This is a genomic window from Mesorhizobium sp. M1066 (assembly GCF_040318635.1).
In the GTDB taxonomy this organism is placed as follows: domain Bacteria; phylum Pseudomonadota; class Alphaproteobacteria; order Rhizobiales; family Rhizobiaceae; genus Mesorhizobium.
The window spans coordinates 1-57,016 of sequence record NZ_JAMYMR010000001.1; the positions used below are offsets into that span (position 1 = coordinate 1).

Annotated in this window: 52 protein-coding genes (1 of these 52 cut by a window edge); 28 read left to right on the top strand and 24 right to left on the bottom strand. The window is 63.0% G+C overall.

Annotated features, from left to right (window positions below; translation table 11 throughout):
- Positions 1-7: 7 nt before the first annotated feature.
- From NKH52_RS00005 to puuE, 7 genes are all read right to left on the bottom strand, one after another.
- Positions 8-967 (bottom strand): ABC transporter permease, encoded by a 960-nt coding sequence (locus tag NKH52_RS00005; RefSeq protein ID WP_023813639.1) that lies wholly within the window; start codon positions 965-967, stop codon positions 8-10.
- 16 nt (positions 968-983) lie between these two features.
- The gene (locus NKH52_RS00010; RefSeq protein WP_127289706.1) at positions 984-2,570 is read right to left on the bottom strand and encodes an ABC transporter substrate-binding protein; all 1,587 of its coding nucleotides are present in this window, start codon (positions 2,568-2,570) and stop codon (positions 984-986) included.
- Positions 2,571-2,724: 154 nt separating this feature from the next.
- Positions 2,725-4,710: a CocE/NonD family hydrolase gene (locus tag NKH52_RS00015; protein ID WP_352732652.1), complete on the bottom strand. Its 1,986-nt coding sequence runs from the start codon at positions 4,708-4,710 to the stop codon at positions 2,725-2,727.
- 82 nt (positions 4,711-4,792) lie between these two features.
- Positions 4,793-5,386 (bottom strand): nucleoside deaminase, encoded by a 594-nt coding sequence (locus NKH52_RS00020; protein ID WP_352732649.1) that lies wholly within the window; start codon positions 5,384-5,386, stop codon positions 4,793-4,795.
- 68 nt (positions 5,387-5,454) lie between these two features.
- Positions 5,455-5,946 carry an ureidoglycolate lyase gene (locus NKH52_RS00025; protein WP_127289712.1) on the bottom strand — a complete coding sequence of 164 codons (492 nt, stop codon included), beginning with the start codon at positions 5,944-5,946 and terminating at the stop codon, positions 5,455-5,457.
- Positions 5,943-6,806: a bifunctional allantoicase/(S)-ureidoglycine aminohydrolase gene (locus NKH52_RS00030; protein ID WP_352732646.1), complete on the bottom strand. Its 864-nt coding sequence runs from the start codon at positions 6,804-6,806 to the stop codon at positions 5,943-5,945. The genes NKH52_RS00025 and NKH52_RS00030 overlap by 4 nt, the downstream gene beginning before the upstream one ends.
- 10 nt (positions 6,807-6,816) lie before the next feature.
- Positions 6,817-8,235, bottom strand: coding sequence for an allantoinase PuuE (gene puuE / locus NKH52_RS00035; RefSeq protein ID WP_352732643.1), 1,419 nt, complete (start codon positions 8,233-8,235; stop codon positions 6,817-6,819).
- Positions 8,236-8,438: 203 nt separating this feature from the next.
- Here puuE and uraH point away from each other — a divergent pair, with 203 nt between their 5' ends.
- The 4 genes from uraH (at position 8,439) to xdhC (ending at position 13,791) form a co-directional block, all read left to right on the top strand.
- On the top strand, positions 8,439-8,813 hold the full coding sequence (uraH, locus tag NKH52_RS00040; protein ID WP_127289718.1) for a hydroxyisourate hydrolase: 375 nt from the start codon (positions 8,439-8,441) through the stop codon (positions 8,811-8,813).
- Between the two features lie 3 nt (positions 8,814-8,816).
- Entirely contained in the window at positions 8,817-10,298 is a 1,482-nt protein-coding gene (gene xdhA / locus NKH52_RS00045; RefSeq protein WP_352732639.1) for a xanthine dehydrogenase small subunit, read from the top strand.
- A complete protein-coding gene (xdhB, locus tag NKH52_RS00050; protein WP_352732675.1) occupies positions 10,298-12,643 on the top strand; it encodes a xanthine dehydrogenase molybdopterin binding subunit in 2,346 nt (781 codons plus the stop codon). Before xdhA ends, xdhB begins: the two co-directional genes overlap by 1 nt.
- Before the next feature lie 74 nt (positions 12,644-12,717).
- Positions 12,718-13,791 carry a xanthine dehydrogenase accessory protein XdhC gene (gene xdhC, locus NKH52_RS00055; RefSeq protein WP_352732672.1) on the top strand — a complete coding sequence of 358 codons (1,074 nt, stop codon included), beginning with the start codon at positions 12,718-12,720 and terminating at the stop codon, positions 13,789-13,791.
- Here the strand turns inward: xdhC and NKH52_RS00060 are convergent.
- The 3 genes from NKH52_RS00060 to NKH52_RS00070 form a co-directional block, all read right to left on the bottom strand.
- The gene (locus NKH52_RS00060) at positions 13,788-15,059 is read right to left on the bottom strand and encodes an LLM class flavin-dependent oxidoreductase (protein ID WP_352732637.1); all 1,272 of its coding nucleotides are present in this window, start codon (positions 15,057-15,059) and stop codon (positions 13,788-13,790) included. The two genes, xdhC and NKH52_RS00060, sit on opposite strands and share 4 nt — an antisense overlap.
- Complete coding sequence (locus NKH52_RS00065) at positions 15,056-16,069, bottom strand: LLM class flavin-dependent oxidoreductase (RefSeq protein ID WP_352732635.1); 1,014 nt, start codon at positions 16,067-16,069, stop codon at positions 15,056-15,058. Before NKH52_RS00065 ends, NKH52_RS00060 begins: the two co-directional genes overlap by 4 nt.
- Before the next feature lie 376 nt (positions 16,070-16,445).
- A complete protein-coding gene (locus NKH52_RS00070) occupies positions 16,446-17,366 on the bottom strand; it encodes a LysR family transcriptional regulator (protein WP_127289724.1) in 921 nt (306 codons plus the stop codon).
- A 136-nt stretch (positions 17,367-17,502) separates the two neighbouring features.
- On the opposite strand from NKH52_RS00070, the gene NKH52_RS00075 reads away from it, so the two are divergent.
- From NKH52_RS00075 to NKH52_RS00095, 5 genes are all read left to right on the top strand, one after another.
- Positions 17,503-18,720 carry a urate hydroxylase PuuD gene (locus NKH52_RS00075; protein ID WP_352732632.1) on the top strand — a complete coding sequence of 406 codons (1,218 nt, stop codon included), beginning with the start codon at positions 17,503-17,505 and terminating at the stop codon, positions 18,718-18,720.
- Position 18,721: 1 nt separating this feature from the next.
- Positions 18,722-20,032, top strand: coding sequence for a guanine deaminase (gene guaD, locus NKH52_RS00080; protein ID WP_352732629.1), 1,311 nt, complete (start codon positions 18,722-18,724; stop codon positions 20,030-20,032).
- Positions 20,033-20,062: 30 nt separating this feature from the next.
- Positions 20,063-20,782: an aspartate/glutamate racemase family protein gene (locus tag NKH52_RS00085; protein WP_352732626.1), complete on the top strand. Its 720-nt coding sequence runs from the start codon at positions 20,063-20,065 to the stop codon at positions 20,780-20,782.
- Positions 20,783-20,848: 66 nt separating this feature from the next.
- Positions 20,849-21,346 (top strand): heme-degrading domain-containing protein, encoded by a 498-nt coding sequence (locus tag NKH52_RS00090; protein ID WP_352732623.1) that lies wholly within the window; start codon positions 20,849-20,851, stop codon positions 21,344-21,346.
- A complete protein-coding gene (locus NKH52_RS00095) occupies positions 21,343-22,608 on the top strand; it encodes a glycerate kinase type-2 family protein (protein ID WP_352732620.1) in 1,266 nt (421 codons plus the stop codon). Before NKH52_RS00090 ends, NKH52_RS00095 begins: the two co-directional genes overlap by 4 nt.
- 65 nt (positions 22,609-22,673) lie before the next feature.
- On the opposite strand, the gene NKH52_RS00100 is transcribed toward NKH52_RS00095, so the two are convergent.
- From NKH52_RS00100 to NKH52_RS00115, 4 genes are all read right to left on the bottom strand, one after another.
- On the bottom strand, positions 22,674-24,137 hold the full coding sequence (locus NKH52_RS00100; RefSeq protein ID WP_352732617.1) for a UdgX family uracil-DNA binding protein: 1,464 nt from the start codon (positions 24,135-24,137) through the stop codon (positions 22,674-22,676).
- A 2-nt stretch (positions 24,138-24,139) separates the two neighbouring features.
- Positions 24,140-25,375, bottom strand: coding sequence for a putative DNA modification/repair radical SAM protein (locus tag NKH52_RS00105; RefSeq protein WP_352732615.1), 1,236 nt, complete (start codon positions 25,373-25,375; stop codon positions 24,140-24,142).
- An 86-nt stretch (positions 25,376-25,461) separates the two neighbouring features.
- A complete protein-coding gene (locus tag NKH52_RS00110; protein WP_502908001.1) occupies positions 25,462-26,847 on the bottom strand; it encodes a glutamine synthetase family protein in 1,386 nt (461 codons plus the stop codon).
- A gap of 32 nt (positions 26,848-26,879) precedes the next feature.
- Entirely contained in the window at positions 26,880-28,259 is a 1,380-nt protein-coding gene (locus tag NKH52_RS00115) for an aspartate aminotransferase family protein (RefSeq protein WP_352732612.1), read from the bottom strand.
- Between the two features lie 156 nt (positions 28,260-28,415).
- On the opposite strand from NKH52_RS00115, the gene NKH52_RS00120 reads away from it, so the two are divergent.
- Positions 28,416-28,868: a hypothetical protein gene (locus tag NKH52_RS00120; protein ID WP_352732609.1), complete on the top strand. Its 453-nt coding sequence runs from the start codon at positions 28,416-28,418 to the stop codon at positions 28,866-28,868.
- 6 nt (positions 28,869-28,874) lie between these two features.
- Here the strand turns inward: NKH52_RS00120 and NKH52_RS00125 are convergent, their stop codons facing one another.
- The 4 genes from NKH52_RS00125 to NKH52_RS00140 all read right to left on the bottom strand — a co-directional run bounded on the left by NKH52_RS00125 (position 28,875) and on the right by NKH52_RS00140 (position 31,903).
- Positions 28,875-29,849, bottom strand: a complete 975-nt coding sequence (locus NKH52_RS00125) for a WD40 repeat domain-containing protein (protein WP_352732606.1) — start codon at positions 29,847-29,849, stop codon at positions 28,875-28,877.
- A 107-nt stretch (positions 29,850-29,956) separates the two neighbouring features.
- The gene (locus tag NKH52_RS00130) at positions 29,957-30,484 is read right to left on the bottom strand and encodes a GNAT family N-acetyltransferase (protein WP_352732604.1); all 528 of its coding nucleotides are present in this window, start codon (positions 30,482-30,484) and stop codon (positions 29,957-29,959) included.
- Complete coding sequence (locus NKH52_RS00135; RefSeq protein WP_127289746.1) at positions 30,481-30,759, bottom strand: type II toxin-antitoxin system TacA family antitoxin; 279 nt, start codon at positions 30,757-30,759, stop codon at positions 30,481-30,483. Before NKH52_RS00135 ends, NKH52_RS00130 begins: the two co-directional genes overlap by 4 nt.
- Before the next feature lie 91 nt (positions 30,760-30,850).
- A complete protein-coding gene (locus NKH52_RS00140) occupies positions 30,851-31,903 on the bottom strand; it encodes a CobW family GTP-binding protein (protein WP_352732601.1) in 1,053 nt (350 codons plus the stop codon).
- Between the two features lie 201 nt (positions 31,904-32,104).
- Here NKH52_RS00140 and NKH52_RS00145 point away from each other — a divergent pair, with 201 nt between their 5' ends.
- Positions 32,105-32,836: an intradiol ring-cleavage dioxygenase gene (locus NKH52_RS00145; RefSeq protein ID WP_352732598.1), complete on the top strand. Its 732-nt coding sequence runs from the start codon at positions 32,105-32,107 to the stop codon at positions 32,834-32,836.
- 215 nt (positions 32,837-33,051) lie between these two features.
- The gene (locus tag NKH52_RS00150; RefSeq protein ID WP_127289750.1) at positions 33,052-33,522 is read left to right on the top strand and encodes a MarR family winged helix-turn-helix transcriptional regulator; all 471 of its coding nucleotides are present in this window, start codon (positions 33,052-33,054) and stop codon (positions 33,520-33,522) included.
- 24 nt (positions 33,523-33,546) lie between these two features.
- Here the strand turns inward: NKH52_RS00150 and NKH52_RS00155 are convergent, their stop codons facing one another.
- The gene (locus NKH52_RS00155) at positions 33,547-34,416 is read right to left on the bottom strand and encodes an AraC family transcriptional regulator (protein WP_352732597.1); all 870 of its coding nucleotides are present in this window, start codon (positions 34,414-34,416) and stop codon (positions 33,547-33,549) included.
- A gap of 48 nt (positions 34,417-34,464) precedes the next feature.
- On the opposite strand from NKH52_RS00155, the gene NKH52_RS00160 reads away from it, so the two are divergent.
- From NKH52_RS00160 to NKH52_RS00180, 5 genes are all read left to right on the top strand, one after another.
- Positions 34,465-34,872 carry a DUF2000 family protein gene (locus tag NKH52_RS00160; RefSeq protein ID WP_127289754.1) on the top strand — a complete coding sequence of 136 codons (408 nt, stop codon included), beginning with the start codon at positions 34,465-34,467 and terminating at the stop codon, positions 34,870-34,872.
- Positions 34,873-35,072: 200 nt separating this feature from the next.
- Positions 35,073-35,957, top strand: coding sequence for a DMT family transporter (locus NKH52_RS00165; protein ID WP_032909476.1), 885 nt, complete (start codon positions 35,073-35,075; stop codon positions 35,955-35,957).
- A 77-nt stretch (positions 35,958-36,034) separates the two neighbouring features.
- A complete protein-coding gene (locus NKH52_RS00170) occupies positions 36,035-37,057 on the top strand; it encodes a LacI family DNA-binding transcriptional regulator (protein ID WP_352732667.1) in 1,023 nt (340 codons plus the stop codon).
- Positions 37,054-38,037: a 2-hydroxyacid dehydrogenase gene (locus NKH52_RS00175; RefSeq protein WP_352732594.1), complete on the top strand. Its 984-nt coding sequence runs from the start codon at positions 37,054-37,056 to the stop codon at positions 38,035-38,037. Before NKH52_RS00170 ends, NKH52_RS00175 begins: the two co-directional genes overlap by 4 nt.
- A 77-nt stretch (positions 38,038-38,114) precedes the next feature.
- Positions 38,115-38,519, top strand: a complete 405-nt coding sequence (locus NKH52_RS00180; RefSeq protein ID WP_352732664.1) for a hypothetical protein — start codon at positions 38,115-38,117, stop codon at positions 38,517-38,519.
- Here NKH52_RS00180 and NKH52_RS00185 read toward each other — a convergent pair whose 3' ends face one another.
- Positions 38,520-39,293: a gamma-glutamyl-gamma-aminobutyrate hydrolase family protein gene (locus tag NKH52_RS00185; RefSeq protein ID WP_352732591.1), complete on the bottom strand. Its 774-nt coding sequence runs from the start codon at positions 39,291-39,293 to the stop codon at positions 38,520-38,522. It lies immediately after the preceding gene.
- A 263-nt stretch (positions 39,294-39,556) separates the two neighbouring features.
- Here NKH52_RS00185 and NKH52_RS00190 point away from each other — a divergent pair, with 263 nt between their 5' ends.
- Positions 39,557-40,666: a TRAP transporter substrate-binding protein gene (locus NKH52_RS00190; protein ID WP_352732588.1), complete on the top strand. Its 1,110-nt coding sequence runs from the start codon at positions 39,557-39,559 to the stop codon at positions 40,664-40,666.
- A gap of 80 nt (positions 40,667-40,746) precedes the next feature.
- Here NKH52_RS00190 and NKH52_RS00195 read toward each other — a convergent pair whose 3' ends face one another.
- From NKH52_RS00195 to NKH52_RS00210, 4 genes are all read right to left on the bottom strand, one after another.
- Positions 40,747-41,775, bottom strand: coding sequence for a zinc-dependent alcohol dehydrogenase family protein (locus NKH52_RS00195; RefSeq protein WP_352732661.1), 1,029 nt, complete (start codon positions 41,773-41,775; stop codon positions 40,747-40,749).
- Between the two features lie 18 nt (positions 41,776-41,793).
- Positions 41,794-43,575 (bottom strand): TRAP transporter large permease, encoded by a 1,782-nt coding sequence (locus NKH52_RS00200; RefSeq protein WP_027039851.1) that lies wholly within the window; start codon positions 43,573-43,575, stop codon positions 41,794-41,796.
- Complete coding sequence (locus tag NKH52_RS00205; RefSeq protein WP_127259558.1) at positions 43,575-44,159, bottom strand: TRAP transporter small permease subunit; 585 nt, start codon at positions 44,157-44,159, stop codon at positions 43,575-43,577. Before NKH52_RS00205 ends, NKH52_RS00200 begins: the two co-directional genes overlap by 1 nt.
- Before the next feature lie 190 nt (positions 44,160-44,349).
- Complete coding sequence (locus NKH52_RS00210; protein ID WP_352732585.1) at positions 44,350-45,255, bottom strand: branched-chain amino acid ABC transporter permease; 906 nt, start codon at positions 45,253-45,255, stop codon at positions 44,350-44,352.
- 149 nt (positions 45,256-45,404) lie between these two features.
- Here NKH52_RS00210 and NKH52_RS00215 point away from each other — a divergent pair, with 149 nt between their 5' ends.
- From NKH52_RS00215 to NKH52_RS00260, 10 genes are all read left to right on the top strand, one after another.
- A complete protein-coding gene (locus tag NKH52_RS00215; RefSeq protein ID WP_352732582.1) occupies positions 45,405-46,016 on the top strand; it encodes a CGNR zinc finger domain-containing protein in 612 nt (203 codons plus the stop codon).
- The gene (locus tag NKH52_RS00220; RefSeq protein WP_352732579.1) at positions 46,009-46,545 is read left to right on the top strand and encodes a hypothetical protein; all 537 of its coding nucleotides are present in this window, start codon (positions 46,009-46,011) and stop codon (positions 46,543-46,545) included. The genes NKH52_RS00215 and NKH52_RS00220 overlap by 8 nt, the downstream gene beginning before the upstream one ends.
- 218 nt (positions 46,546-46,763) lie before the next feature.
- The gene (locus NKH52_RS00225; protein ID WP_352732577.1) at positions 46,764-50,258 is read left to right on the top strand and encodes an indolepyruvate ferredoxin oxidoreductase family protein; all 3,495 of its coding nucleotides are present in this window, start codon (positions 46,764-46,766) and stop codon (positions 50,256-50,258) included.
- A gap of 144 nt (positions 50,259-50,402) precedes the next feature.
- A complete protein-coding gene (locus NKH52_RS00230) occupies positions 50,403-52,715 on the top strand; it encodes a putative bifunctional diguanylate cyclase/phosphodiesterase (protein WP_352732574.1) in 2,313 nt (770 codons plus the stop codon).
- A gap of 302 nt (positions 52,716-53,017) precedes the next feature.
- A complete protein-coding gene (locus tag NKH52_RS00235) occupies positions 53,018-53,797 on the top strand; it encodes an N-acyl amino acid synthase FeeM domain-containing protein (RefSeq protein WP_013528206.1) in 780 nt (259 codons plus the stop codon).
- 120 nt (positions 53,798-53,917) lie between these two features.
- Positions 53,918-54,067, top strand: a complete 150-nt coding sequence (locus NKH52_RS00240) for a DUF3096 domain-containing protein (protein ID WP_013528205.1) — start codon at positions 53,918-53,920, stop codon at positions 54,065-54,067.
- Positions 54,068-54,276: 209 nt separating this feature from the next.
- Positions 54,277-54,501 carry an aa3-type cytochrome c oxidase subunit IV gene (locus NKH52_RS00245; RefSeq protein WP_013528204.1) on the top strand — a complete coding sequence of 75 codons (225 nt, stop codon included), beginning with the start codon at positions 54,277-54,279 and terminating at the stop codon, positions 54,499-54,501.
- An 85-nt stretch (positions 54,502-54,586) separates the two neighbouring features.
- Positions 54,587-55,855 (top strand): Re/Si-specific NAD(P)(+) transhydrogenase subunit alpha, encoded by a 1,269-nt coding sequence (locus NKH52_RS00250; RefSeq protein WP_352732572.1) that lies wholly within the window; start codon positions 54,587-54,589, stop codon positions 55,853-55,855.
- A complete protein-coding gene (locus NKH52_RS00255) occupies positions 55,855-56,280 on the top strand; it encodes an NAD(P) transhydrogenase subunit alpha part 2 (RefSeq protein ID WP_032809881.1) in 426 nt (141 codons plus the stop codon). The genes NKH52_RS00250 and NKH52_RS00255 overlap by 1 nt, the downstream gene beginning before the upstream one ends.
- 6 nt (positions 56,281-56,286) lie before the next feature.
- On the top strand, positions 56,287-57,016 hold the 5' portion of the coding sequence (locus NKH52_RS00260) for an NAD(P)(+) transhydrogenase (Re/Si-specific) subunit beta (protein ID WP_109665727.1). The gene runs 668 nt beyond the window's last position; the window shows 730 of its 1,398 coding nt (coding positions 1-730); the start codon lies at positions 56,287-56,289; its stop codon lies beyond the right edge, outside the window.

Below are 57,016 nucleotides of genomic sequence, written 5' to 3' on the forward strand. Positions count from 1 at the left end.
CCGCCCCCTATTTCGGGTGTCTGAGACGCGGATTGGCGACGATGGCCGCTATGTCCGCAATGATGTTCAGGCTGATATAGACGGCAGCGAAGATCAGGCCGACCGCCTGCACCACCGGCACGTCCCGCTTGGTGACGTGGTCGACCAGATACTGTCCCATGCCCGGATAGACGAAGATCACCTCGACCACGACGACGCCGACGATGAGGTAAGCGAGGTTGAGCATGACGACGTTGATGATCGGCGCGATCGCATTGGGGAAGGCGTGCTTGCGGATGACGTTGAAGGCCGACAGGCCCTTCAGTTCCGCCGTCTCGACATAGGCCGACTGCATGACATTGAGGATCGCCGCGCGTGTCATGCGCATCATGTGGGCGAGCACGACCAGCGTCAGCGCGGCCGCCGGCAGAGCGATCGCCTGCATGCGCTCGCCAAAAGGCATGCCGTCATAGACGGTCGAAATGCCCGGGAATATTTGCCATTTCACGGCGAAGAAATAGACCAGCACGTAGCCGATGAAGAACTCGGGAAACGAGGTCGAGGCCAGCGCCAGCCCGGAGATCAGCTTGTCGACCCAGCCATTGCGGTAGCGTACCGCGATCAGGCCGAGGATGATCGCCAGCGGCACGGCGACGATCGCCGCCCAGAAGGCGAGGAACAGCGTGTTCCACAGCCGTCCCTTGATCGACGTGGCGATATCCTGCCCGCTCGACATCGCCGTGCCGAGATCGCCGGTCAGCACGCCGCCCAGCCAATGAAAATACCTGAGGTAGGCTGGCTGGTTGAGCCCGAGCTGCTCGCGCAGATTGGCGAGCGACTCCGGTGTCGCCGATTGCCCGAGAATGGCTTGCGCGACGTCGCCGGGCAGGATCTGGGTGCCGGCGAAGATCAGGACCGAAACGGCCAACAAGAGGAGAATGCCCAGCGCAACGCGCTGGGCCACCAGTTTCAAGATGGGTGAGGACATATCCGCAAGGCCAGGCTCAGGCTTCGAGCCAGCACTTCGCCAGCGCGTAACCGTTCATCAGCTCCTGATGCGGATCATCGACCCAGCCGCCGACCTTGGCGCCGGTAGCGTCGATGAACTGGTTGAACATCGGCAGGATCAGGCCGCCCTCGTCTCGTACCAGGACAGCCATGTCATGGTACATCTGCTTGCGCTTGGTCTCGTCGAGCTCGGCGCGCGCGGCCAGCACCATTTTGTCGAAGTCCGGGCGCTTGAAACGCGTGTCGTTCCAGTCGGCGTTCGACAGATAAGCGGTGGAGTACATCTGGTCCTGGGTCGAGCGGCCGCCCCAGTAGGAAGCGCAGAAGGGCTGCTTGTTCCAGACCTCGTTCCAATAGCCGTCGCCGGGCTCCCGCTTCAGCTCGATCTGGATGCCGGCCTTGGCCGCGCTCTGCTGGAACAACTGCGATGCATCGACAGCGCCCGGGAAAGCGACGTCCGAGGTCCGCAGCAGGACGGCGCCATCGTGGCCCGACTTCTTGAAGTGGAACTTGGCCTTGTCGGGATCGTACTTACGCTGCTCGATCTCGGTAAACAGTGGATAGGACGCATTGATCGGGAAGTCGTTGCCGAGCGAGCCGTAGCCGCGCAGGATCTTGTCCAGCATTTCCTCGCGGTCGATAGCCAGCTTCAGTGCCATGCGCAAATCGGCGTTGTCGAACGGCGCCGTGTTGCAATGCATGATGAACACGTAGTGGCCTGGACCCGCGTGGTTGCGGATGGTGACGCCCGGCAGGCGCTTGATCAGGTCGACGATCTTCGGCTCGACGCGGTTGACCATATTGACCTGGCCGCCCTGCAGGGCGGCCGTGCGAGCCGTCGCATCGTTGATGACGATGATCTCGATCTGGTCGGCATGGCCCATCTTGTCGCCCTGCCAGTAATTGGCGAAACGCTCGCCGCCATGGCGCACGCCGGGCTCATTGGTCGTGACCTTGTAAGGACCGGCCGAGATGCCTGCGTCGGCCTTGTCCTTGCCGCCATTCGGTTGGACGATCAGGTGATAGTCGCTGAGCAAATAGGGCAGATCGGCATTGGCTTCCTTCAGGGTCAGCACGACTTCCTTGCCGCTGGCCTTGATGGTCTCGATGCCCTTCATGTAGCCGAGCGCGCCGGATTTCGACTTCTCGTCGGAATGGCGCTCAAGTGTGGCGGCCACGTCCTCGGCGGTCACCGTCTTGCCGTTGTGGAATTCGACGCCGTCGCGGATCTTCAGCGTCCACACCTTGGCGTCGTCCGACGAGCCGATCTCCTCGGCGATGCGGTTCTCGAGCTTGCCTTCCGGCGAAAGCTCGACGATCAATTCGCCCCACATCTTGCCGAAGGCGAACGGCACCTGAGTCATGAACAGTGCCGGATCAAGGCTGTTGGTGGACTCGCCGCCGACAAGTCCGGCCTTCAGTGTGCCGCCCTTGACCGGACCTGCCGCGCGTGCCGCGCTTGAAAGCAGCGAGTTGGCGAAGGGTGCGGAGATACCGAGCGCCGCCGCCCGGCCGAGAAAATCACGACGGCTCAGTTTGCCCGACGCGACACGCCGGCTAAGAAATTCCAGTTCGTTCGACATTTTGAGTTCCTCACTCTGTTGGTTCGACTCTGCGGTCGTTTTTCTTGTTTCTTGTGAGGAGAATAATGACCGCAAGGGAAAGCGGTAAGCAAGACCGAATGCGACATGCCGTGGCGTAAATCGTACGTCGCAATTGGACCAATGAGCTAAGTGCTCAAAGAAGCGCGCGCGGCACCTTCTCCTCGAAATTGCGCTCGAAGACGAGCGTTTCGTCCTCATACGCCTCGATTCTGGCGCTGACGATGAAGTTTTGCGCGTCCGATCGCATTTCGGCTGTCGTTTCGGTGCGTACCGACCATCCCTTTCGCGACAGGGTCTGCGTCCAGTGCGTCTTCCCTGAGGCCGACAGCGGATCGTCGGGATGGATCGTCCAGGTCTCGCGGGCAATGCTGCCGTTGGCGAGGCCATGGGCGAGATCGCGCACCTCGCCGAAATCATCAACGATGGAAAGGGTCACCATTCCGGTCTTTTCATCACGATCGACATGGCGCTCGGAATTGGCGGCGCGGATCGTCTCCGTTGCCCAGGGGGTGGCCCCTTCCGGCTCGGCGAACGTTACTTCGTCTCCTGCCGCCAGCGGCCGCAGCGGCAAACTGAGCGTCGCCGTCGACAAGGTGAGTTGTACCCGCTCCGGCGACGGCCAGATGGCAGGCCAATAGGCGTTCGAAACGGCAACACGCAGCCGGTGGCCGGCCGGCACGCGATAGGCGCATTGATCGAGCACGACGCGCACTGAGACGGTTTCACTCGGCACCAGCGCCTCGGGAAATTCGTGCGAATTGCGGTGCGTCAGATTGAGCACGCCATAGGAAATCAGTTCCGAGGCGCCATCGGGATGCACGTCACAGAGTCGGATCGCAATGTTGGCCTGCGGACGGTCGGAGGACAGCCGCAATTCGACTTCCGGGGCGCCGACGATGTCGATGGCCTGACTGAGTTCCGGCTGGTCGAAACACACCGACAGCGCATCGTCGGGGCGCTGATCGCCTGGCAGTTCGGGGCCGAAGGTGAAGGGAAAATACTCGCCGCCGGCCAGGCCGCAGCTTTGCGGCGAGGCAACGATGGCCGGTTTTTCCGTTGCGGGGATCAGATCGACCGTCTGCGTCTTGATGGTTGGCGAGGGCCATTGCTGCTCGGCAATCCAGCGGCCGGGACGCTCGGGGTGCCACCGCGCCGGACGCACGCTGTCCATGACATAGGCGCGGTAGGCCGGGTCGGACTCGACACCGGTGTCGATTCCCTTCAGCCACCGGTCCCACCAGCGCAAGGCCTCCTGCAGGAAGCCGATGGCGGGTTTTGGTCCTGCGTAATGCGGGTATTTGTGGATCCATGGCCCGATAATGCCCTTGACCGGGGCTTCGATGTTGCTGGTCAGATGCGAGACCGTGTTGCGGTAGCCGTCATGCCAGCCGCCGATCGACAGAACCGCGGCTTTGACGGCGGAAAAATCCTCGCAGATCGAGCCGCGCTTCCAGTAGGCATCACGATGCTGGTGCTTCAGCCACAGAGGCGCCAGGAAGGACTGGTTCTCCAGCCGGGCCAGCCACAGATCGCGCCATCTGTTGTCGCCGGCCAGCAGCGGGTCCGGCGGCCGCGACGAGTAGGACAGCATCGTCGAGGCCCAGCCGAAATTCTCGATCAGCAGGCAGCCGCCCTTGTAGTGGATGTCGTCGGCATAGCGGTCGACGGTCGAGCACAGGCTGATCACCGCTTTTAGCGCCGGCGGCTGCTTGGCCGCCACCTGCAGGCAGTTGAAGCCGCCCCAGGAAATGCCCATCATGCCGACATTGCCGTTGCACCAGGGCTGGCTTGCGGCCCAGGCGATGACGTCGCAGGCGTCCTGCAATTCCTGCTCGGAATATTCGTCGTCCATCAGCCCTTCGGAATCGCCATTGCCGCGCATGTCGACGCGGATAGAGGCATAGCCGTGGCCGGCGAAATAAGGATGCGTCAGCTGATCGCGAAAGATGGTGCCGTCGCGCTTGCGGTAGGGTAGGTGCTCGAGGATGACAGGCACCGGATCGTCGCCGGCATCTTCCGGCATCCACACCCGCGCCGACAGCCGGCAGCCATCCGGCATGACGATGCCCATGTCCGGGAACTCGACGACCTTGCGGGAAAATTCGGTGACTGTTTTCATGGCATGCTCCAGGATCGCCAGATGATGGAGCCGGTGGGATCGCGTCGTGGGCCAGCCACGGAATTCGGCTGGTCAATCCGCGTCAATTCAGCGGAATGTCGTTATCGTCCTTGTTCGCCTGATAGACGCCGGACAACTCATCGTAGCGCGCCGAAATCGCGCCGATACGTGTTTCCAGCCGTTGCCGCTCGGCCTCGGGCAAAGCTCGCACCAACCGACGTATGGAAAAGCTCTTCCAGTAGGCATTCTCGGCATTGTAGCCGCCGGGGTCGAGGGTGAAGACCTCTTTCAGGATCTTCAGATCGTGCGGGATGGCAAAACTGTCGCGCGAATCCTCGTGGCTGAACAGATAGTAGAAATTGTCGAAGCCGGTCCAGGTGATCGCCGACAGGCAGAGCGAGCAGGGCTCATGCGTGGCGAGGAAAATGGCGTCTCTTGTATCGACACGCTCCGCCTTCGGCATTTCATAGAAACGCTTCAGGCAGTGCACCTCGCCATGCCAGAGCGGGTTTTCCATCTCGTTGTTGGTCTCGGCCAGCACCAGCGAAAGGTCGTCCTTGCGCAGGATCGCCGCGCCGAACAGCTTGTTGCCATGGACAACACCGTCGGCCGTCTTCGGCACGATGTCGTGCTCGATCACGTCGAGCAGGCGGTCGATCAAAGAAATGTCGGTCATTTCAGGCTCTCCTGCTGCATGTCGCCCAAAAGTGCCCCCGGTTTTGGGGTAACGACATGCACAAAAAATTAAGGGAGATGGATCTCGTAAGCATGCGAGAAATGGAATTCTTCGAGGTTTGAGCCGTCGCCGCCACGGTCGACAATCAGGAAATCCTGCGCCTCGCCAAGCGGCGTCAGCACGCCATGCCAGAGATTGCGGGAATAGTTGATACCTTGTCCGGGTGCGGTGATGAAGGCATGCGGCTCATCAGGCCCTTCATCGCCATCATGGCAGACGACGACCAGGAAGGGGCGCGGCGACAGCGGGATGAAGGCCTGGCTGCCGAAGGGGTGGCGCTCGACCATGCTCAGCTTCAGCGGCAGTTCGTAAGGCGTGCCGCGCACCATCGAGATTAGCACGCGGGCATTCGGTCCGATCGCCTCGGCGGTCGCCAGATCGTGATAGCGTTCCGCGCGGCCGCCATTGATCGGGTAGTGGTTGTCGCCGCCCATATCGATGACGTCGCCGAACGGAGCAAAGCTCTCGCGGGTCAGCGGCCGCGCAATGATCCGCGTCACGGCGTCCGCCCGGCGACGCCGGCGCCGCCAAGCTTGGCGTGCCGGTTGACGTCCTTGTAGAGCAGATAACGGAATTTGCCCGGGCCGCCGGCATAGCAGGCCTGCGGGCAAAAAGCGCGCAGCCACATATAGTCACCGGCCTCGACCTCGACCCAGTCCTGGTTGAGGCGATAGACCGCCTTGCCTTCCAGCACATAGAGACCGTGCTCCATGACATGGGTTTCGGCGAAGGGAATGACCGCGCCCGGTTCCAGCGTAACGATGGTCATGTGCATGTCGTGGCGCAAATCGGCCGGATCGACGAACCGCGTCGTCGCCCAGCGGCCCTCGGTGCCGGGCATCGGCGTCGGCGCGATCTCCTGTTCGTTGGTGAAGAAGGCTTCCGGCAAATCAAGACCGTCGACCATCTCGTAAGCCTTGCGAATCCAGTGGAAGCGCACGTCGGCCTTGCTTTCGTTGCGAACCGTCCAGCCGCTGGCCGGCGGCAGGAAGGCAAAGCCGCCGGGCCTTAAACTATGCTTCTTGCCGGCAAGCAGAACCGTCAGTTCGCCTTCGACCACGAACAGCGCGCCCTCGGCACCGGCATCGGGTTCCGGCCGGTCGCTGCCGCCGCCGGGCGCGACCTCGACAATGTATTGCGAGAACGTCTCGGCAAAACCCGACAGCGGTCGCGACAAGATCCAGACGCGGGTCTCGTCCCAGAACGGCAACGCACTGGTGACGATGTCCTGCATCACACCCCGAGGAATGACGGCATAGGCCTCGGTGAAGACGGCGCGGCCGGTCAGAAGCTCGCTCTGGCCGGAATGGCCGCCATGTGGTGCGTAATAGGTTCGCTCGGGCATCCTGATCGTATCCATGGGTTCAAACCTATTGCGGAAGCATGTCCTTGAGGCGGAGCAGTGCGATGCGCTCGACCTGTTTGCAGGCGGTCTCGAACTCGACGCCGCGGCTGTTGCCGATGCGCGCCTCGAACTCCGCCAGGATTTCCTGCCTCGTCTTGCCCTTCACCGCGATGATGAAGGGGAAGCCGAAGGTGGTGACGTAGGCGGCGTTGAGCTTGGAAAACAGTTCGCGCTCCTTGTCGGTCAGCGCGTCGAGGCCGGCCGAGGCCTGTTCCCTGGTCGATTCCACTGTCAGTCGCTTGGCCTTGGCCAGCTTGCCGGCAAGGTCAGGATGGGCGTTGAGCACCGAAAGCCGCTCGGTTTCGCTGGCGGACCGGAAGATACGGCAAAGCGCATTGTGCAGGCCGCCTGAAGTGTCATGCGCCGGCCCCAGTTCCAGTTCGTAGGCGCGTTCGGCGATCCAGGGCGAATGCTCGAACACGCCGCCGAAAGTGTGGACGAAGGTCTCGAATTCCATCTTCGACGGTCTGAGCGCCGCCGGCTGGTACGGATGGTTTTCCTGCCAGTGCTTGGCGATATCGATGCGCCGCGCCAGCCAGACCTTGTCGTGCGACCTCACATAATCGACGAAGCGCTTCAGCGCCGCCACCCGCCCTGGCCGCCCGACGAGGCGGCAATGCAGGCCGATGTTCATCATGCGCGGCCGCCCCGCCTGGCCCTCTGCATAGAGCGTGTCGAAGCTGTCCTTCAAATAGGCAAAGAACTGGTCGCCCGAGTTGAACCCTTGCGGCGTGGCGAAGCGCATGTCGTTGGCGTCGAGGGTGTAGGGAATGATGAGCTGCGTGCCGTCCTCATGCTCGAACCAGTAGGGCAGTTCGTCGTCATAAGTATCCGACACATAGTCGAAGCCGCCTTCTTCCGCCACAATCCGCACCGTGTTGACCGATGTGCGGCCGGTGTACCAGCCGGTCGGGCGTGCCCCGGTCACTTCGCAATGCAGCTTGATCGCCGCTTCGAGGTCGCGGCGCTCGTCCTCGGCGCTGTGGTCGCGGTAGTCGATCCATCTCAGACCGTGCGAAGCGATCTCCCAGCCGGCTTCCTGCATGGCCGTGACCTGGTCGGGCGAACGGGCGAGCGCGGTGGCGACGCCATAGCAGGTGATCGGCACCTCGGCCTCGCTGAACAGCCGCAGCAACCGCCAGAAACCGGCGCGGGCACCGTATTCGTAGATGGATTCCATGTTCCAGTGGCGCTGGCCCACCCAGGGTGCCGCGCCGACGATTTCCGACAGGAAGGCTTCGGACGCCTTGTCGCCATGCAGCACGCAGTTCTCGCCGCCTTCCTCGTAGTTGACGACGAACTGCACGGCGACATGCGCGCCGCCAGGCCATTTCGGGTCCGGCGGATTGACTCCGTAGCCGCGCATGTCTCTGCTGTAACGCATCGTCCCTCCCGCCGGGCATGGCCCGAAGTATGATCAGAATATCGAAAGGGTGCTTCTCGCATTCCCCCGAAAATTTTTGAAAGTGTTTTTGTCGCACTCCGCTCGACCGGGACTTATGCATCGCCTTTAATTGGCGCACAATTCACTGTTGATACTTGATCGTACCGGGCCAATTCGCTCGTACCGGAAATGGGAGGCGGCCAATGGCAGAAACGTCGAATGCCGATGGCGGGCGTCTGACGACCCATGTCCTCGACACGGCGACAGGCAAGCCGGCGGCGGGATTGTCGATCGCGCTTTATCACCTCGACGGCAAGGCACGGACACATTTGAAGACTGTTGTCACCAATGCCGACGGCCGTTGCGACAAGCCGCTGCTCGCCGGCGCGGAGTTCCGCACCGGCGAATACGAACTGGTCTTCGCCGCAGGCGACTATTTGCGCCAGCAGGGATTGAGCCTGCCGAAACCGGCCTTTCTCGATACGATACCAATCCGCTTCGGCATGGCCGAGCCCGTGCACTATCATGTGCCACTGCTGGTCTCGCCCTACGGCTACTCGACCTACAGGGGGAGCTGAGGCATGGCCAAAATTAGCATTCGCAACGAGATCCGCTTCATCCTCAATGGCAGGGATGTGGCGCTTTCGTCGGTGACACCCGACGCGACCCTGCTCGACTGGCTGCGGCTCGACCGGTCGCTGCGCGGTACCAAGGAAGGTTGCGCCGAGGGCGACTGCGGCGCTTGCACGGTGCTGGTCGGCAAGCTCTCGGCCGGCGGTCTGGTCTATGAAAGCGTCAATGCCTGCATCCGCTTCCTCGGCTCCCTGGACGGCACCCATGTCGTGACCGTCGAGCATCTGCGCGGTTCACCCGGCCAACTGCATCCGGTGCAGCAGGCGATGGTCGATTTCCACGGCTCGCAATGCGGCTTCTGCACGCCGGGTTTCATCATGTCGCTCTATGGCCTGTGGATGAAGTCGTCGAATCCGTCGAACGCGGATATCGAAAAGGCCTTGCAAGGCAATCTCTGCCGCTGCACCGGCTACGAGGCGATCATGCGCGCGGCCCAAGCCATCTCGAGCTACGGCAAAGCGGCAAAAGATCCGCTGGCGGCGGAGCGCAAGGCGATTACCGCCAGGCTCGAGGCCATGCATGACGGCGCCCGGATTGAGATCGGTTCGGCCAAGACGCGGTTGGTCGTACCGGCCAATGTCGACGATTTCGCCGCTGTGCTGGACAGGGACCCCAACGCCACCATCGTTGCCGGCTCAACCGATGTCGGCCTCTGGGTGACCAAGCACATGCGCGATATTTCGCCGGCCATTTTCATCGGCAATCTCGACGGACTTTGCACCATCTCGGAAGACAACGGCATCATTTCGATCGGCGCAGGCGTCACCTACACTGATGCCTTCGCGACATTGGCGAAGCGTATCCCGGCGCTGGGGCCGTTGTTCGATCGCATCGGCGGCGAACAGGTGCGCAACATGGGCACCATCGGCGGCAATATCGCCAATGGCTCGCCGATCGGCGACACGCCGCCGCCGTTGATCGCGCTTGGCGCAAGTCTCACCCTGCGCAAGGGCAAGAAGCGGCGCTCGATTCCACTGGAAACCTTCTTCATTGCCTATGGCAAACAGGACCGGCAGCCGGGCGAATTCGTCGAGGCCGTGCACGTTCCGGTTCCGGTCAAGGGCACGAAATTCGCCGTCCACAAAATCACCAAGCGCCGCGATGAGGACATCACCGCGGCCCTCGGCGCCTTCTTCTTGACGCTGGCCAGCGATGGCACGGTCGCGGAGGTGCGCATTGCCTATGGCGGCATGGCGGCGACGCCGAAGCGGGCGTCTTCTGTCGAAAAAGCGCTGCTCGGCAAGCCATGGACGGAGGCCACGGTTGACGCGGCGATGGCCGAATATGCCAGGGATTTCACCCCGCTCACCGACATGCGGGCCTCGGCCGAGTATCGTGCGCTCGCGGCGCGCAATCTCTTGCTGCGCTTCTTCGCCGAGACCAGCGGTACCAGGGAGCCGATCCAGGTTTCGAGGCACGAGGCGGCATGATGAACAAGCACGCTCCCCCCAATCTGAAGGCTGAAAAGATCGCCGGCGGCGTTGCCACCGATCAACGTCATGACTCCGCCCACAAGCATGTCAGCGGCACGGCCGTCTATATCGACGACATGCCGGAACCGGCCGGCACGCTGCATGGCTGCCTCGGGCTTTCTGCCGCCACGCATGCCACGATTACCAGCATGGATCTCTCGGCGGTGCGTACAGCGCCCGGTGTTGTCGACGTGCTGACGGCCAAGGATGTGCCGGGCGAGAACGACATTTCGCCGACAGGCCGCCACGACGAGCCGGTGCTGGCCGACGGCAAGGTGCAATTCTATGGCCAGCCAATCTTTTGCGTCATTGCGCAGACGCGCGAGCAGGCGCGTCGCGCCACCAGATTGGCCAAGGTCGAATACAAGGAATTGCCCTTCGTCACCGACATTGGCGCGCTCGATCCGAAGAAGGACAAGCTCGTCACGCCGCCACTGACGCTGAAGCGCGGCGATGCCGCTACAGCGATCCGTCGGGCGCCGCGCCGGCTAAAGGGAAAAATGCGCATCGGCGGCCAGGAACACTTCTACCTCGAAGGCCATATCGCCATGGCCATTCCGGGCGAGGATCAGGACGTCACCATCTATTCCTCGACCCAGCATCCGAGCGAAGTCCAGCACATGGTGAGCCATGCACTCGGCGTGCCGAGCAATGCCATCACGGTGGAGATCCGCCGGATGGGCGGCGGCTTCGGCGGCAAGGAGACGCAAGGCAACCAGTTTGCCGCATTGGCCGCGATCGCCGCGAAGAAACACCATCGCGCCGTGAAGATCCGGCCCGACCGTGATGACGACATGATCGCCACCGGCAAGCGTCACGATTTCCTCGTCGACTACGAAGTCGGCTTCGATGACGAGGGCAACATCCTCGGCGTCGATTTCATGTTCGCGGCGCGCTGCGGTTTTTCGTCGGACCTTTCCGGCCCGGTGACCGATCGCGCACTGTTCCACTGCGACAACACCTATTTCTGGCCGGCGGTACATGCCCAATCGGCGCCGCTCTACACCAACACCGTGTCGAACACCGCCTTTCGTGGTTTCGGCGGCCCGCAAGGCATGGTCGGCGCCGAGCGCGTCATCGACGAGGTGGCCTTTGCGGTCGGCAAAGATCCACTCGAAATCCGCAAAAAGAATTTCTACGGCACATCGGACCGCAACGTCACGCCCTACCACCAGACGGTCGAGGACAACATCATCCAGCGCGTTGTCGCCGAGCTGGAGGAAAGCGCCAGCTATGCGCGGCGCCGGCGTGAGATATCGGCCTTCAACGCCAACAGCCGTTTCATCAAGCGCGGCCTGGCGCTGACGCCGGTCAAGTTCGGCATCTCGTTCACCGCCACGCATTACAACCAGGCCGGCGCGCTGGTGCATGTCTATACCGACGGTTCGGTGCATCTGAACCATGGCGGCACCGAGATGGGGCAAGGCCTCTACGTCAAAGTGGCGCAAGTGGTGGCGGAAGAGTTCCAGATCGACCTCGAACAGGTCAAGATCACCGCGACCACGACCGGCAAGGTGCCGAACACTTCGGCCACGGCAGCGTCGTCCGGCTCCGATCTCAACGGCATGGCGGCGCAAAACGGCGCTCGCCAGATCAAGGACCGGCTGATCGATTTCGCCGCCGAAAAATATCAGGTGCCGCGCGATCAGGTGCTGTTCCTGCCCAACCGGGTGCGCGTCGGCAATCAGGAAATCGCCTTCGCCGACCTCGTCAAGCAGGCCTATATGGCCCGCATCCAGCTGTCGGCGGCGGGTTTCTACAAGACACCTAAAATCCACTGGAACCGCGACAAGGGCGAGGGCCGCCCCTTCTATTATTTCGCCTATGGCGCCTCGTGTTCGGAAGTCTCGGTCGACACGCTGACGGGTGAATACATGGTCGAGCGCACCGATATTCTCCATGACTGCGGCCGCTCGCTGAACCGGGCGATCGATATCGGCCAGATCGAGGGCGGCTTCATCCAGGGCATGGGCTGGGTCACGACGGAAGAACTGTGGTGGGACGCCAAGGGCCGGCTGCGCACGCACGCGCCATCGACCTACAAGATTCCGCTCGCCTCCGACCGGCCGAAGATATTCAACGTCACCTTGGCCGACTGGCCGGAAGCCGGCGAGCCGACCATCCACCGCTCCAAAGCGGTCGGCGAGCCGCCGTTCCCGCTCGGCATGTCGGTGCTGCACGCCCTGTCGGACGCGGTGGCCAGTGTCGCCGACCACAAGATCTGCCCGCGCCTCGATGCTCCGGCAACGCCGGAACGGGTACTGATGGCCATCGAGCGGCTGAAGAAAGAGGCCAAGGCCTGAGTCTGGCCCGAGGTTCGGCCACACGTGCATTTCAAGCCGAAAAACCCTATGTTTCCCGCACGGGAATGCGAATGATGAATTCGAAAGTGCAAAGCCTCAAAGACTTCCTTGCCAGGCAGGGCCGTATCGCTTTGATCGAGGTCGCCGGGACAAAAGGCTCGACGCCACGCGAGAACGGCGCCTTCATGCTCGTCTCGCAATCGGCGATATCGGGCACGATCGGCGGCGGGCAACTTGAGTATATGGCCATCGACAAGGCCAGGCAGATGCTTTTCTCCCCCCTTGAGGGGGGTGAGGAGCGATCGGCCGGAAGCCGAGAAAAAGCCAACGATTTGGCTTTTTCAGCGACGAGCGCCCGAAGCCATAGCGAAGGGCAATCCGCAAAGCGGCCAGAGGGGGTCGGCAGAGGCAGCGCGCGACCTAAAGCGTCGAGCACTGCTGCGACGACCCCACCCGACGGCTTCGCCGCCACCCTCCCCTCAAGGGGGAGGGATATTCGCGCGACCCTCGACGTGCCTTTGGGCCCCGAGATCGGCCAATGCTGCGGCGGGCGCGTCGAAGTGCTGATCCGGCTCGTCGATGCAGCCCTTGCCGCCGATCTGGTTGCGGCTGCGGAAGCCGAGGAGGCTCACTTGCCGCGTGTCTACATCTTCGGCGGCGGCCATGTCGGCCAGGCGCTGGCGTCGACGATCGCACTTCTTCCCGTGCACGGCATCGTCATCGAGACGCGGGCCGAAGCACTGGAAGGCATGCCGGAGACCGTCGAGACCCGGCTGACGCCGATGCCCGAGGCCGAGGTGCGAAACGCTCCCGCCGGCACCGCCTTCGCCATCCTGACCCACGATCATGCGCTGGATTTCCTGATCGTCGCCGAGGCGCTGAAGCGCGGCGATGCCGCCTATGTCGGCATGATCGGCTCGAAGACCAAGAAAGCGACGTTCAGGAACTGGTTCCTGAAATCGGCGGCAGGCAGCGAGGCCGAGTTTGCCCGCCTCGTCTCGCCGATCGGCGGCGATACGGTCAAAGACAAGCGCCCACAGGTCATCGCGGCGCTGGCGGCAGCTGAGATCATGACGGCGCTGGTCAGTCACAGCGCAGCCTTAAGTGCCGACCAGCAAATTCCGCATGGCAGGGTGATGGCAGGCTAGGCTGCACCGCAGTTGACCGGCTGTTTCAAACCCAGTTGGTCGCGCAGTGTGCGGCCGTCGTACTCCTTGCGGAACAGGCCGCGTCGCTGCAGTTCCGGCACGACGAGTGTGGCAAAGGCATCGAGTTCGCCCGGGAAATATGAGGGCATGACGTTAAAACCGTCGGCCGCACCGCCCTCGAACCGTGCCTGCAACTCGTCGGCCACCTGGGCCGCAGTGCCGACGATGCGCCAATGGCCACGCGCGCCGGCAAAATGCCGGGCCAACTGGCGGATGGAAAGGCCGTCGCGGCGCGACTGCTCGACGACCAGCGCCTGCCGGCTTTTCATCCCCTCGCTCTCCGGCAATTCCGGCAGCGGTCCGTCGATCGGATAGCGCCACAGGTCGGAGATGCTGAGATAGCTGGACAGCAGCGCCACGCCGACATCGTCGGGGATCAGCGCCTGCAATTCCTCGTGTTTCTCCCGGGCTTCGGCTTCTGTTTCAGCCACCACCGGAGCAACGCCCGGCATGATCTTGATGTCGTCCGGCTCACGCCCATAGGCGGCCATGCGCCCCTTGAGATCGTCGTAGAAGGCCTTCGCTTCCTCGAAAGTCTGCGCCGCTGTGAACACCACGTCGGCGGTGCGGGCAGCGAGGTCGCGGCCGACATCCGAGGCACCGGCCTGGACCATGACAGGCGCGCTCTGTAGCGAGCGTGGCAGGTCGAGCGGATCCCGCACCGAAAAGCTCTGGCCGTCGTGACCGGAAGCGCCGAGCTTGCCGTTCCAGAGCCCGGTGACGACTTCGGCGAATTCACGCGCGCGCTCATAGCGATCGGCGTGGGGCTTGAGGCCGGTCGAGCCGAAATTGGCGGCTTCGATGGGGCTGGCCGAGGTGACCAGGTTCCAGCCGGCCCTGCCGCCACTCAGATGATCGAGCGACAGGAAGGTTCGTGCGAGCCCATAGGGCTCGTTGTAGCTCGTCGAGGCTGTCGAGACGAGGCCGATGCGGCTGGTCTGGACGGCAAGCGCCGAAAGCAGACTGATCGGCTCGAAGCCGATTGAGCGCGACGTCTGGCTGGCGATGCCGATATTGGCCTCGCGCAGGCCGGCGGCGTCCTCGCAGAAGATCATGTCGAACTTCGCCGCCTCCGCCGTGCGCGCCAGCGCGATGTAATGGTCGATGTCAGTGCCGGCGGTGACGTGCGCCTTGCGATGGCGCCAGGCGGCGATGTGGTGGCCTGTCGCCCACAGAAAGGCGCCGAGCTTCATCTGGCGAGCGGTCATCGGTCACCTCCGCCGGCAAGCCCGAGATGCGAGCGCAACGTCGTGCCGCGATAGTTCTCTCGAAACAGGCCACGCTGCCTCAGTTCCGGCAAAATCAGATCGACGAAATCGTCGAGCGCTGAAAGCTGTGCCGGCATCAGGATGTTGAACCCGTCGCAGCCTCTCGCCCGGAATTCCCTTTCCAGCCTCTCGGCGAGGGCAGCCGGCTTACTATCGGCGGTAGGCGCGACGTTCGTCAGCACTTTCACGGCGTCCGGATCGCGTCCGCACGCCGTGACACGGCGCCTGATATCGTCATAGCGTTCTGTCGTGCCCTCCACTGGTCCGCCGTCCAGCAGGATGATATCGGCGGTGCGAGCGGCAATATCGAAGTCGGACTCCTGCAGGCCCGACAAGACGAGCACTGGCGTATCCTGCGGCGACCGGGCGACGTTCAGCGGTCCGCGCACGGAAAAGAACGCGCCCTTGTGCTCGAGCAGATGCATTTTTTCGGGGTCGTGGAAGCGGCCGCCGCTCTGGTCGAACAGCAGCGCGTCCGCATCCCAGCCCTGCCACAGACCTTGCACGATGCCGATATATTCCTCACTGTGACGGCGGAAATCGTCAGGCGAAAATCCTTCGGGCCGGCTGAAATTGGCTGCTTCCCGTGGCGCCTGCGCCATGGTCGCGTGCCAGCCGGCGCGGCCATGGCTGATGATGTCGAGCGAAGCGAAACGGCGCGCCAGATTGTAGGGTTGGTGGGCAATTATCGAGGAAGCGGCAACCAGGCCGATCCTGCTTGTGACAGTTGCCAATGCGGCCAGCAAAGTGGTCGCTTCGAAGGGCATCGGACTGTTCGCGGCACCGCCGCCGGAAGCCGGCGCTGAATCGGCAAGCAGCACCATGTCCAGGCCCGCCGCTTCGGCCTTTTGCACTAAACCGGCCAGGTGGCTGAATTCCCGCCCCGGTGATGGATCGGTGGTTCCCGGAAACAGCGAAACGGCAAGATGCATTGTGGCGCCGTTGTCCATCGATGGTCCCTGCGAGACGAAATACCACCTGAACTATGTTCGCCACATCCAGGGATGGCAACCGCTGGCGCTGGGCCAAGCGCCGGTCACGTGCCGGCCAGCAATCAATGATTTCGTCATCCTATGGCGGAGCAAGGAGCGAAGCGACGCGGCGCAGACCATAGGATCCATGCCGCGACTTCAGAGCGCTGCTGCGGTGCAGAATTCTGCTCCGCTGCACTGCTTGGTGAAGGTCGCGGCATGGATCCCAGGGTCTCCGCGACGGAGCTTCGCTCCTGTTTCGCCCAGAGATGACGACGTTGGGAGGCTTCGGCCAATCTCGAACGTTGGCTATGGTTCAAGGATCGACCGGTGCCTCCCTCACTGTAGACAGTCCCTATTTGCCAGCAAGAAGATCGTTGATCAGTCGCTGGCAGCGCTCGGCCATGAAGTCGAGCAGCAGCCGTACTTTTGGATCCTGCAGCTTCTTGTGCGGATAGACGGCGGCGAACTGCACCGGTGTCGGTGGCGTGCTGCTCAGGATCACCTTCAGCCGCCGGTCGCGGATGAATGGCTCGACCTCGAAGCGCGGCTTGTTGATGATGCCGCGCCCCGAAAGCGCCCAGCCGGTCAGCACGTCGCCATCGTCGGTGTCGTAGGGCCCGTGCACCTCGAATTTCTGCGGGCCTGTGGGGGTCTGCAGCGTCCACACATATTCGCGCGCGCCGGAATAACGCAGCATCAGGCAGTCGTGCTTCTTGCCGATCAGCTCCTGCGGCTCCAACGGTTCGCCGCGGGCCTCGAGATATTTCGGCGCCGCCACCAGCACGCGCTCGCATTCCATGATGCCGCGCATCCTGAGGCTGGAATCTTCGATGATGCCGAGCCGGAAAGCGACGTCGATGCCTTCCTTCATGATGTCGACATTGTGATCCGAGAGCCTGAGCCGCACCTCGATATCAGGATATTTGTCGTGGAAATCCGGAATGCCCGAAGCCACCAGCCGTCGCCCGAGGCCCAAAGGTGCGGTGACGCGGATGGTGCCGCGCGGCTGGCCGGAAAGCGCAGAGACTGCAGCTTCCGCCTCGGTGATCGCCTCCAGCACCTGCTTGGCGCCCCCGTAGAAAACCGTCCCATGCTCGGTCGGCATCAATTGCCGTGTGGTGCGGTTGAACAGCCGCACGCCCAGGTGCTTCTCCAACTCCTTGATGCGGTTGGAGGCGACCGCCGGCGAAATGCGCATGTCGCGCCCGGCCGCCGACAGGTTGCCGAGCTCGACGACGCGGACGAAGACGGAGATGTTGTCGAGATAGGCCATGCGGTTCGTGGCTCTCATGCGGCTGCGTGGGAACAGCTTAGTATTTTCCATTTTTTTTTGAAAGTCATCGTGCACCTCGCCTCTTTCCGTTTGCGCTCCAACCCGTAAAGTCGCCCAATCGGCAGGGACGATTTCAATGATGGATTTCGCGATTTTCTGGGACTGGCTAAGTTTTGCCGTGCGCTGGCTGCATGTCGTCACCGGCATCGCCTGGATCGGCTCGTCCTTCTACTTCGTCGCGCTCGATCTCGGCCTGCGCCAGCGCCCGGGCATGCCGGTCGGCGCCTTCGGCGAGGAATGGCAGGTGCATGGCGGCGGCTTTTACCACATCCAGAAATATCTGGTGGCGCCGGCCGAAATGCCCGAGCACCTGACCTGGTTCAAATGGGAATCCTACGCCACCTGGCTGTCCGGCTTCGCCATGCTGTGCGTCGTCTATTATGCCGGGGCCGATCTGTTCCTGATCGATCCCAACGTGCTCCCGATGTCGGTCCCGGTCGGCATCCTGCTGTCGTTGGCGACGATCGGCGTCGGCTGGGTGGTCTATGATCTGCTGTGCCGCTCGCCGCTCGGCAAAAGCGACACCGGCCTGATGCTGGTGCTCTACTGCGTACTGGTGTTCATCGCCTGGGGGCTGACGCATCTCTTCACCGGCCGCGCCGCCTTCCTGCATCTGGGCGCCATCACCGCCACGATCATGTCGGCCAACGTCTTCATGGTCATCATCCCCAACCAGAAGATCGTCGTCGCCGACCTCATCGCCGGCCGCAAGCCCGACCCGAAATACGGCAAGATTGCCAAGCAGCGCTCCCTGCACAACAATTATCTGACGCTGCCGGTGCTGTTCCTGATGTTGTCGAACCATTATCCGCTGGCGTTCGGTACTGAGTTCAACTGGGTCATCGCCTCGCTGGTGTTCATCATCGGCGTGCTGATCCGGCACTATTTCAACTCGATCCATGCCCGCAAAGGCAATCCGACCTGGACCTGGATGGCGGCACTCGTCCTGTTCATCGTCATCATCTGGCTGTCGACTGCGCCGAAAGTGCTGACCGGCGAACCCAAGGAATCCGCGTCGGCGCAAATCTATGTCGCTTCAGCGCATTTCCCGGCCGTGCGCGACACCGTGCTCGGCCGCTGCTCGATGTGCCATGCGGCGGAGCCGGTCTATGAGGGCATCTATCATGCACCGAAGGGCGTGATGCTCGACACCGACGCCGACATCGCCAACCACGCCCGGGAGATCTATCTGCAGGCAGGCCGCAGCCACGCCATGCCGCCCGCCAACGTCTCACAGATCACCGACAAGGAACGGGCGCTGCTGGTGGCCTGGTTCGAAGGCGCAGGGAAATAGCATGACCTCGACACTTCTGCGCGGCCGCACGCTGTCCTTCGTGCGCTGGCCGCAAACCATCGACGACCATTCCGCCTGGCGCTACGAAGAGGATGGCGGCCTGCTGATCCGCGACGGCAGGATCGTTGCCTCGGGTGCCTATGCCGAGGTCGAAAAGCAGGCCGGCGAGGTGATGAGAAAAATCGACCATCGGCCGCATCTGCTGCTGCCCGGCTTCATAGATGCCCATGTGCATTTTCCGCAGATGCAGGTCATCGCCTCCTATGGCGCAGAACTGCTCGACTGGTTGAAAACCTACACTTTTCCGGAGGAAACGAAGTTCGCCAACGCCCAGCACGGCCGCCGCATCGCCCGGCTGTTCCTCGACGAGATGGTGCGCCACGGCACCACGACGGTTGCCGCCTACTGCTCGGTGCACAAGGCTTCGGCCGAGGCCTTCTTTGCCGAATCGCATGACCGCAACATGCTCAACATCGCCGGCAAGGTGATGATGGACCGCAACGCCCCCGACGGCGTGCTCGACACGCCGCAATCCGGCTACGACGACACAAAGGCGCTGATCGCCGAGTGGCACGGAAAGGGGCGGCAGCTTTATGCCATCACCCCACGCTTCGCTATCACCTCGTCGCCAGAGCAGATGGAAATGGCTGGCGCGCTGTGCCGCGAATACCCCGACCTGCACATGCAGACGCATCTGTCGGAAAATCATGCCGAGATCGCCTTCACCAAAGAACTCTATTCCTGGTCGCGCGACTACACTGACGTCTACGAGCATTATGGGCTGTTGGGCAAAAGAAGCCTGTTCGGCCATTGCATCCATTTGTCGGAGCGCGAAGCGGATGCGCTTTCGGACTCGGGCTCGGTAGCGGTGTTCTGCCCGACCTCCAACCTGTTCCTCGGTTCCGGCCTGTTCGACTACCAGCGCTTCCGGCGCCGCGGCAAGCCGGTCCGGATCGCCGCTGCCACCGATGTCGGCGGCGGCACCAACTACTCCATGCTGCGTACCATGGACGAGGGCTACAAGGTGATCGCGCTGAACGGAGAGAAGCTCAACCCGCTCCAGTCCTTCTGGCAGATGACGCGCGGCAATGCCGAGGCGCTGTCGGTGGCTGACAAGATCGGCACGCTGGATGAAGGCAGCGATGCCGACATCGTCGTGCTGGACGCCAGGGCAACGCCGGCGATGCGGCTCAGGATGGAAACGGTCGAGACGCTGGCGCAGGAACTGTTCCTGCTGCAGACGCTGGGTGACGACCGCACTGTCCGCGAGGTTTATGTGGCGGGGCGGCCAGCCAAGACCGATCTGTTATAGTGCAGGGGCAGGTGTGAGGGGACCCCATCAATGACCGTCCGTCAGGAGAAACTCATCGGCATGATAGGGGGGATGAGCTCGGAATCGAGCGCGATTTACTATCGGCTGCTCAATCAGGCCGCGCATCGGCGCCTCGGCGGACATCACAATGCCAGGTCGGTCCTGTTTACGCTGGACTTCGACGAGTTGAACGAGATGGCCGCGCTCGGACGCTGGGACGATCTCGCTGAAACGGTAACCGAAGCGGCACGAAACCTGGAAAGGGCCGGCGCTGATCTGGTCATGATCACCTCCGTCACCGCACACCGTGTGGCCGACCAAGTGGAGCCCCTGCTTTCCGTCCCGCTGCTGCATGTCGCCGATGCCACAGCGCAGGCCATTCAGTCGCGGAGCTTTGAGCGTGTCGGGCTGTTGGGAACGCGCTTCACGATGGAGCAGGATTTTTTCTCGGGACGACTGCTACAGCGTTATGGGCTCGAAGTCCTGACCCCGCAGCAGAAAGAGCGTGAAGCCTTGCACAGTATCATCATCGATGAACTGACGCTGGGCATCGTGAGCCAGAACTCAAGGGCTGCTCTGCTGGATATGGCGTTAGACCTCCAGGCGCGCGGCGCGCAGGCGGTGATCTTAGGTTGCACCGAGCTTCCGTTGCTGGCCGCTTCGGACGACTATCCGTTGCCAGCTTTCGACGTCACCCAAATTCATGCCGAGGCGGCGTTGGACATGGTCCTGGTAGATGGACGCACCTGAACCGCCGGTGTCTTGACCGCACCGCGATAGTCAGCCAAAGCCAGCAACGACATCGGGAGCGAAACAGTGGCCGACGACATCGAGACCATTAAGAAGCAGGAAGCCACGCTCGTCTTCCCCGCCTTCGACGAGGCCGTCGCTTTCAAAATCGGCTCCGCCATTCGCGATCGTGCAATTGCCGAGAAACTGCCCATCATAGTCGACATCAGGCTGTGGGACCGGCCGCTCTTCTACGCCGCGCTGCCGGGCTCGAATGCTTCCAATCCCGACTGGGCGCGACGCAAGATCAATGTGGTCAGGCGGTTCCTGAGAAGCACCTACCGCATGGTGCTGGAACAGCAGCGCCCGGACCGCAGCTTCAAGATCGGCGAAGGGCTGGATATTGCCGACTACGTGCTGGCCGGCGGTGGCTTTCCGGTGACCGTCAAGGGCGCCGGCGTCATTGGTGTGATCGCCGTCTCCGGACTGCCGGAGCGGGAGGATCATGGCGTCGTCGTCGATGCGCTGTGCGATCATTTGGGCGTCGACAAGCGCGGCCTGGCATTGCCTCGGGACGCCGAATGACCGTGCTCGATCCCAAGGCCTTCCTGACCTCCATCTTCAACGCCGCCGTTGCCGCCGCCGATCCGGAACGAACCATCCGGGATCATCTGCCGGCCAGGCCAAAGGGCCGTACCATCGTCATCGGCGCGGGCAAAGGCTCGGCGCAGATGGCGGCAGCGTTCGAGAAAGTGTGGGCCGGCCCGATCGAAGGGCTGGTCGTCACCCGCTATGGCTATGGCGCGACCTGCGAGCGCATCGAGATCATCGAGGCGGCTCATCCGGTGCCGGACGCTGCCGGTCTGGAAGCCTCGCGGCGCCTGCTCGCCAAGGTCCAGGGTCTGACTGAGGATGACCTAGTGGTGGCGCTGATTTCCGGCGGCGGATCGGCGCTGTTGCCGTCGCCCGCTGGCGGCTTGACGTTGGCCGACGAGATCGCCGTCAATGAGGCGCTGCTCGCCTCGGGTGCGCCGATCGCGGCGATGAACACAATCCGCAAGCACCTTTCCACCATCAAGGGCGGCAGGCTGGCGGCGGCCGCATGGCCGGCCAGGGTGGTGTCGCTGATCGTCTCCGATATTCCCGGCGACAATCCGGCAATGGTCGCCTCCGGCCCAACCGTACCGGATACAGGCAGCCGCGCAGACGCGCTGGCCTCGATATCGGCCTATGGCATGAAACTGCCGGCCTCGGTGATGGCGCATATCAATTCGCCGGCCGCCGATGCGCCAAGCCCGAATGACGAGCGCTTTTCGTGCAACGAGGTGCATTTGATCGCTTCGGCCGGGGTGTCGCTCGAAGCGGCTGCTGCGGAAGCGAAACGGCAAGGCGTTGAAGCCATCATCCTCTCCGATGCCATCGAAGGTGAGGCGCGCGAGGTTGGCGGCGTCCATGCCGCGATCGCGCGCGAAGTGGCGACCCGCAACCGGCCATTTAAAAAGCCGGTGCTGGTCCTGTCGGGCGGCGAGACAACCGTGACGCTGCGCGCAAAAGGCAAGGGCGGCCGCAATTCGGAATTCCTGCTGGCTTTCGCCATCGGCATCAATGGCGTCGACGGCATCCACGCACTGGCCGCCGACACCGACGGCATCGACGGTTCGGAAGACAATGCCGGCGCCTTCGCCGATGGCTCGACCGTATCGCGCATGCGCGCAGCCGGGGTGGACGCCAAGGCTATGCTTGCCGGCAACAATGCCTGGACGGCCTTCGACGCGGTTGGCGATCTTTTCGTGCCCGGCCCGACCGGTACGAATGTCAACGATCTCAGGGCGATTCTGATTAGGTAGCCAAAGCAGTACCAGGAAAAGTGTCAAGTGGTTTTCCGTCTGGAATCGCGCAAAAACAAAACTGATCAGGCGGCCATCAGCCGCTTCACCAGCTTCATATCCTGCAGGAACCGTTCGCGTTCGGCTTCCTTGTCCGCCCGATCGTGGATGCGCAGGATGAAGGAGGGATGGATGGTGATGAACACGCGCAATCCGTCCTCGCGCTCGATCACTTGTCCGCGCATCTTTGTCACCGGGATCGCCTTGCCGAGCAGCGACATCGCCGCTGTCGCGCCGAGTGCCACGGCGAGGTTCGGATTGATCAGCTCGAATTCTTGGTCGATCCACCACCGGCAGGCCTGAATCTCACCGGAATTCGGCTTGGAGTGGATGCGGCGCTTGCCGCGCGGCTCGAACTTGAAGTGCTTGACCGCGTTGGTGACATAGACCTTTTGCCGATCGACACCGGCATCGTCCAGGATCGCATCGAACACCTTGCCGGCCGGACCAACGAAAGGTTTGCCGGCGAGATCCTCCTGATCCCCCGGCTGTTCGCCGACGAAGATCACTTTGGCATTGTCGGGGCCCTCACCGAAGACGGTCTGCGTCGCGTCGCGCCACAGCGGGCAGCGACGGCAGCCTTTCGCTACCTCACGCAACTCCGAAATCGTGCTTGCGACATCGTCCTCCGCCGTCTCGGCAGGCTGTTGCTTCGGCCAATGCCGTGCCTGCACCTTTGCGTGGTGCGGCGCGGGTGTTGTCGGCATCTTCGCAATCATGTCCTTGGCGGCCTTGTCCGCTCCTGCGATCATGTCTGGAATGAGCGAAGCCTCGGGAAGGTTCCGCCAATATTTCTTCGGCATCTCCTTCTGCATGGCCTTCACCTTCAATCGCGCCGGATTGAAGATGTTCTCGAAATAGGTGCGCCAGAGCGCCTCGGTGTCGTCTTGATCAGGCGCATCGCCCTTGGCCGCGCCCGGTCCGATAGCCAGCCTTTCGCCATCCCAATCGGCGGAGGCATAGGGCGTCAGGATCGTCCAGCGCATGCCGGTGAAACGCCTGACGAAGAAATCGGCGTTGCGCTCGACGATGAAATGATCCGGCTCGAACCAGGCGACATAGCGCTCATCGGCACCGTCGCCGATTTTTCGGAAGCGCACGAAGGCATGCATCTTGTGGCTGTCGCGCCGCACCGCCTTTTCCATGGTCTCAAGCCGCCTGGTGTCGGGATCCGACGCGATTTCCAGCAGTTTAGGCTCGTCGCGCAATCGCCAAAGCGCTCTGTAGAGAAAGGCAAACCGGCCGGGATCGGAATAGCAGAACGCCGTTTCGGCATGCCCGATGAAGTCGCGCGGCACGACGAGCTGCGCGCCCGCGGGCACTTCAGGCAATTCTGCCTGATCAGAGCCCGGCGCGACATGCCAGCCGACGTCCTCGGGCCTGACCTCATTCAGGGCCAGCCGCCGTGCCGCGTCACGCCAGCCGGCAAAATCGGTCTCGCTGCCGAGCCGCACACTGTATCTGGCGAGATCGAGTTTCGCCGGCCGCATGATCAGAACAACGACAATTGTTCGCAGGAGTGGGCGATCTTGTCGCGCAGGCCGGCCTTGTCGGTCAGCGCACCAGGCGACCAGCCTTCGGCGATGATGAACGGCCTGAGCTTGGCGACCGACTGGCAGATCCGTCCGACGTCCTCGAGCCGCATGCGCCGGTGCCGGCGCGTCTCCAAAATCTTCGCCACCACCTTGGTGCCGAGACCCGGCACCCGCAGCAGCGCTTCGCGGTCGGCGCGGTTGATGTCGACCGGAAACTGTCCCCGGTTGCGCAGCGCCCAGGCGAGCTTCGGGTCGATGGCGAGATCGAGCATGCCGTCACTGCTCCCGGCAAGGATTTCCGGCTGTGAAAACCCATAGAACCGCATCAGCCAGTCGGCCTGATAGAGCCGGTGCTCGCGCATCAGCGGTGGTTTCAGCAAGGGCAGCGACGATGACGAATCCGGAATGGGGCTGAAAGCCGAGTAATAGACGCGCCGCAGATGATAGCTGCCATAGAGCCGCGCGCTGGTGTGAAGGATGCCGTCGTCGGATGTCTTGTCGGCGCCGATGATCATCTGCGTCGACTGACCGCCCGGCGCAAAGCGTTCGCGCTTCTTGGTCTTCAAAGTCGGCTCAGCCTTCTCCTCCATCTTCTGGCGCAGCCTGGCCATGGAAAGCCGGATTGTCTCCGGCTTCTTCTCGGGCGCCAGCCGCTTCACGCCCTCATCGGTCGGCAGTTCGACGTTGATCGACAGCCGGTCGGCATAAAGCCCTGCCTTCTCGACCAGTTCCGCCGAACTTTCCGGGATCGTCTTCAGATGGATGTAGCCGGAGAACTTCTCCTCCAAGCGCAGTCGGCGTGCCACCTCGACCATCTCGCCCATGGTCTCGTCCGGTGAGCGGACGACGCCGGAGGACAGGAACAGGCCTTCGATATAGTTGCGCCTGTAGAAATCCATGGTCAGTTTCACCACCTCTTCGATGGTGAAACGGGCGCGCCGCACATTGGACGACGAGCGGTTGATGCAATAGCTGCAATCGTAGATGCAGAAATTGGTCAGCAGGATCTTGAGAAGGGAAATGCAGCGGCCATCCGGCGCGTAGGAATGACAGATGCCCCTGCCTTCGGTGGAGCCGATGCCGCCGGATTTCAAGGAATCCTTTTTTGCAGCACCGGAAGAGGCGCAGGAGGCATCGTATTTGGCGGCGTCGGAGAGGATCGCCAGCTTTTCACGGACGGTAAGTGCGCTCATATGTTCATGATATGTTCTGAACAGGAGATCCGCTACCTCATTTGATGGAGGCGGCGAAAAAGTGATCGCCGCCCATCATGAACCCATCAAACCTCGTGCAGATAGAGGTGGTAATCCAGTTCGTTGACCGTGCGTGCCACCCGCAGATACTCGGACTGTTTGATCGCCACGAAGGTCCGGTGCAGGTCCTCGCCGAGCGCGTTCTTCAGGAAGCTGGACGTCCGCGCCGCTTCGATCGCGGCGCGCCAGTCGACAGGCATGGTCGTGCGCGTGACCGCTGCCTCATAGCCGTTGCCGGTCGTTTCGGGACCCGGATCGAGGCCTTCATCCATGCCTTTGATGATGCCGGCGAGCACGGTCGCGGCGATCAGATAAGGGTTGGCGTCGACGCCGGACGGCCGGTGCTCGATGCGCCGGTTCTTGGCGTCGCCGGCCGGCACACGTAAGGCCACCGATCGGTTGTTGACACCCCAGGTCGGCGCCACCGGCGCATAGGATTGCGAAACGAAGCGCCGCCACGAATTGGCGTGCGGTGCAAACACCAGCATCGATTCCGCCATCGTCTGGATCAGGCCGCCAAGCCCCTGCAGCAGCGGCAGCGACCAGCTCTCGCCGCCGGCTTCGGCAAAGACGTTTCGGCCGGCCTTGTCCTGCAGCGAGACGTGGAAATGCATGCCCGAGCCGGCATATTTCTCGATCGGCTTGGCCATGAAACAGGCGGTGACGCCATGGCGGCGCGCCTGCGCCCGCACAAGCCGCTTCAGCATGACCAGATCGTCGGCCGCCCGCATCACATCCTTGCGGTAGTTCAGCGTCAGTTCGTACTGGCCGGGCGCATATTCGGAAATCACCGTCTCGGCCGGAATGCCTTGCGCCTTGGCCGCGGCATAGATGTCGGAGAACAGCGGCTCCATGCCGTGCAGATGATCGACCGAATAGACTTCAGTCTTGCCCGAGACGCGGCCGTCGAGCACGGCGCGCGCGGGCTGCACCTTGCCGTCGGCATCGCGCTCATTGGCAAGTAGAAAAAATTCGAGTTCGAAGGCTCCGGCCGGGTACAGACCCTTGGCCGCCAGGATCTCCACCTGCCGAGCCAGCGCCAGCCGCGGATCCGACGACATCGGCCGGCCGTCGAGCATGTACATCGCCATCAGCAACTGGCCGCGCGGCGGGCTCGTACCGTAGAGCGGCACCAGCGTGCCGGGGATCGGCCATGCCCTGAGGTCGCCATCACCGGTCGTCCAGATCAGTCCGGTCTCGTGCACATCCTCGCCGGTGATGTCGAGGCCGAGGATCGAGATCGGCATGTGGCGGCCGCCCTCGAAGATGCTCTTCAACTCATGCCGGCGCACGATCTTGCCACGGCCGACGCCATTGGCATCGGTCAGCACGATATCGAAGGCCTCGATCTCGGGATGGGCGTCGAGAAAGGCTTGCGCCTCGGCAGGTGTCGAGCCCGAAGGTGAGGTCATCATGGCATTGGGGTGGTCCATCGCCGCTTGTCTCATGCCGCAAGCTTCGCCGCAACCGCGCCGAAGGCGGTGATCAGCCGGTTGACCTGGGCAGCCGAGGTCGCCGGCGAGATCAGCATCATGTTGTGGAAGGGTGCGATCAGCACGCCGCGATTGACCAGCGCGACATGGATGGCGGCCTCCAGTTCCGGTGCATGCGCCATTTCCGCCTCGGCGCCATTGCGCAGCGGACCGGGCGCACAGATGAACTCGACGCGGGCGCCGACGCGGGAAACATGCCAGGGCAGACGATAGCGATCGATCACGCCGGTCAGTCCGGCATCGAGCCGCCGCGCCAGATGGTCCATCCGGTCGTAATTCCCCTCGGTCATCACCTCCTCAAGCGTGGCGCGCATCGCTGCGAACTGCAGCGGGTTGGCCGACAGCGTCGTGCCCATGCCGGAATAGCCCGGGTCCTTATCCCTGTTGTAGGCTGCGTAGCGCGAGGCGACATCATCGCTCATCGCCCACACACTGGCCGGCACACCGCCGGCAATCGGCTTGCCCAGCACGAAGAGGTCCGGGTCGAGGCCATACTTCCTCGTATAGCCGCCGGGGCCGGTCGAGATCGTGTGCGTCTCGTCGATCAGAAGCAGCGTGCCGGCTTGGCGTGTCAGTTTGCGCAGGGCGTCATGGTAACCCGGATCGGCCAGCACCATGCAGGAATTGGTCAGTACCGGCTCGGTGATGACGCAGGCGACGTCCTTATCCCCAAGCGCGGCTTCGAGTGCTGAAACATCGTTGAACTCGATGACCTTGGCCGTGCGGGTCAGGTCGCGGAACTCGCCGGCCAATCCCGGCCGGTTGACGGGCTTGCCGTTGATCAGCCGCACCATCGTCTCGTCGACAGAGCCGTGATAGCAGCCGTTGAAGACCAGGATCTTCTCCCGGCCGGTGATTGCGCGGGCAACGCGCAATGCAAAGCGGTTGGCGTCGGTCGCCGTCGTCGCGATCTGCCAGAACGGCAGGCCGAAGCGCTGCTGCAGCAACGGTCCGATGGCGAGCGCATCCTCCGAAGGCAGCATATAGGTCAGGCCTCGTCCGGCCTGCCGGCGGATGGCGCGGGCCACCGACGGCGGCGAATGGCCGAACATCGAGCCGGTGTCTCCAAGGCAGAAATCGTCGAGCTTGTTTCCGTCGATATCGGTGATCGTCGCGCCCCTGGCGCTGTCGACCAGGATCGGGAACGGCGTCGGCCAGTCGTTCATCCAGTGCATAGGGACGCCGCCGAAGAAGCCGGGCAGGCCGTTGCCGGCCTTTGCCTGCGATTGCGGCCGCGCCTTGCGGAAGGCTGCCCCCTCGGTCTCGCGCAAATCGGCAATGCGGTCGCGGCCGATGCCGCCGATGGACGTCCTGGACGTGTCGCTGTGCATGAAAACCCCTCTGGTCGATCCCTCTTAGCCAATCCGTGTCTGCATCCGCAATTGGCCGCGCATCTGTCCTGCGTTGGCTCAGCCTTTGGCAGCGGCGCTTGACCGTGCTGCCGAAGTCAGCGCCAATATGAGCGGGATTTGAGGTGGAGGGGCAAAATGAGAACGATCATATGTGTGGCAATGCTTCTGTCGTCGGCTGGCGCTGCCTTTGCCTCGGGCGGCATCTGGTGCTCCACCGAGGACACGGCGGCGACATTCGAGGTCGAGGCAGGCGTCACCAGAGGCATGGGCGGGCCGACCTTCAACTTTCGCGGCAACCTCGAAATTCTGAGCCGGCCTGCCGGCGACACCCTGCGCAAGACCGTGTTCGAGGATTCCAACCTGACGCAGTACTGGCTCGACGGCAAGGAATTGCGGCTGAACATCTATCGTGAGCACGAGGCCGCGCAAAAGATCAACTCGGTTGAACTGACGATCCTGACCAAGACCAGCGACGAAGGCGTCTACGACGGGAGCTATACGCTCGCCGTCTACGACGCCGCGGCGGATACGGACCAGGACGGCAAACCGGTTGAAATCAACGGCAAAGTGTCGTGCGGAGCGGAGTGAGCGGGGTCAGGCCGTGATATCGATGACGCCGCAATCGCCGGCGGCACTGCCGAAGGCGACACGGCGTTCTTCCTTGTCCCACATCATCGAGGTGATGGCGCCCTTGCCCGGCCGCCGCAACAGCACTTCCTTGGCGTCGGCAAAACGCACCGCCATCACCATGCCGTCATCATAGCCGACGGCAACGACATCCTGGCTCGGGTGGCAGGCGACAGCCGTCACCATGGCGTTGCCGCGCGTGCCGAGCTCCAGCGGCGCCTTGCCCATCGGGCCGTCCTTGCCGGAAAACGGCCAGACGATCGCCGCCGGCGCGCCGGAACTCGCCAGCCACTTGCCCTTCACGCTCCACGACAGGCTTTTCACCTTGCCGGGATAGCCGGTCATGCGCATGTGCTTGCCGTCGGCGAGCTTCCAGCCGTGCAGCGCGTTTTCCTGCATGGTGGTGACGAGGAAGGCGCCATCGGGAGAGAAGGTGACGCCGGTGTGGGCACCGGCCCATTCGAGTTCCACCGGCTTGCCCTCGGCGGCGGGGAAATGCAGCGTCGCGCCATTGTAGCGGGCAACGCCGAAGCGCATGCCCTTGGGCGAGAAGGCCAGCCCCTCCACCGAACGCGGATGGGCGAATTCCCTGGTCTTGCCGTCGGCAAAGCGCACGAAGGCTGTCTTGCCTGAGGCATAGGCGATGGCGCCCTGCGGCCCGGCGGCAACGCTGGTGATCCACTTCCTGGCGGCGCTTGCCAATTCCGTGGCCTCGCCGCCCGCTTTCACGGCAAACACCTTGCCGTCCTCGCCGCCGGTGATCAGCCGGTCGTTGGCCGCATCATGGAAGGCGGCCAGCAGCCCGTCATTGGCCTGAACTGTCTTGTGGCCATGGTCGAGCCGATGGACGACGCCGTCGGCCATCGCGAAATGCGGCACGTCACCGAGAAAGACGGCGGCGATGCAATGGCCTTCGAGATCAAGCGGGGCGACTGTGGGCATGACTATTCTTATTCACCTGGACGAGATTGTAGAGACAGCCCGGGCGGCTTACTCGACGTTTGCGGTTCCGGCAACCATGAGGTTAGGCAAGTCGCGAGAGGCGGTTGTCAAAGCAGCCCTCTCTCCCGCAGATCGATTGCGAACGTCGCCAGGGGCATCACCAGGGTCAAATCCGATCCTTGGAGGGGCTCGGCGCCATAACTGGCATACCACCTTGCCGCCCGCTCGCTCTTGGCATCGATGATGAGTAGGATGCCGCCGCCCTCGCCGGCAAGCCGTAGGCAGCGCAACGCCGCGGCAGCAAGCAACTGACCGCCAAGCCCTTGCCCTGCGACGGTGCGGTCGGTCGCGAGCCGTGCAAGCTTGAAACCGGAAACCTCGTGTCGCGCCAAGCCTCTCGTCATGGCTTCGGGTACGGTTTCATGGGCGACTGCGGACGGTGCGATTGTGTAGAAACCGAGGATACGCTCCGAAGCCGTATCATCGATTGCACAGAAGGTCTTGGCTGCATTCTGGTCGTGGCTCTGTCGCGCGAACCGCCGCAGAAAATCGTGCATCTGAGCGTCGCCGCAATCGAAGGAAGCCCGATCATGACGTTTCGCAATCGGTTCTTCGTGCCAGGATGGAAGCGTCACAGAGTAGCCGGCAAGGCAGCGATCGCGGCCTTGAGCTTGGCGTTTGGCTTTGGCGGGTGCTCCAACAGGTCGAGGATGCGCGAGAAATCGCGACCGGACACCTTCGTCATCTCGGCTGCTTCGATCACGGCCTGCGCTTCGGGCACGACCTTGTCGAGGATAAAGTCGGCCATGTCCTTGTGCGACAGCGCTGCGGCGCGGGAGATCATCGCCTTCTGCTCAGCCGGAATGCGGATTTGGTAGCGCTCGGTCTTGTTGTCGGCTGATCTAGGCATAGGTCACTCCTCGCCGCTAATATCGTGTACACATGATATGTGTACACGAGGAGATATTCAACCCGCACTGAGTAGCGCTACGAAGGATGACCTAGGCTTGGCAGGCATCAAAACTCTTCTCCAGCCGTTCGGCGTCGAGTTCCCTGCCGATGAACACCAGCCGGCTCTCATGTTTTTCGCCGTCTTTCCAGGCGCGCTGGTGGTCGCCCTCGATGATCATGTGCACACCCTGGATGACATAGCGCTCGTCGTCGCCCTTCAAGGCAATGATGCCCTTCAGCCGCAGGATGTTGGGGCCTTCCATCTGGGTGATCTTCTCGATCCACGGGAAGAATTTCTTCGGGTCCATCTCGCCGCCCCGCAGCGACACCGACTGCACCGTCACGTCATGGATGTCGGACGCATGGGCGTGATGGTGGTGCCCGTCATGATCATGGTGGTGGTGATCGTGGCCGTCATGATCGTGGTCATGATGATCGTGATCGTCATGCGCATCGAGGAAATGCGGGTCGTTTTCCAGTGCCCTCGACAGGTCGAAGGCCCCGCGGTCGAGCACTTCGGTCAGGTCGACGCCCGCTCGCGTCGTGCGATGGATCTTCGCCGCCGGATTGATGGCGCGGATCGTTGCCTCGACCTTGGCGAGTTCTTCTGATGTGACGAGGTCGGTCTTGTTGAGCACGACGACGTCGGCGAAGGCGATCTGGTCCTCGGCTTCCCTGGAATCCTTGAGCCGTAACGGCAGGTGCTTGGCGTCGACCAGTGCCACCACCGCGTCAAGCCTGGTCTTGGAGCGCACGTCGTCGTCCATGAAGAAGGTCTGCGCCACCGGCACCGGATCGGCGAGCCCGGTGGTCTCGACCACGATGGCGTCGAAGCGGCCTGGCCGGCGCATCAGGCCCTCGACGACGCGGATCAGGTCGCCGCGTACCGTGCAGCAGACGCAGCCATTGTTCATCTCGTAGATTTCCTCGTCGGATTCCACGATCAGATCGTTGTCGATGCCGATTTCACCGAACTCGTTGACGATGACGGCGTAGCGCTTGCCGTGGTTTTCCGACAGGATGCGGTTGAGCAGCGTCGTCTTGCCGGCGCCGAGATAGCCGGTGAGAACGGTTACGGGGATCTGCGTCTGTGCGTCGCTCATGGCTTGCCTCGAAAGTGCTGGGCCTCGAAAATTCGGCCTGAGAAAAAGGGAATGTCGGCTCCATATAGGGTGTGTGCCGGGCTTTTGCACGGGGCAAACCGATGGGCCAAACCGGCTTGCCGACATTGCCGAATTTTCATTGGCGAGAGCCGCTGTGACCGCCCAGATCAGGATACGAGAGGCCAATTCGAGAGGCAAGATATGTCCGGCAAGCCATCCTCCTTCTCAATGAGCCGGCGCCAGGCGCTCGGTTTGATCGCGGTCACCGCCGGCGGTGGTGCCTTCCTGCCCGCCGCCGCGATAGCAGACCAGACTTTACCCTATGCCGGACTGGCCTTGTTCGAAAACGGCGCCGGTGTCTGCACCATTACGCCCGAAGTGACCGAGGGGCCGTTCTATTTCGACCCGAAACTCGAACGTGCGGACGTCACCGAAGGCAAGAAGGGCATAGCCCTTGACGTTCGGCTGCAGGTTGTCGACGCGGACTGCCGCCCACTTGCCGGCGCCCGCGTCGACATCTGGCATTGCGACGCGCAAGGCGCCTATTCCGGCTATCCCAGACAGGGTGACGGCCGCGACGTCGACACGTCGGGCCAGACCTTCCTGCGTGGTTGGCAGAAGACCGACGCGAGCGGCATCGTTTCCTTCGCCACCATCTATCCCGGCTGGTATCGCGGCCGCACCACCCACATCCATTTCAAGGTCTTCCCTGACGACAATTCGGTGATGACCGGACAGTTGTTCTTCCCGGACAGCCTCAGCGAGCAGATTTTCACCAGGGTCGCACCCTACAACGACCGGCCGGGCAAGCGCGACACCTCGAATGCCGCGGACGGCATAGCCAGGCAGGCCGGACCGCAATCGCAGGCCGCGCTGCGCGAGCTGGAGGATGCCTATCAGGCGCTGATGATCGTAGCGGTGAAGCCTGGCTGAGCGGCGGTCACTCCACCACCCTGCTTGCGACGAAAACTCCGACGGGGAATTCGTTTGTCATCTAACTGAAATAAACATCTGGCATTAGCCACGGCGGACACCACAATGCTTGCCGGCAAAGCTGTTTGAAGCACCGGAATCTTTTTGATCGTCGATTGCCAACCGGCCGGCTGCCTCTATGCTGCCCGCACCGGTACGGCCGAAGAGGGAAGACCATGGCCAAGGCGGACAAGACTGCGACAATGAGCCGGCTGCATTCGGCGGCAAGGCTGGCAAGAACGGCGCTGGCGGCGCGGCTTCTGGCGCACGGCTTCTATGCCGGCCAGGACCAGATCATGCTGTCGCTCGACCGTGAGGACGGCCAGACGCCTGGCAATCTGGCCGGACGCCTCGGCGTGCGCCCGCCGACCATCACCAAGACTATCAACCGGCTGCAGGCGCAGGGTTTTCTGGAGAAGCGCGCTTCGTCGGCCGATGCCCGTCAGGCGCATATCTTCCTCACCGACACCGGTCGCGACATCATCCACGCCATCGAGAAATCGGTGAAGAAGACCGAAAAGCAGGCGCTGAAGGGCCTCGACAAGAAGGACCAGAAGTCGCTGTTCAAACTGCTTGCCCGCATCGAGGCCAACCTCTCGAACGAGGAACTGGTGCTCATCGACGACGACGCCGAATCGGACGACTGACCGGCGGATTGTCGCGGCAGGCGATCAGGCCGCCGCGGCAGAGCCCTGGATCAGCGACGACCAGCGTCCCGGTGTCATGCCGAACGCCTTCTTGAATTGCCTGATGAAATGGCTCTGGTCGCTGAAGCCGGCTTCGACCGCGATCTGTGCCAATGGTTCGCCGGCGGCGATCATCCGCCGCGCGCGCTGAAGCCGGCGCATCACCAGGAAGCGATGTGGACTGGTGGAGAAAGCGGCACGGAAATGCCGTGACAAGGCATAGCGATCAAGCCCGGTTACCGCTTCCAGTTCACCGGAGCGCACCGGCCGGTTCAGGTTTTCCGTGAGATAGTCGCGCGCCAGCGCAGCCGCCCGCCACGCCGTCCTGGTCATCGGCTTCGCCGGCTGGCCGCCATGCCGGATCAGGCTTTGCATCAGTTGCGTCAGAAAGTCGTCGACGAATAACTCGTCGAGTTCCTGCTCCAGCGGCCCCAGCGCCAAAAGCAGCGTTGCGCAAAAGGCGGCGTCCGTCACCACGCCATCCCTGACAAAAGGCAGCGAAGCGCCGCCAAGGCAGGCGAGCATCAGCGACGGCTCCAGATAGAGCATTCGGTAGCGCAGGCCGTCCTCGGTGCCGGCGCCGCCGTCATGCAACTCGTCGGGATGCAACACGATGATCTGGCCCGGAAGGCTGCGGCGCGCAGCGCCGAGATACCGAAACGTCTGCACACCGTGCAGCGTCACCCCGATCGCATAGGTGTCGTGGCGATGCAGGTCGAACGCGCTGCCATGGAAGCGCGCCTCGATCCGCTCCATGCCTGCGGGATCGGGGGCGGAGATGATACGGTTTTCCGCCGCATCGACGCACAAACGTCCAAGACCCTTGAAAGCCTGGCTGTCTAGATCGTGCGACATCGTCTCCTTCAGCCTCGCATTGGGGCACAACCGAATGGCCAATGTCTCATGTTCGATACGAAATTTGCAATCGTGCTCCGGGAGGATCTGCCGGTCTGGCAGAAACTCAACGTCACCGCTTTCCTGACCAGCGGCATCGTCGCCCAGTTTCCCGACATCATCGGCGAGCCCTATCACGACCGCGCCGGCAATCTCTACAACCCGCTGTCGATCCAGCCGGTCATCGTTTTGTCCGCCGACCAGACGACGCTGGGCACGATCCACCGGCGCACGCTGGAGCGCGGCGTGACCACCTCGCTCTATGTCGAGGAGATGTTTTCGACCGGCTTTGACGCGGCCAACCGCGCCGTCTTCGCCGAATTCGCGCCTGAAGACGCCAAGGTGGTCGGGATCGCGCTTCGCGCCGAGAAGAAGCTGGTCGACAAGATCACCAAGGGCACCCGTATGCACCCGTAGCTTTCAAAGGTATCGACTAAGCCTGCCGCCGACACTTGTTGTGCCAGCCGGCTTTGGCGTGGCGACAGCCGACAATTGCCTTGCCGGGAGCCGGCAATTCCCGCAAAGGTGGGCTTCAGCCCAGCTTCCCACCCGGCCTGCAAGTGAGTGCTCCCCAAAGACATGTAGAAAGCGCGACGCCCCCGGTGGCGATCTTGTGCATGCTTTCCACCTATGTCTGCTTCACCTTCCTCGACACATCAAGCAAATACCTCGTCCTTGCCGGCGTTTCCGTGCTGGTCGTTGCCTGGGTGCGCTTTGCCGTGCATGTGGTGCTGGTCGGCGCGCTGCTGCGCGGCTGGCGCGAACCGGTGCGGTTTCGTCCGGTCAACCTGCCGGCGCATATCTTGCGTGGCGCGTTCCTGTTCGGATCGACCATATTCAATGTCCTGGCGCTCAAATCCCTGCAATTGGCCGAGACAACCTCGATCTATTTCTTCGGGCCGATGGTGATCACGGCACTGGCCGGTCCGCTGCTTGGCGAGTGGGCCGGCTGGCGGCGCTGGCTGGCCATCCTGGCGGCCTTTGCCGGCGTCCTCATCATCACCCGGCCGGGCGTCGGCGTTTTCGGCATCGGACATCTCTTCGCGCTCGGCTCGATGCTGTCGAACTGCTTCTACGTCATCATGACGCGCCGCATGTCGGCGACCGAGACATCGGAGAGCCTCATCCTGTTTTCGGCGCTGGCGCCGGCGCTGCTGCTGTTGCCCCTGCTGCCGTTTTCGTTTTCCCTGCCGCATGATGGCTGGCACTGGTTCGTGCTGCTGATGCTCGGCGTGTTCGGCGGCGTCGGCCACTGGTTGCTGGTCCAGGCCTACCGGCTGGCGACGACCACGGCTTTGGCGCCCTATCCCTATTCGCAGATGGTGTGGATGATCATTTCCGGCTGGATCGTCTTCAAGCAGTTTCCCGACCGCTGGACATTGGTCGGCGCCGCCATCATCGTCGCCAGCGGCCTCTACATCGTCCATCGCGAGCATAGGCTTCGGCTGCGGAGCCGCGCGGCCTCGGATGTCGAGGCCGAAGCGTTGGCAAAAAAACTTTGATTTGCCCCCGATCGGTGGCATAACGCCGCCTTTAAACAGTTTAGGTCTGGAAGTTCAGGTCCGGGGAGCACACGTCGCTGGCACAAAAAATCAAGCTTTCGACGATCGCGGATGCGCTCGGCGTGTCCACGGCCACGGTCTCGCTGGCGCTGCGCGACAGCCCTCTGGTTGCCGGGACCACCCGTGACCGCATCAAGGAACATGCCCGCGCCATCGGCTATATCTACAACCGACGCGCCGCCAGCCTGCGCACCTCGCGTTCCGGCATTGTCGGCGTCGTCGTCCACGACATCATGAACCCATTCTTCGCCGAGATCCTGCGCTCGATCGAAAGCGAGCTCGACCGCAGCCGGCAGACCTTCATCCTGTCCAACCACTATGATCAGCTCGAAAAGCAGCGCACCTTCATCGATACGCTTTTGCAGCTCGGCGCCGACGGCGTCATCATGTCGCCGGCGATAGGCACGCCGGCTTCCGATATCCTGATGGCCGAGGAGAACGGCCTGCCGGCCGTGCTGATCGCGCGCACCGTGGAGGGTGCCGACGTGCCGGTCTTTCGCGGCGACGACTCCTATGGAACAGGGCTCGCCACCAACCATCTGATCTCGCTCGGCCACAAGCGCATCGCCATGATCGGCGGCACCGACCAGACCTCGACCGGCCGCGACCGCTACCAGGGCTATGTCAACGCGATGGACGCGGCCGGGCTGGAAGTCAGGCCGTCCTGGCGCATCGCCGGCCCGCGCACCAAGCAGGCCGGCTTCGAGGCCGCCGGGCAGTTCCTGGCGCTGAAGGACAGACCGACGGCGGCCTGCTGCTGGAACGACCTCGTCGCCATCGGCCTCATGAACGGCATTGCGCGCGCCGGCCTGGTGCCCGGCGTAGACATCTCCGTTACCGGCTATGACGACCTCGAAGAGGCGGCGATCGCGACGCCGGCGCTGACCACCGTCTGGAACGGCCAGCGTGAGGTTGGCCGCCGCGCCGCCAGCGCGTTGCTCGACAAGCTCAACGGCCAGACGGTGCGGCCCTCGCAGGAATTGATCAAGCCGGAACTGCATGTGCGTCAGTCGACCGGCAAGCCGGTGGAGCGTGTATGACCGAGGCCGAACAGCTGCAATCCGTCGCCATCCTGGTGCCGGGCGATTTCAACGACCATGCGGTCGACCGCATCAACCGCACGTTCAGGCGTGTCAGAATCGAACGCGCCGATCCGGCGCTCGTCACTGACGAGATGCGCAGTGATGTGCGCGGCATCGCTTCGTTCGCCGGCATCGACGCGGCGATGATGGATGCCTTGCCCAACCTCGAACTCATCGCCTCCTTCGGCGTCGGCTATGATTCGGTCGATGTCGGCCATGCCCGAGCGAAGAACATCATGGTCACCAACACGCCCGAGGTGTTGACCGAGGAGGTCGCCGACACCACGATCGGGCTGCTGATCAACACCATCCGCGACCTGCCGCGCGCCGAAACCTGGTTGCGTGACGGCAGCTGGGTGCGCAAGGGCAACTATCCGCTGAGCCGGCTGACCTTGCGCGGGCGCAGTGTGGGTATTTTCGGCATGGGCCGCATCGGGCAGGCCGTCGCCCGGCGTCTGGAAGCTTTTGGTTTGCCGGTCGCCTACCACAACCGGCGCCGTGTCGAAGGTCTTTCCTACCAGTACCATGCGACCCTGAAAGGGCTTGCCGAAGCCGTCGATACGCTGATTTCGGTCGCGCCGGGGGGCGACTCGACGGAGAAGGCGGTCAATGCCGAAATCCTGTCGGCACTTGGCGCCAACGGCGTCTTCGTCAACATCGGCCGTGGCAGCACTGTCGACGAGGCAGCGCTTGCGGCAGCCCTTGTCACCGGCACCATAGCCGCCGCCGGCCTCGACGTCTTTGCCGACGAACCGAACGTGCCCAAGGCGCTGCTCGACGCGCCCAACACCTCGCTGCTGCCGCATGTCGGCTCGGCCTCGGACCATACCCGCCGCGCCATGGCGGATCTCTGCGTCGACAATCTGGTGTCCTGGTTCACCGAGCGCCGGCCGTTGACGCCGGTCCCCGAGACGGCGGAAGTCAAGGCGCGAGCTTGAGGCTGCCTCACTTATTAACGTCAGCTTAACCCTTTGGAATCATTCTTCAACCTATCCGTGTACGTGGATGAAGAATGATGAAAGCACTTTCCGCATTGATCGCTGCCGCAGCGCTGTTTGGTGGCATTCAGCTGTTTCATGGCGGCAGCCGGGAAAGCGTGGCCAACGAGGCCGCCCCGTCCAACAGCTACAGGCTGGTCGCCAATGGCGATGAGGCGGTCTGTGCAGTCAGCCGCGGGGCCGAAATTTCGGACGGTTTGTCGCTGCTCACCGTTGCTCCGAAATGCCGCCGGCTCTTGCCGGGCATAGAGCAGGCGAAGTTCTGGCGCGAGCAAAACGATGGCACGGTCGCCTTCAGCGCCAATGGCACCGATCCAATCGTCACCTTCGCGGCTGCCGATGGCGACGGCTACGAATCCTATGCCCCGGCGCTACCATTGCTGTCGCTGGCGGCCACCGAAGATAAGAAATCTGGCGACTGATTATTCCGCCGCGGCCCGCGCGCCAGCCTTCGCTGCGGCGTGCAGCCGAACAGCATCGCCGAAGGCACGGAATATCTTGACCGAATTGCTGTCCGACTTGACCCAGTATTCCGGGTGCCATTGCACGCCGACGGCGAAGGCGCGGGCGTCGCGCACCGAAACCGCCTCGACCGTGCCGTCGCTGGCGACGGCCTCGACCTGCAGCTTCGAGCCGAGCCGGTCGATCGCCTGGCGGTGCAACGAATTGACCTTGATGTCGCCGGCACCGAACACGCCGGCCAGGCAACTGTCAGGTTTGATCGAAATGGTCTGGTGGATGGCGAAGCGTTCGTCCTGCTTGTCGCTCACCGGCGCGCGGTGGTCGAGCGAACCCTCGCGCTCCTGGATCTCGGTGCCAAGCGTGCCGCCCAGCGCCACGTTCAATTCCTGGATGCCGCGGCAGATGGCGAGCAGCGGCACGCCGCGCTCGATCGCCCGCCGGATCAGCGGCAGCGTCGTGGCGTCGCGCGCTGGGTCATAGGGGCCATTGGCTTCGCTGGCGTCGCCACCATAGAGCGAGGGATGCACGTTGGATTTCGAGCCGGTGACCATGACGCCGTCGACCGACGACAGAAGTTCGTCGAAATCGAGCCGGTCGCCGAACGATGGCACCAGCACCGGAAACACGCCGGCGCCGTTGATCGCCGCTTCCAGATATTGCTGCGGGGCGGCATGCCAGGTGTAGTTGTCGAACTGACGGACGTCTGTCGATATGGCGACGAGCGGCTGATGCATTTTGGCTCTGTGTTCCATCTGGGCAAGGGATACCTGCCTCTAAAATAGGCGATCCCCGGTTATTTTTCCATGCCAAGTTTCGGCGTGTCGCATGGGCCACCAAACGGCCTGTTAGACTATAGTTGCAGGGTAGCTGGGCTTCGCCGTCAAATCGGGTCGGCCTGCTGGACTCGACTTCTTGCCCGTGTATTGTCTCGAACGAACCGACACGGAAACCGAGGATTTCCTGACGTCGGCCTGTTGATCCAAAAGGGAGGAAGTTTATGGATCGTCGTTCATTCATTCGCAAGGCCGGTGTCGCCGGCGTCGGTGCCGCGGCGGCGGCGGCCACGCTGGCGGCGCCTGCCATCGCCCAGTCCAATCCCAAGGTGACATGGCGGCTGGCATCGTCCTTCCCGAAGTCGCTCGATACCATCTATGGCGGCGCCGAGGTGTTCTCGAAGATGCTGTCGGAAGCCACCGACGGCAATTTCCAGATCCAGGTTTTTGCTGCCGGTGAGCTGGTGCCTGGCCTGCAGGCCGCCGACGCCACCACGGCCGGCACGGTCGAGGCCTGCCATACGGTGGCATATTATTACTGGGGCAAGGACCCGACATGGGCGCTCGGTGCGGCGGTTCCCTTTTCGCTCAACGCACGCGGCATGAATGCCTGGCATTACCATGGCGGCGGCATCGACCTGTTCAACGAGTTTCTCGCCACGCAGGGCCTTTTCGGCCTGCCGGGCGGCAACACCGGCGTCCAGATGGGTGGCTGGTTCCGCAAGGAAATCAACACGGTGGCCGACCTTTCCGGCCTCAAGATGCGAATCGGCGGTTTTGCCGGCAAGGTGGTGCAGAAGCTCGGCGTCGTGCCGCAGCAGATCGCCGGCGGTGATATCTATCCCGCGCTGGAGAAGGGCACCATCGACGCGGCCGAATGGGTTGGTCCCTATGACGACGAGAAGCTCGGCTTCTATAAGGTCGCGCCCTATTATTACTATCCCGGCTGGTGGGAGGGCGGCCCGACCGTCCACCTGATGTTCAACAAGGCGAAGTACGAAGAACTTTCGCCGACGTACAAGTCGCTGCTGCACACTGCCGCGCAGGCGGCCGACGCCAACATGCTGCAGAAATACGATTATCTGAACCCTGCGGCGGTGAAGCGACTGGTGGCCGGCGGCGCGAAACTGCGCCCGTTCAGCCAGGAGATCATGGCTGCCTGCTTCGAGAAGGCCAACGAGGTCTATACCGAAATGGAAGCCTCCAACGCCCCGTTCAAGAAGATCTGGGAATCGATCAAGGGCTTCCGCAAGGAGCACTATCTCTGGGCGCAGGTGGCCGAATACAATTACGACACCTTCATGATGGTGCAGCAGCGCAACGGCAAGCTGTAGACCTTCGGACTTCAAAAGCTCCCTGAGCGGACCCGCTCAGGGAGCTTTTCTGTCAGGTACCGGGAGGCGAAGCCGGTGACTTAGCTTCGGTCTGGCACCACCAGCACCTTGACCTCGCCCGGCGCTGGCGGATTGGCGATAACCGCTGCCGCTTCCTCGAGAGGCACCTGCCTGGAGATCAGCCTGTCGATCTCGATCGCACCGGAAGCGATGAGTTCGGCGGCGCGGCGATGGGTGTAGGGGTTGAGGAAGGAACCGAGCACCTTCAGTTCCCGAAACAGCAGGTCGAACGGCTCGAATTCCGCTTTCATGCCTTGCGGCGTCACGCCGACGATGACGATCGTGCCACCGGCGCGGGCCAGCCGCATCGACTGCTCGACGGTCTCTCGCACGCCCGCGCATTCGAACACCACGTCGGCTCCGCCCGGCACCAGGCCGGCTGGCCCAGCGATGGCGTCGACGACATCGGCGGCAGTCGGATCGACCGTCGCTGTCGCGCCGAAATCCCTGGCGAGCGCGCGCCTCGAGGCTTGCCTGGTCGACAGGATGATGGTCGTGGCTCCCGCCAATCTTGCCAGCTGCACGGTGAGCAGGCCGATCACGCCGCCGCCAAGCACGACCACCGAGCTGCCCGGTTTGATCCCGGCAAGGTTGACGCCATGCAGGCAACAGCCGAGCGGCTCGCAGAAGGCACCGTGCATGGGATCGAGGCCCGCAGGCAGGACGAAAGCCTGCTTCTGCGGCAAGGCAAGATATTCGGCAAAGCCGCCGTCGCGATGAATGCCGATGGCGCGCAGATTGCTGCAGAGATTGACTTGTCCCGCGTGACAACGCGCGCAGCGCCCGCAGGCGATGTTGGGGTCGCCGGTGACGCGGTCGCCGACGGCAAAGCCGGAGACGGATTTTCCGACCGCCTCGACGATGCCGGAGAATTCATGGCCGGGCGTCACCGGCGGCGTGCACGGAAACTCGCCGTGAAACAGATGCCGATCCGTGCCGCAGACGCCGCAGGCTTCGATGCGCACCAGTAGCTCATCCGCACCGATGTCAGGCATGTCGACTTCGCGCAGCGTGATGCCGCCCACTGCTTCCAGCCGCACCGCTTTCATGGTTTTGACCATGCCGGTTCAGTTGAAGCTTGGCGGTTGCGACAGGTCGGGCTGTGGCGCTGCCGGCTTTGCCGGTGCCGGATCGCCGAAACTGGGCGGTTGCGAAAGGTCGGGAGCTGCCGGCGCCGTGCCGCCACCAGCGGGCGCCGCTCCATCCGCCGGCGGCGTGCCGAGCGGTGACAGGCCGGGCACCTCCGGCACCTTGTAATCGATGGTTCCCGGATCGACGGTCGTTCCCTTGTAGTGCATCACCATTTGCGGGAAGGCGATGGTCAACCCGATCATGATCACCTGGATGCAGACGAAGGGCACGGCGCCCCAATAAATCTGTCCGGTGGTCACCGGCGCGATTTGTTTGCCGGTGAGACGATCGAGATAGGGCACGCGCGCGGCCACCGAACGCAGGTAGAACAGCGCGAAGCCGAAGGGCGGGTGCATGAAGCTGGTCTGCATGTTGACGCCCAGAAGCACGCCGAACCAGATCAGGTCGATGCCGAGCTTGTCGGCGGCGGGCGCCAGCAGCGGTACGATGATGAACGCCAATTCGAAGAAGTCGAGGAAGAAGGCGAGGAAGAAGACGAGCATGTTGACGCCGATCAGGAAGCCGACCTCGCCGCCCGGCAGCGACGTCAAAAGGTGCTCGACCCAGATATGGCCGTTGACGCCGTAGAAGGTCAGTGAGAACACCCGTGCGCCGATCAGGATGAACAGCACGAAGGACGACAGCCTTGTCGTCGAGGCCAGTGCCTGCTTGACGACGTCAAGCGACAAGCGCCCCTTTGCCGCCGCCATGAACAAGGCGCCGACCGAGCCCATGGCGCCGCCTTCGGTCGGGGTGGCGATGCCCAGGAAGATGGTGCCCAGCACCAGGAAGATCAGCGCCAGTGGCGGGATCAGCACGATGATCACCTGCTGCGCGAGCCTGGACATCATGTTGAAGTTCAGGCGTTTGTCGGCAATGGCCACGATGTAGATGAACAGCACTCCGGCAGTCGCGCCGAGAATGTCGGCATTGTCGCCATGCGCCGGCGCCAGATAACGATACGCCGCGTAGGAAACCGCTGATGTGACCAGCAAAGCCACCAGCAGCGACATCACGCCATGGCCGAGTGTACGGGCCTCGAGCGGCAGCGCCGGCATCGAGTTCGGCCGGATGATCGACATGATCAGGATGTAGGACATATAGAGGCCGGTGAGCACGAGGCCCGGGATCAGCGCGCCGGCATACATGTCGCCGACCGAGCGGCCAAGCTGGTCGGCAAGCACGATCAGCACCAGCGACGGCGGGATGATCTGTGCAAGCGTGCCGGAGGCGGCGATGACACCGGATGCGAGCCGGCGGTCATAGCCATAGCGCAGCATGATCGGCAGCGAGATCAGGCCCATGGCGATGACTGAAGCCGCCACCACGCCGGTGGTCGCCGCCAAAAGCGCGCCGACGAAGATCACCGCATAGGCGAGGCCGCCTCGGATGGGCCCGAACAGCTGGCCGATCGTGTCGAGCAGGTCTTCGGCCATACCCGACCGCTCGAGCACGATGCCCATGAAGGTGAAGAACGGGATGGCCAGCAGCGTGTCGTTCGACATCACCCGGCTGCCGTAGAAATTATCCGGCAATGCGTGCAGGAGCGGCCAGGCGAGGTTGATCGATCCTCCGGAATAAGGCGACAGCAGCACGCCGATGAAGAAGAACATCAAGCCGTTGGCGGCCAAGGAAAAAGCGACGGGGTAGCCGATCAGCAGGAAGATGATCAGCGAGGCGAACATGATCGGCGCCATGTTCTGCGCGATGAATTCCATCACGAGCGCACCTCGTCGGCCAGCGCCTTGGCTTCAAGTTCGGCCTGCTCATGCACCGATATGAAGGGATTGGGGTCGTCCATGTCTCCGCGCATGATGGCGATCTTCTTGATGATTTCGGAGATGCCCTGCAGCGCGAGCAGGAAAAAACCGATGAGCAGGATGGCCTTGGCCGGCCAGATGATCAGACCGCCGGAATTGTTGGACATCTCGCCGCTGCGAAACGACAGCGACACATAGGGCACGAAATAGATCACCATCAGCGTCACGAACGGCATCAGGAAAAAGAGATGCCCGAGCAGGTCGATCCAGTGCTGCACGCGGCGTGAAAACAGGCCGTAGACGACGTCGATGCGGATATGTTCGTTCTGTTTCAGCGTATAGGCGGCGGCCAGCATGAAGGCGGCGCCGAACAGATACCACTGCAGCTCGAGCCAGGCGTTCGAGGATATGTCGAACACCTTGCGGATAATGGCGTTGGCGGCGCTCACCAGGATCGCCAGCAGGATCAGCCACGATATCCATTTGCCGATGAATTCGTTGGCGCGATCAATAGTCCTGGATAGAGCAAGAAGCCCTGCCATGCATTTCCTCCCTTGTACCGGAGGCGTGCCGGCTCCCCCCTTTTTTGTCCGTCACGCCGCGTGGTCCAACGGTATGCCGCGCGTGGACTGACGGGTCAACAAGCATAGAGGCAGCAAATATCATCGCATGGCAGACAGTGCCCGATACCGGCGATCTGCCCTCGCGTCATGCAACCAAAGTCTGACCTTTTCAGGCGATTTTGCCGGTGTCGCGGCCGGCGCCGATCAGGATCAGCGTCGTGACCAGGAACAGATACATCCACGCGTCGCGCCATTCGACCGGGAAATAGCCGGCCCACAGCGATTCGGCCATGCCGAAGGCGGCCGCGCCGAGTGCTGCGCGCGGTGGCGAGAGATAGCCGCCGACCGCCGTCACGAATAGGATTTTCAGCCCGTAGACGAGGCCTGAGCCGAAGCTGACATTGCCGTAATAGAGCCCGGCCATCACACCGGCCAGCGCGGCGCAGAAGCCGCCGAACAGCACCGCGTGCCGGAACACCGCGCGCACGTCGACGCCGCACATCGCGGCTGCCTTGGGGTCGTCGGAGACGGCACGCCAGCGCCGGCCGAAGCTCGACCGGGCAAACGCCCAGCTGGCCAGCACGATTGCCGTCAGCACCACCGCACAGTCGATGAGCTGGATGAGCGTCAGCGTCGCCTTGAAGGTCGCGCCCCGCGCGAAAACGATAGGCTGCGCCAGCATCGGCGGGAGCCACAGATCATGCGTGTCGGCGGCGATGCGGCTCGCTTCGGACAGCAGCAACAGGATGCCGAGCGTCGTCACCACGATCGCATTTGGCGTGCGGTCGGCCAAAGGTTCGAAGACACTGCGCGACAGCACGTGGCTGATCAGCGCGGCATAAAGGAAAGCCGCCACGACGCCGAGCGCCACCGCCGCGAGCAGCGTCAGCCACAGCACCTGATAGCCAAAGGCAGCGGTCAGGATCATCGTCTGACCGCAAAAGGCGAACAGCGCGCCATAGGCGAGGTTGGTGCGGTGCAGGATGCCGTTGGTCAGCACATAGCCGAAGGCGAGCAACGCATAAAGCGCGCCCGAATGCAGCCCGTTCAGCACCTGCTGGAAGAAGTAGAGCATGTGAAACCCTCGGAGCATGTCGCTCAAAAGTGCGAAGCGGTTCTGGCCAACGACATGCTCAAAAGGCTGCGGAGATCACCGCATCCCGGAGTGAGGGTGCATCGCTAAATCTAACTTGTCAAATGCGATTTATCGGTTAGATTTTGGGCATGACGGTATCCTGGACCCCGCACCGCTTTACCGGCGGCCTGCTTGCGCTCGACACGGCGAACACCGTCGTGCTGCGCGGCGATCCGGAGCGGACCTTCGACCGTTTCGATGATCCGGCCGAGATTGCCCGCTTCGCCGATGCGGCGAGCCGCTTTCGCGCCGCCGAGCTTGGCGACAGGCCGCTGGCTGCACCGTCACCGGAGACAATCGCGCCCGTCGTGCTGTCGATCCGCGAGGCGACGGACCGGCTGTTTCGTGATGCGGCGTCGAAGGGCGCGGTTGCCACCACTGATCTGCCCGGATTCCTGAGAGCCTGCGGCGATGGCCTTGCCGGCAGCCGGACCGAGATCGGTGCGCCGGGGAGGCCCTTCGGTGATCCCCTGACTCCGATCGCCTTCGAGGCGGCACTGGCGGTTTCGGCGCTGTCCCTTCTGCGCGACAACACCGTCGCGAGGCTCAGGATCTGTCCCAACTGCACCTGGCTGTTCGTCGACAGAAGCCGCAATTCCAGCCGCCTTTGGTGCGACATGGCGGTGTGTGGCAACAGGCAGAAGGCAAGCCGTCACTATCGTCGCCGTCGCATGGCGGAAAGTGAGGTCAAGAATGCGTAGCGGCCTTTCCCATTCGATCCTTGTCGGCGCGGCGCTCATCGTGGCCGTTACGCTCGGCGCCTGCCGCGATACCGGCAATGACGAAGGCAAGCTGTTCGAGATTTCCGGCAAGATATTCGTCTTCAACTACCGCCTCGCAAGGGCGACTTATGTCGTGACGCTGCGGCCGCTGAAGCCGATGGGAGAGGGCCAGGTCGCGGTCGCCAGCTTCCAGGATCCCGCCGGCGGCGCGCCTCTGGTGGTCGAGCAGAAGGTCTGGCCGAAGCTCGACAAGGTGACGCTAGAGAGCCCGGCACTGACCTGCGTCGTCAAGAACAAGCCCTATGCGATTGCCATCAGCATCAAGGGCGCCGACGGCGCGGTCCTGCAGAAGATCGATACCACGCTGATGTCGACGGAAGACCAGTCGATCCTGCCCGACCGGCCGCTGGTCATCGATCAGCTCTACACCGCCAATCCCGATCTCGTCGGCCATCCCGACGGCAAGCTGCCGGGCGAGCCGAAGCCGGATTGCTCGAAGGGCGGCTGACGCGTCGCGGCCATCCGGGCCGCAGCTGAAATTTTCGTGCGCCGGGCAATGTCCGCGGATCGTTTCATACCCTATTCAGGATGGCCGCGGACTGTTCGTTGCGCGTTGCCTGGCATCTGCGATTTTGTTTGACCTGCCTTGCAAGGGGAGAAAGGATGCGTCATCCGACCCCGACGTTGGCTGCCTGCCCCGCGTGGCCTCCGCAGAGGAAATGCCTGATGACGCTGCACGACGTCGCGCTCGACGACAAGTTCGATCTCGCAAAGGAGCGCATCTTCCTGTCCGGCGCGCAGGCGGTCATCCGCATGCTGCTGATGCAACGCGAGCGCGATCGCCGCGCCGGCTTGAACACGGCCGGCTTCGTCTCCGGCTATCGCGGTTCGCCGCTCGGCGGCCTCGACATGCAGCTGTGGAAGGCGAAGAAACAGCTCGCCCAGGCTGACATCGTCTTCCAGCCGGGTCTCAACGAGGAGCTTGCCGCCACCGCTTGCTGGGGCGCGCAGCAGACGGAACTGCTGGGCGAGGGCACCCATGACGGTGTCTTTTCGGTCTGGTACGGCAAGGGGCCGGGCGTTGACCGCTCAGGCGACGTGTTCCGCCATGCCAATCTCGCCGGCTCGTCGAAGCATGGCGGCGTGCTCGCTCTGATGGGCGACGACCATATGGCCGAATCCTCGACCAATGCGCACGCCACCGAATTCCTGTTCGTCGACACGATGGTGCCGATCCTCAATCCCGCCGGTGTCCAGGAGATCATCGATTACGGGCTCTACGGCTTTGCCATGTCGCGCTTTGCCGGTACCTGGGCGGCGATCAAATGTGTCAAGGACAACATCGAATCGACCGCCTCGGTCGATGCCTCGCTCGAGCGGCTGAACATCGTCGTGCCAGACTTCGATATGCCTCCAGGCGGTCTCAACATCCGCCATGAGATCGACATGCTCGGCCAGGAGGAGCGGCTGCATGAGCATAAGCGCGCCGCGGCTTCCGCCTTTATCCATGCCAACGGGCTGAACCGCATCGTCTATTCGGGCGGCCGCAATCCGAAGATCGGCATCATCACGCTGGGCAAGAGCTATCTCGATGTCCGCCAGGCGCTGGAGGACATCGGCATTGACGAGGCGGCCGCCAACCGCATCGGGGTGCGGCTGTTCAAGGTCGGCTGCCCCTGGCCGCTCGACCTGCATCACATCGCCGATTTCGCCCAAGGCCTCGACACCATTGTCGTCGTCGAGGAGAAGCGCTCGCTGATCGAGGTGCAGTTGCGCGAAAGCCTTTATGGCACTGCCACCCAACCGGTCATTATCGGCAAGAAGGACGAGCGCGGCGACTGGCTGTTTCCGGCCAAGGGCGCGCTCGATCCCAACGAGATCGCCATCGCGCTTGGCGAGAGGATCGTCAGGACCATCGGCCCGTCTGAAGAGATTTCGGCGCGGGTGGCGAAGCTGCGCCAGTTCCAGGCAATGCTCGCCGACGCCACCGACATCGGCTCGCGCACGCCGTTCTTCTGTTCCGGTTGCCCGCACAATTCGTCCACCAAGGTGCCGGACGGCTCGATCGCCGCTGCCGGCATCGGTTGCCACTTCATGGCGCTGTGGATGGACCGCAACACCGTCGGCTTCACGGCCATGGGCGGCGAGGGCGCGCAATGGGTCGGACAGGCGCCGTTCTCCAAGCGCGAGCACATCTTCCAGAATCTCGGCGACGGCACCTACAACCATTCCGGCACGCTGGCGATCCGCTTCGCGCTGTCGACCGACGCCAACATCACCTACAAGATCCTCTACAATGACGCCGTCGCCATGACCGGCGGCCAGCCGCACGAAGGCGGCCTGACCGTCGACATGATCGCCAGGCAGGTGCGCGCCGAAGGCGTCGACCGCATCGCCATCGTCACCGATGAGCCCGGCAAATATGCCGGCAAGGCGGAATTCCCGGCCGGCGCCACCATCCATCACCGTGACGACCTCGATCTCGTCCAGCGCGAGCTGCGCGAGGTCAAGGGCGTTTCGGTGCTGCTCTACGACCAGACCTGCGCCGCCGAAAAGCGCCGCCGCCGCAAGCGCGGCACCTTCCCCGATCCCGACAAGCGGGTCTTCATCAACGAACTGGTCTGCGAAGGCTGCGGCGATTGCGGCGTGCAGTCGAACTGCGTCTCGATCCAGCCGGTCGAGACCGAATTCGGCCGCAAGCGCAAGATCGACCAGTCGAGCTGCAACAAGGATTTCTCCTGCGTCAACGGCTTCTGCCCGTCCTTCGTCACCGTGCACGGCGCCAAGATCCGCAAGGCCGAGGGCCTTGCCGGCAAGGCCGATCCGCTGGAAGGCGTGCCCGTGCCGGCGCAATTCCCGCTTGGCGAGCAGGGCTGGGCGGCGATCATCGACGGCGTCGGCGGCACCGGCGTCGTCACCGTCGGTGCGGTGCTCGGCATGGCGGCGCATCTCGAGGACAAGGGCTGCGGCATGATCGACATGGCCGGCCTCGCCCAGAAGGGTGGCTCGGTGTTCACGCATGTCCGCATCGCCCGCACCCCGGACGACATCCATGCCATCCGCGTTTCGGCCGGCAAGGCCGATCTGGTGCTTGGCTGCGATCTCGTCGTGTCGGGCGCCAAGAAGGTGCTGACCGCTGTGCGCGAGGGCCACACCATCTTCGTCGCCAACACCGCCGAGATCATGCCCGGCGAATTCGCCCGCTCGGCTGATTTTTCGTTGCCGATAGAGCGGCTGAAAAAGGCGATCCGCGCGGCAGCGGGCGACGACAAGGCGCATTTCTTCGACGCCACCCGCACCGCCACGGCACTTTTCGGCAATTCGCTCGGCGCCAACATGTTCATGCTCGGCTTTGCCTTCCAGCATGGCGGCCTGCCGCTGTCGGCCGAGGCGGTCGAGAAGGCGATCGAGCTCAATGGCGAAGCCGTGGCGATGAACGTCGCCGCTTTCCGCTGGGGACGTCGCGCTGCCCATCAGCCGGATTTCGTGCGCGGCCTCGTTGCCCAGCCGGGTCCAGCCGTGGCTGGAAAGGCCGGCCCGGCCACGGATGTCGCCGAGACACTGGACGATATCATCGCCCGCCGCGTCGCCTTCCTGACAGCCTATCAGAACGCCGCCTATGGCAGGCGTTATGCCGAAAAACTGGCCGTTTTGCGCGCCGCCGAAGCGAAGGCCGTACCTGGGTCGACCACGGTGTCGCAGGCCGCCGCCAGGAACCTGTTCAAGCTGATGGCGATCAAGGACGAATACGAGGTGGCTCGGCTCTACACCGATGGATCGTTTGCCGCCGAATTGGGCAAGCAATTCCAGAGCTACGACAAACTCGAATTCCATCTCGCTCCGCCGATCATGGGCCGTCGCGGCAATGACGGCAAACCGAGGAAATCGAGCTTTGGCCCGTGGATGATGAAGGGTTTTCGGGTTCTGGCGGCGATGAAGGGCCTGCGCGGCACCGCCTTCGACCTGTTCGGCTACACCGCCGAACGGCGCATGGAGCGGCAACTGCTGGCGCGGTACGAGGCGGATCTGGAGCTCATCGCCGGATCGTTGGCCCCGGCCAGGGTCGATGCGGCGGCTGCATTGGCTTCGGTACCTGCCCTCATTCGCGGCTACGGCCACGTCCGTCGAGCCAGCGCCGACAAGGCTTCGAGCGAACGCCAAAGGCTGCTCGAACGCCTGTCGAGTACGCCGGCGCGGCCCGAACTTCAGGCCGCCGAATGATCGATACGCCTTGTTTACCTGAACGACAGTTTCCTTGCTTTCCGTAACGTCACTCGGCTTGACGGCAGGAGCGCGGGGGTCTCTCTAAATCTTTCTTAAGGCGGATGTGGCACTGCTTGGCTCCCCAGGGTTGGGATTCAGGCGTTGAATCTGAGAAAAAAGAACGAGGTTCCGGTCGACGTCTACATTCCGTTCGTGGAAACCCTGTTTCGCGACGGGCTGACGCTTTCGATCGGCATTCTCGCGCAGACTTTCCTGATCGGCCTTGTCTGGTGGAAGAACGGCGATCCGCGGTATTTGCTGGTCGCCATCTCGATGGTTCTCGTCGGTGTGTTCCGCATGAGAAACTTTCGAAAATACAACAGCATGCCTTCGCCGACGACCTGGGAAGAAGCGCACAAGCGTGAGAATGACTACATTCTCTATGGCTCCCTGCATGGCTTGACGCTTGGCGCCTTCTGCCTGCTCGGCATCTATTTCGCGCGCGACGGTTTCGCCGAAATCGCCTCCGTTTGCCTGACGCTGGCGACGGCGACCTCCATCGCCGGCCGCAACTACGGCTCGCCGCGCATGGTCACCATCTTGACCATTGCCTTGACCTGGCCGATCTCGCTGGGCTTCCTGCTGCGCGGCGACATCTACCATGTCCTCCTCGGGCTCCTGTCGGCGCCGTTCCTGTTCGCCATCCGGAAATTCGCCAACACCGTACGCGATGTGCTTTTTGCGGCCGTCTCGGAAGAAAAGAAGGCCAACCGCATCGCCCAGCGCTTCAATCGTGCGCTCAACACCATGTCGCACGGCCTTGTCATGCTCGGCCCGGACGGCCGCGTCGCGGTGGCCAATGCCGAGGCCGCGCATCTGATGTCGCTCAAGTCGCCCGACGCGCTGCTCGGCCGGTCGATCCATGGTCTGTTGATGCGCGGTGTCGCCGGCGGCATGCTGGCGCCCAAGGATTGCCGCTACATCGAGGCCCAACTGACGCGTGCCCTGCGCGAGGGCCGCGACCGCAAGGTGCTGGTTTCCCTCGCCAACGGCCAGCATTACGAGTTCTCGGCTCGCGAAGGCAGCCAGGAACTGGGCGTCATCACCTTCGAGGACGTCACCGCCCGTGTCGAGGCGGAAGACAAGATCCGCTTCATGGCACGTTACGACAACCTCACCGGCCTGCCCAACCGCGCCTATTTCCATGAACTGGTCGGCGAGGCCATGGTATCCGGCGACCGCGATCGTCTCTGCGGCCTGGCGGTGCTCGACCTCGACGATTTCAAGAGCGTCAACGACACGCTTGGTCATCCGATCGGCGACGGCTTGATCTATGCCGTTGCCGAGCGGCTTGCCGCCATTGCCAGGCAAGATATCACCGTCAGCCGTTTCGGTGGCGACGAGTTCATGATCTTCTTCGACCGCGTCGAGGATGAGAGCCATCTGACCAGCCAACTCGACGAGATTTTCGCCGGCTTGCAAGGGGAAGTCGACGTCGCCGGTCACGGGCTGCGCATTCAGGCCAGCGGCGGCGCGGTACTGTCGCGGGTCAAGGATACCGATGTCGACGCCATGATCGTCAAGGCGGACTTGGCGCTCTACAAGGCCAAGGAACTCGGGAAGAACAGCTGGCGGCTGTTCGAAGCCTCGATGGATGCCGCTTTCCGCAACCGTCAGCTGATGAAGGCGGATCTGCGCACAGCCGTGGAAAGCAAGAGCCTGCGGGTGGTCTATCAGCCGATCGTGGCGATGAGCACCATGCGTATCGCCAGCTGCGAGGCGTTGTGCCGGTGGGATCACCCCGATCTCGGGCCGATCTCGCCCAGCATCTTCATTCCTTTGGCCGAGGAAATGGGCATCATTTCCGAGATCAGCACCTTCGTGCTGCAGGCAGCCTGCGCCGAATGCGCCAAATGGCCGGACCAGACCAGCGTCTCGGTCAATCTCTCGGCCAAGGATTTCCGCAACCGCGACGTCATCCAGAAGGTTCGCGATGCGTTGGCCGCATCCGGCCTCGCCGCCTCCCGGCTCGAGATCGAGGTCACCGAAACGGCGCTGCTCGACGACAAGTCGCTGACGCGCCAGTATATCGAGGAGCTGAAGCAGATCGGCGTACGCATCGCGCTCGACGATTTCGGCACCGGCTATTCGAGCCTGAGCTACCTGCACAAACTGCCGCTCGACAAGATCAAGATCGACCGCTCGTTCCTGATGGACGTCACCCAGAACCCCCGTTCGCTCGAGTTGCTCAAGGGCATCGTCAATCTGTCGCGGCCGCTGGGGCTTTCGGTCACCGTCGAGGGTGTAGAGACCTTCGAGCAGCTCAAGATACTGGCGCTGCAGGTCAAGCCCGATCTCGTCCAGGGGTTCCTGTTCGGTTCGGCGCTCAGCGCTTCCGGCATCGAGACCATGTCGAACACCGTATGGCCCTTCGCCAAGGATATCAGGACCGCCAAAAAGGCGGTACGTCGCTGATTTGCGGCGTATGGCGCATGGTGCCCAGGCACCGAGAGCCCATCCCTGTTTTCATCAGGAGGCTCCGAGGTTTCCTTGCGCGTCGCGGGCCATGCCAAAATTTCCGCCGCTTCCCGTCATGTTCGAGATATGCTCTTTCCCCGTCGCGACGCAGAAAATCAAGAAAAGCACTATTTTAGTCTTATTTTAGCAATCGTTAACCTTAACGACTGGTAAACGGGCTGCTTCCCATTTTCATCTTTTACATCCCAGGACCCTGTCGTAGTGTCGGAGCGCGGCGGCAATGTACGGGGATTGAGTTGATGATTGTGCAGTTGAGTTCGCTTCGTCCCGTGACGGGCGAGGACGGCAAGGACGCCGCCGACACCATGTCCAGCTTCGCCCGCAACGTCTCGGCGATGCTTGAGCGGACAGAGTACCGCCGCTGCGACAAGGGCGAAGATCTCGAGGACATCTACCGCCTGCGCTACAAGTCATATCGCTCGAACGATATGGTTCCCGACAACGAAAACCATACCATTCACGATGAGCTCGACGAGGCACCGAATGTCTACCGCTTCGGGGTCTATATCGACCAGGAACTCGTCAGCACGCTGCGTATCCATCACGTCACCTTGGCGACGCCGATGTCGCCTTCCACCAAGGCCTTTGGCGACATTGTCATGCCGATGCTTCGTGACGGGCTGAGCTTCATCTGCCCCAGCCGTTTTGCGTCCGATCCCGAATGGTCGCGCGTCTACCCGCAAATTCCTTACTTGACCCTGCGGCTGGCCGGCATGGCGTGCTTCCATTTTAACGCTCCCTACTGCCTGTCGACCATTCGTGAGGATCACGCCGGCTTCTACAAGCGTATCTACTACTCGGAGAAGATCAGCGAGTCGCGCGCCTATCCGGGCGTTTTCAACAAGGTCGTGCTCTACCGCGCCGACGTCAACGCCATCCGCGAGCGGTCCTTCTCACGGTTCCCGTTCTTCCGCTCGACGCCAATGGAACAGCGCATGCTGTTCGATACGCCGCATGTCGGAGAACTCGCGCCGCTGACCATCCTGCCCACGGCAAAGTACTATCACGAAGCCGCCTGATACGGCAGGATTCACACGATTTTGCAGGGCCGACAGGGAGCCTTTTGGCGACTTCGGCGTTCTGGGTGCGGCCACGAGCAGCGCTCCGGGTCGATTCTGAAGTTTTTGAGGGAACCCGTCATGACCATTTCCACACTTGCGCTCACCCCGCTCATCTCGCTGATCGCCGGCGTGCTGATCCTGGTCATGCCAAGGCTGTTGAACTACATCGTTGCGCTCTATCTGATCGTCGTCGGGTTGCTCGGGCTATTTCCGCATCTAGCCGGCTGAGGCGCCGGCTTAGGCCACGCAAGCGTCCGCCTTCGGAGCATCTTTCCGCATCAAGCGCCGGAATCCAGCGATCGGACTCCGTCGCGCGTCGGCAGCCGGCTTCAACCTTTCTTTGAGGCAGTTGTCGGTTGTTGTGCGGCAATAGCGCCATTGCTCTCGGCCCGGCTTTTCGCTATGTGCCTGAAAGATGTCTTCGAAGGGGTATTCCTATGGCTGATCACTCGCCGACCGGTCCTGTCGAACTGGGCGCGAAGATGGACTATGCCGAGCATGACCGCACCTATGCGGGCTTCCTCGCGCTGGCCAAGTACGGCTCGCTGTTTTGCGGCGCCCTGCTCCTGGCGATGGCCTTCGGCTTCTTCGCGGGCGGCTTCTTCTCGGCGACCATTCTGTTCGTGCTGATTCTGGCTGTCGGCGCCTTTATCCTCCGATAGATTTTTCCGACACCTTGTCCATGGCGCCGCCGCGAGGCCGGCCGGCGTCTTGCGGGAAATAGCTTCCGGCCGAAAGGATCATGCGGTGGGACAGACGGTTTTCATCCCTCGTGAGCTCGATGCCAACGAGCCGCGCGTCGCGGCCTCGCCCGACACGGTGAAACGGCTGGCGGCGCTAGGCTTCGACGTCGTCGTCGAGACCGGCGCCGGCACGAGGTCCCGCATCCCCGACGAGGAATTCGCCAAGGCCGGCGCTGCCATCGGCAAGGTTTCCGATGTCGCCAAGGCCGATGTCGTGCTGAAGGTGCGTCGGCCCGGCGATGCCGAGCTGAAGAGCTACAAGCGTGGCGCGGCCGTGATCGCCATCATGGATCCCTATGGCAACGATGCCGCTGTGGCAGCCCTGGCCAAGGCTGGCGTCACCGCTTTCTCGATGGAATTCATGCCACGCATCACCCGGGCGCAGTCGATGGACGTCTTGTCCTCGCAGGCCAATTTGGCCGGCTATCAGGCGGTGATCGACGGGGCTTCGGAATATGATCGCGCGCTGCCGATGATGATGACGGCTGCCGGCACGGTGCCGGCGGCGAAGGTCTTCATCATGGGCGTCGGCGTCGCCGGCCTGCAGGCGATCGCCACCGCGCGCCGGCTTGGTGCGGTCGTCACCGCCACCGACGTTCGCCCCGCCGCCAAGGAACAGGTCGCCTCGCTCGGCGCCAAGTTCCTCGCGGTCGAGGACGAGGAATTCAAGGCTGCGGAAACGGCCGGCGGCTACGCCAAGGAAATGTCGAAGGAATATCAGGCCAAGCAGGCGGCACTCACATCAGAGCACATCGCCAAGCAGGACATCGTCATCACCACGGCGCTTATTCCCGGCCGGCCGGCGCCAAAGCTGGTGTCGGCGGCGATGGTCGCCTCGATGAAGCCGGGCTCGGTGCTCGTCGATCTGGCGGTCGAGCGCGGCGGCAATGTCGAGGGCGCTGTACCGGGCCAGGTGGTGACAACGGCCAATGGGGTAAAAATCGTCGGCCACCTCAATGTGCCCGGCCGCATCGCGGCGTCGGCCTCGCTGCTCTATGCCAGGAACCTGTTCGCCTTTCTCGAGACGCTGGTCGACAAGGCGACGAAGACGCTTGCCATCAATCGCGACGACGATCTGGTCAAGGCAACGATGCTGACCGATGGCGGCAAGATCGTGCATCCGGCTTTCATAAAGGCCGACCAGCAGCCCCATGTCGAGCCGGCCGCAATCCCGGCCAAGACCATGGTCGCCGACGCTTCGCCCAAGAAAGCCGCGCCCAAGAAGGCGGCCGCACCCAAGTCGCCCTCGTCGAAGCCGAAAGGGATCGCGTGATGGACCAGACCCTGCAGAAAGCCCTCGACCAGCTCGACCAGGCCTCCGCCGCGGTCCGGCTGGCAGTGCACAATCTGGCGACCGCGCCCGGCGGCACTGACGCGGCCGGCGATGCCGCGCATGCGCTCTCCGGCGGCGCCATCGATCCCTTCGTCTTCCGCTTCGCCATCTTCGTGCTGGCGATCTTCGTCGGCTACTATGTCGTCTGGTCGGTGACCCCCGCACTGCATACGCCGCTGATGGCCGTCACCAACGCCATCTCCTCGGTCATCGTCGTCGGCGCGCTGCTTGCCGTCGGCATCGCCGCCTCCGGCATTGCCGCAGGCTTCGGCTTCGTCGCGCTGATGCTGGTTTCGGTCAACATTTTCGGCGGCTTCCTCGTCACCCAGCGCATGCTGGCCATGTACAAGAAGAAGGACAAGTAGAGCGCCATGAACGCCAACTTCGCGTCCTTCCTCTACCTTGTCTCCGGCGTCCTGTTCATCATGGCGCTGCGCGGTCTGTCGCATCCGACCACCAGCCGGCAGGGCAATCTCTACGGCATGATCGGCATGGGCATCGCCATCGCCACCACGCTGGCGCTGGCAACCCCGTCGGCGGGCCGCTTCGGCCTCATCGTGCTCGGCCTCGCCATCGGCGGCGGTGTCGGCGCCGTCACCGCGCGGCGCATCGCCATGACCTCGATGCCGCAGCTGGTCGCCGCCTTCCACTCGCTGGTCGGCCTCGCCGCCGTCATGGTGGCGGCAGCCGCCATCTATGCGCCGGAAAGTTTTGGCATCGGCACGGATGGTGACATCCACGCCCAGGCCCTGATCGAGATGAGCCTTGGCGTCGCCATCGGCGCCATCACCTTCACTGGCTCGGTCATCGCCTTCCTCAAGCTCGATGGCCGCATGTCCGGCAAGCCGATCATGATCGGCGGACGCCACTTCATCAACGCAGCACTTGCCATCGCGCTCGTCGTGCTGATCGTGCTACTGGTCACCACCGAGTCCAAGCTGGTCTTCTGGCTGATCGTTGCCGCCTCGCTGGTGCTCGGTATCCTGCTGATCATCCCGATCGGCGGCGCCGACATGCCGGTCGTCGTCTCGATGCTCAACTCCTATTCGGGTTGGGCAGCTGCCGCCCTTGGCTTCACGCTCGGCAATCTGGCGCTGATCA

Excerpts from the sequence above, each read along its gene's own strand:
- NKH52_RS00085 (WP_352732626.1), top strand. The coding sequence starts at position 20,063 with ATGACCGTCCGTCAGGAGAAACTCATCGGCATGATAGGGGGGATGAGC.
- NKH52_RS00210 (WP_352732585.1), bottom strand. The coding sequence starts at position 45,255 with ATGCTCTACTTCTTCCAGCAGGTGCTGAACGGGCTGCATTCGGGCGCG.
- NKH52_RS00005 (WP_023813639.1), bottom strand. The coding sequence starts at position 967 with ATGTCCTCACCCATCTTGAAACTGGTGGCCCAGCGCGTTGCGCTGGGC.
- NKH52_RS00175 (WP_352732594.1), top strand. The coding sequence starts at position 37,054 with ATGACCGAGGCCGAACAGCTGCAATCCGTCGCCATCCTGGTGCCGGGC.
- NKH52_RS00240 (WP_013528205.1), top strand. The coding sequence starts at position 53,918 with ATGACCATTTCCACACTTGCGCTCACCCCGCTCATCTCGCTGATCGCC.
- NKH52_RS00225 (WP_352732577.1), top strand. The coding sequence starts at position 46,764 with ATGACGCTGCACGACGTCGCGCTCGACGACAAGTTCGATCTCGCAAAG.
- NKH52_RS00015 (WP_352732652.1), bottom strand. The coding sequence starts at position 4,710 with ATGAAAACAGTCACCGAATTTTCCCGCAAGGTCGTCGAGTTCCCGGAC.
- NKH52_RS00100 (WP_352732617.1), bottom strand. The coding sequence starts at position 24,137 with ATGCGGCCGGCGAAACTCGATCTCGCCAGATACAGTGTGCGGCTCGGC.
- NKH52_RS00180 (WP_352732664.1), top strand. The coding sequence starts at position 38,115 with ATGAAAGCACTTTCCGCATTGATCGCTGCCGCAGCGCTGTTTGGTGGC.
- xdhB (WP_352732675.1), top strand. The coding sequence starts at position 10,298 with ATGAACAAGCACGCTCCCCCCAATCTGAAGGCTGAAAAGATCGCCGGC.
- xdhC (WP_352732672.1), top strand. The coding sequence starts at position 12,718 with ATGAATTCGAAAGTGCAAAGCCTCAAAGACTTCCTTGCCAGGCAGGGC.
- NKH52_RS00125 (WP_352732606.1), bottom strand. The coding sequence starts at position 29,849 with ATGCCCACAGTCGCCCCGCTTGATCTCGAAGGCCATTGCATCGCCGCC.
- NKH52_RS00075 (WP_352732632.1), top strand. The coding sequence starts at position 17,503 with ATGATGGATTTCGCGATTTTCTGGGACTGGCTAAGTTTTGCCGTGCGC.
- NKH52_RS00185 (WP_352732591.1), bottom strand. The coding sequence starts at position 39,293 with ATGCATCAGCCGCTCGTCGCCATATCGACAGACGTCCGTCAGTTCGAC.
- NKH52_RS00205 (WP_127259558.1), bottom strand. The coding sequence starts at position 44,159 with ATGGCAGGGCTTCTTGCTCTATCCAGGACTATTGATCGCGCCAACGAA.
- NKH52_RS00245 (WP_013528204.1), top strand. The coding sequence starts at position 54,277 with ATGGCTGATCACTCGCCGACCGGTCCTGTCGAACTGGGCGCGAAGATG.
- NKH52_RS00115 (WP_352732612.1), bottom strand. The coding sequence starts at position 28,259 with ATGCACAGCGACACGTCCAGGACGTCCATCGGCGGCATCGGCCGCGAC.
- uraH (WP_127289718.1), top strand. The coding sequence starts at position 8,439 with ATGGCAGAAACGTCGAATGCCGATGGCGGGCGTCTGACGACCCATGTC.
- NKH52_RS00010 (WP_127289706.1), bottom strand. The coding sequence starts at position 2,570 with ATGTCGAACGAACTGGAATTTCTTAGCCGGCGTGTCGCGTCGGGCAAA.
- NKH52_RS00145 (WP_352732598.1), top strand. The coding sequence starts at position 32,105 with ATGTCCGGCAAGCCATCCTCCTTCTCAATGAGCCGGCGCCAGGCGCTC.
- NKH52_RS00105 (WP_352732615.1), bottom strand. The coding sequence starts at position 25,375 with ATGAGCGCACTTACCGTCCGTGAAAAGCTGGCGATCCTCTCCGACGCC.
- NKH52_RS00020 (WP_352732649.1), bottom strand. The coding sequence starts at position 5,386 with ATGACCGACATTTCTTTGATCGACCGCCTGCTCGACGTGATCGAGCAC.
- NKH52_RS00120 (WP_352732609.1), top strand. The coding sequence starts at position 28,416 with ATGAGAACGATCATATGTGTGGCAATGCTTCTGTCGTCGGCTGGCGCT.
- NKH52_RS00195 (WP_352732661.1), bottom strand. The coding sequence starts at position 41,775 with ATGAAAGCGGTGCGGCTGGAAGCAGTGGGCGGCATCACGCTGCGCGAA.
- NKH52_RS00190 (WP_352732588.1), top strand. The coding sequence starts at position 39,557 with ATGGATCGTCGTTCATTCATTCGCAAGGCCGGTGTCGCCGGCGTCGGT.
- guaD (WP_352732629.1), top strand. The coding sequence starts at position 18,722 with ATGACCTCGACACTTCTGCGCGGCCGCACGCTGTCCTTCGTGCGCTGG.
- NKH52_RS00255 (WP_032809881.1), top strand. The coding sequence starts at position 55,855 with ATGGACCAGACCCTGCAGAAAGCCCTCGACCAGCTCGACCAGGCCTCC.
- NKH52_RS00220 (WP_352732579.1), top strand. The coding sequence starts at position 46,009 with ATGCGTAGCGGCCTTTCCCATTCGATCCTTGTCGGCGCGGCGCTCATC.
- puuE (WP_352732643.1), bottom strand. The coding sequence starts at position 8,235 with ATGCGTTACAGCAGAGACATGCGCGGCTACGGAGTCAATCCGCCGGAC.
- NKH52_RS00070 (WP_127289724.1), bottom strand. The coding sequence starts at position 17,366 with ATGGCCTATCTCGACAACATCTCCGTCTTCGTCCGCGTCGTCGAGCTC.
- NKH52_RS00155 (WP_352732597.1), bottom strand. The coding sequence starts at position 34,416 with ATGTCGCACGATCTAGACAGCCAGGCTTTCAAGGGTCTTGGACGTTTG.
- NKH52_RS00200 (WP_027039851.1), bottom strand. The coding sequence starts at position 43,575 with ATGGAATTCATCGCGCAGAACATGGCGCCGATCATGTTCGCCTCGCTG.
- NKH52_RS00160 (WP_127289754.1), top strand. The coding sequence starts at position 34,465 with ATGTTCGATACGAAATTTGCAATCGTGCTCCGGGAGGATCTGCCGGTC.
- NKH52_RS00060 (WP_352732637.1), bottom strand. The coding sequence starts at position 15,059 with ATGACCGCTCGCCAGATGAAGCTCGGCGCCTTTCTGTGGGCGACAGGC.
- NKH52_RS00065 (WP_352732635.1), bottom strand. The coding sequence starts at position 16,069 with ATGGACAACGGCGCCACAATGCATCTTGCCGTTTCGCTGTTTCCGGGA.
- NKH52_RS00150 (WP_127289750.1), top strand. The coding sequence starts at position 33,052 with ATGGCCAAGGCGGACAAGACTGCGACAATGAGCCGGCTGCATTCGGCG.
- NKH52_RS00030 (WP_352732646.1), bottom strand. The coding sequence starts at position 6,806 with ATGGATACGATCAGGATGCCCGAGCGAACCTATTACGCACCACATGGC.
- NKH52_RS00235 (WP_013528206.1), top strand. The coding sequence starts at position 53,018 with ATGATTGTGCAGTTGAGTTCGCTTCGTCCCGTGACGGGCGAGGACGGC.
- NKH52_RS00110 (WP_502908001.1), bottom strand. The coding sequence starts at position 26,847 with ATGACCTCACCTTCGGGCTCGACACCTGCCGAGGCGCAAGCCTTTCTC.
- NKH52_RS00095 (WP_352732620.1), top strand. The coding sequence starts at position 21,343 with ATGACCGTGCTCGATCCCAAGGCCTTCCTGACCTCCATCTTCAACGCC.
- xdhA (WP_352732639.1), top strand. The coding sequence starts at position 8,817 with ATGGCCAAAATTAGCATTCGCAACGAGATCCGCTTCATCCTCAATGGC.
- NKH52_RS00215 (WP_352732582.1), top strand. The coding sequence starts at position 45,405 with ATGACGGTATCCTGGACCCCGCACCGCTTTACCGGCGGCCTGCTTGCG.
- NKH52_RS00135 (WP_127289746.1), bottom strand. The coding sequence starts at position 30,759 with ATGCCTAGATCAGCCGACAACAAGACCGAGCGCTACCAAATCCGCATT.
- NKH52_RS00140 (WP_352732601.1), bottom strand. The coding sequence starts at position 31,903 with ATGAGCGACGCACAGACGCAGATCCCCGTAACCGTTCTCACCGGCTAT.
- NKH52_RS00165 (WP_032909476.1), top strand. The coding sequence starts at position 35,073 with ATGCTTTCCACCTATGTCTGCTTCACCTTCCTCGACACATCAAGCAAA.